The following is a 57,671-nucleotide window of genomic DNA, read 5'->3' as shown; positions in this document are numbered from 1 at the left end:
CTCGGCACCGCTGAGGGCGGTGACCTGAACGTCACCACCGATGGTCAGCAGGAAGTGCAGCGCCTTGGACACCACGAGGTAGGCGAGCACCGCACCGAACACGAACAGGGCGGCGGCGGAGAAGACGAACCCGATGGCGTACCGGCGTTCCTTGGAGTACAGACCCGGCGTGATGAAAGCCCACAGCTGGTACAGCCAGACGGGGCACGCGAGGACGATGCCGGCGGTCAGCGCCACCTTGAAGCGGAGCATGAACTGCTCGAACGGCGCTGTCGCGAGGAGCCGGCACGAGCCGTCCTCGGTGAGCGCGGCCCGAGACTCCGACGGCAGCGAACAGTACGGTCCGCGGAGGATCTCGCCGAGGCTGTCGATGCCCAGGATCTGGTGCGAGTACCAGAAGAAGCCGAACACCGTTGTGACCAAGATCGCGAGGATCGACCACAGCAGCCGTGTCCGCAGCTCGTAGAGATGATCGACCAGCGACATGGTGCCGTCTGGGTTGACCCGGCGCCGACTGCGCCGCGGGTCGAAGGGGATACGCACTGATTCGGGCCCTTGGTTCTGCTCAGCTGCGCCCCGGGATGCCCATGCACCCCGGGGTCACACGGTGGTTCGTCCTACGAGGCCTTCGTCTCGGTCTGCGGGGTCTCGACCACGGTGGCCTGCACCTCCGGCGTCGCGGGCAACTGCGCAGGCGGGGCCGGGGCGGCAGCGGCGGGCGCGCCGTCGTTCTGCATCTCCTTGACCTCGCTCTTGAAGATCCGCAAGGACCGGCCCAGACCACGGGCAGCGTCGGGGAGCTTCTTCGAACCGAACAGGATCACGACGACCAGCGCCACAATGGCCCAGTGCCAGGGGCTCATTGCACCCATTTTTACCTCCAGAGATCAGTTGGCTCGATGCTACCGGACATCGGGGGTCCCGTCGGGCCCAAATGCTGGGAGTCAGCTGTCGAGCGGCTGCCGGTACATCTCCAGGGCGGCGTGCGCACGGGCCCGGATGGATTCGGACAATTCCGTCGGACCCAGTACCCGGACCCCGGTGCCGAACCCCGCCATCAGCCGGGCCATCCAGTCCAGCGACGCGTACCGCATCGATGCCTCGACCGACCCGTCCGCGGCCACCACGACGTCCGTCATCGGGTAGTAGTCCATCACCCAGGCGTGGTCCGGGGCGATCAGCAGTCGCGCCTGGGGCAGAGTTGCGTCGTCGTGGAACAGGTCGAGCGCCGAGGACTCGTCGTATGCGTCCTCCGGGACGCGCGCCGGCTCGTCGAGTTCGGTGGCCGCGTCGATCCGGTCGTAGCGGAACAGCCGGACGCCGTCGGCCTGCCGGCACCACGCCTGCAGATAGCTGTGATTGTCGACCGCGACGACCCGGATCGGATCGACGACCCGCCTGGTCACCGCGTCCCGGGATGCCGAGAAGTAGGTGATGTCGAGTGCGCGCCCGTGGCGGACCGCGGACCGCACCGCCGCGACCACCGGGCTCTCCGGACCCGGGTCCGAGACCGCCTGCGTCACCGCACCGGCGGCCGCGACTCCCGCCGCGGACTCGATCTTCGCAATTGCGCCCTGGACCGAGGACGGATCCGCGGTGCCCGGCAGGTCCCCGAGCGCACGCAGCGCGATCAGCATCGAGGTCGCCTCCGTCGAGGTCAGCCGCAGGGGACGGTCGATCCCGGCGGAGAACGTGACCGCGACGGTCTCCTCTTCGAAGGACAGGTCGATCAGGTCGCCGGGGCCGTAGCCCGGCAGTCCGCACACCCACAACTGGTTCAGGTCGGTGGTCAGCTGCGTGACCGTGACCCCCAGTTCCGCTGCGGCCTCACTCTTCGTGATCCCGGGATTGGCGACGAAGTACGGCACCATGTTGAGCAGCCGCGACAGCCGCTGCGACAGTCGCTGGCTCATCGCGCCTCACCCGCCGCGACGGTCAGCCGCGCGACGACATCCGCGCGCAGTGCCTCGGGTGCCAGCGCCACTGCATCCTCCCCATATCCCGTGATCAATCGTGCGAGCCATTCCCGGGAGCGGACCGGTACCTCCAGCACCGCACCCGCCCGGTCGCCGATCGTCATGGCCCGCGTCTGCTGACCGAGGCGACGCAGTTCCTGCGCCCGGCCGTCGCGCACCCACACCGTCGCGGTGCCGGACACGCCCGCCGTGCCGACCGCGCGACCGACGATGTCGCGCAGGTCCGTACCTTCGGGTTTGCGCACGACGCCCGTGGGACCGAACGCGGTGATCTGCTCCCCGATCCGGGACAACCGGAACGTGCGGGTGGCATCGCGGTCCTTGTCGTGACCGACCACGTACCACCGGCCGTCGTGGGTGACCACACCCCACGGCTCGAGGGTCCGTGTACGCAGCGGCGCGTTGGGGGCAGACCGGTGCTCGAAGCGGATCGCCTGACCGGCCTCGATGGCGGCCAGCACCGATTCGAGTGCCGGCTCCGAGCCACGGACCCGCGCGGGCAGTGCCGTGAACAACGAGGACGCCGACTCCTGGTCCACCGCGACGCCCGCGGCCCGCAGCTTCAGGACGGCGCCCTGCGCGGCGGACGTCAGTTCCGGGGACTCGAGCAGTCGCACCGCGATGGCGACCGCGGCCGACTCCTCGCTGGTGAGGTCGATCTCCGGCAGTGCGTACGCCTCGGGGCTGATCCGGTAGCCCTCGACGGTGCCCAACCGCGATGCCTGTCCCGTCTCGAGCGGAACCCCGAGATCACGCAGTTCGTTCTTGTCCCGCTCGAACATCCTGCTGAACGCCTCGTCGCTCACCGACTCCTTGTAGCCCGCAACGCTCTGACGGATCTTGTCCGCCGTCAGGAACTGCCGGGTCGAGAGCAGGCAGATGACTAGGTTCATCAGCCGTTCGACTTTGCTGGTCGCCACGGATCAGCAGCCTAACGGCACCGCCACTACATCGACGCGATCAGGCGCTCGACCCGCTCGTCGACGGACCGGAACGGGTCCTTGCACAGCACCGTCCGCTGGGCCTGGTCGTTGAGCTTGAGGTGCACCCAGTCGACGGTGAAGTCGCGTCCCGCGTCCTGGGCCGCGGCGATGAAGTCGCCGCGCAGCTTCGCCCGAGTGGTCTGCGGTGGCGTGTTCACCGCGGCGTCGATCTGCTCGTCCTCGGTGACCCGCTTGGCCAGGCCCTTGCGCTGCAGGAGATCGAACACGCCACGTCCACGCTTGATGTCGTGGTAGGCGAGGTCGAGCTGCGCGATCCGCGGATCGGCCAGATCCAGGTTGTGCTTGTCCTGGTACCGCTGGAACAACTTGCGCTTGATCACCCAGTCGACCTCGGTGTCGACCTTCGCGAAGTCCTGGGACTCGACGGCGTCGAGCACCCGGCCCCACAGTTCCACGACCTGCTCGACCTGAGCGTCGGGTTCCCGGTTGCGCAGGTGCTCGACCGCGCGCGCGTGGTACTCGCGCTGAATGTCCAGCGCGCTCGCCTGCCTGCCGCCCGCGAGGCGGACGGGCCTGCGGCCGGTCAGGTCGTGGCTGACCTCGCGGATCGCGCGGATCGGGTTGTCGAGCGCGAAGTCGCGGAACGAGACCCCGGCCTCGATCATCTCCAGCACCAGCGCCGCGGAGCCGACCTTGAGCATCGTGGTGGTCTCGGACATGTTCGAGTCACCGACGATGACGTGGAGCCGGCGGTACTTCTCGGCATCCGCGTGCGGCTCGTCGCGCGTGTTGATGATGGGGCGGGAACGGGTCGTCGCCGAGGACACACCCTCCCAGATGTGCTCCGCACGCTGGGACAGGCAGAAGGTCGCCGACTTCGGAGTCTGCAGAACCTTGCCCGCGCCGCAGATCAGCTGCCGCGTGACCAGGAACGGGAGCAGGACGTCCGAGATTCGGGAGAACTCCCCCGCGCGGACCACCAGGAAGTTCTCGTGACAGCCGTACGAATTGCCTGCCGAGTCGGTGTTGTTCTTGAACAGGTAGATGTCCCCACCGATGCCCTCCTCGGTGAGCCGCTGTTCGGCGTCGACGAGAAGATCCTCGAGGACACGCTCACCGGCGCGATCGTGCGTGACGAGTTGGGCCAGCCCGTCGCACTCGGCCGTCGCGTACTCCGGATGCGATCCCACGTCGAGATACAACCGGGCACCGTTGCGGAGGAAGACGTTGGAGCTCCGCCCCCACGAGACGACTCTCCGGAACAGGTATCGCGCCACCTCGTCCGGGCTGAGTCGACGGTGACCGTGAAAAGTACACGTCACCCCGAACTCGGTCTCGATTCCCATGATTCGTCGCTGCACACTTCGACAGTACAACGCCGAAGCCCTCCGCGGCCGGTGCACCGGCCATCGACATTCCGCGTGACTTCGCCGCTGCCGCCGTGCATTTCGGTGATGTCTCGGTACAGACACGACCCGTGACGAAAGACCGGGCGGTCCGGACGCGTTTCGGCCCCGGCGATGATCCACCGGGGCCGAAACGTTCGAGGGGTCGGGTCAGCCCGCGTCGGGGCCCGCCGCCGGTCCCGTGGCTTCCGTTCCCGGCTCCGGCGCGGCCTCGGCAGCCGGTGCCGCGGGTTCGGCGGGCAGCAGTGCCGACAGCGCCGCCCCGGTGATCCGCTTGAACGCGCGCCGCGGGCGGGTCTGGTCCAGCACGGCCACCTCGAGGGCACCGACCCCGATGCGCCGCCGTTCGGCCTCACCGTTGCCGGGCGGCGCGGTCCCGACCTGCAACGCGTCGACCGCGACCGCGACCGCTTCGGCCAGCGGCAGGCCCGGCCGGTACGACTCCTTCAATGCGGTCAGAATCGGCTCGGTCGCGCCACCCATCACGACGAACTGCTGCTCGTCGACGATCGAGCCGTCGTAGGTGATCCGGTACAGCTGCGCGTGGTGGTCCTGCCCCGCCCGCCCGACCTCGGCGACACAGAGCTCCACCTCGTACGGCTTCGGCTGCTCGGTGAAGATCGTGCCGAGCGTCTGCGCGTACGCATTGGCCAGGGATCTACCGGTGACGTCGCGGCGGTCGTACGAGTAGCCGCGCATGTCGGCATGCATGATGCCCGAGCGCCGCAGGCTCTCGAACTCGTTGTACTTCCCGACGGCGGCGAAACCGAGCCGGTCGTACAGCTCGCTGACCTTGTGCAGCGACGACGACGGGTTCTCCGCCACGAACAGCACACCGTCCGCATAGGTCAGCGAGATGACGCTGCGACCGCGGGCAATACCCTTGCGCGCCAGCTCCGAGCGATCCCGCATGATCTGCTCGGCGGAGGCGTAGTACGGCATCGTCACGGCGTGTCACCTGCTTCCTTGGTGCGGTCGGCGATGACGGCGCGGGCGAATTCGGCGAGCCGGCTCTCGGGAACCTCCACGGCGCCGGCGTCGGTGATCACCACCGCGGTCGGGAAGATGCCACGGGTCAGATCCGGTCCACCCGTCGCGGAGTCGTCGTCGGCTGCGTCGTAGAGCGCTTCGACGGCTGCCCGCATGGCACCCGCCTCGTCGGCGTCCGGATCGTAGATCTTCTTCAGCGCCGATTTCGCGAACAGCGAACCCGAACCGACCGCGTGGTACCCGGCCTTCTCCTCGTACCGTCCACCGACGACGTCGTAGGACACGATCCGCCCGGCCTTGGCCGGTTCCGCTCCGTCGAGGTCGTATCCGACGAGAAGCGGCACCACGGACAACCCCTGCATCGCGGCTCCGAGATTGCCCCGGACCATCGACGACAGCCGGTTGGCCTTGCCGTCGAAGGTGAGCGGAACGCCCTCGATCTTCTCGTAGTGCTCGAGTTCGACGGCGAAGAGTCTCACCAGCTCGATCGCGATGCCCGCCGTACCGGCGATCCCGGCGGCGGAGTAGTCATCGGTGACGTACACCTTCTCGACGTCCCGGCTGGCGATCAGGTTGCCCATCGTCGCGCGGCGATCGCCGGCGATGAGGACACCGCCGGCGAAGGTCAGTGCAACGATCGTCGTGCCGTGTGGGGCGATGTCCGGACGACCCGTCATCGGCTCACCCCTACCTCCGTTTGCCCCGAGATCGAATCGGTTCTCCGGCAACAGTTCCGGCGCATGGACACGCAGATGCTCGGTGAACGAGGACAGCTGCGAATCGAACCGCAGCACCCCGCCCCCCATCGTCGTACGCGTCGCCGGGGAATCCGGCGTCACTGGCCGCCCTTTTGCACGTACGCGCGCACGAAGTCCTCGGCGTTCTCCTCAAGCACGTCGTCGATTTCGTCGAGCAGGTCGTCCGTGTCCTCTGCGAGCTTCTCCCGACGTTCCTGTCCCGCACCACCGTCACCGATGGGGGCATCGTCGTCGTCGCCACCGCCGCCGCGTTTGGTCTGCTCCTGCGCCATAGCCGCCGACCTCCTCGTTGCTCTTGCACTGCATCCCGCACACCCAGTGTGCGCTCGTGCTCGGACCTTCACCCTACCGATCGCGCACGACACTGTGACGCTTCACGTCCACGACACTGCGACGTTTCTCCGTCGCGTCTTCGGGCGATTGTCAGGTCGTCAGCTGATCCACGAGGTCCGCCGCCGAATCCGCCGCCTCCAGCAGCGCCCCGACGTGCGCCTTGCTGCCACGCAGCGGTTCCAGGGTCGGGATCCGAACCAGGGAGTCCCGGCCCAGGTCGAAGATCACGGAGTCCCAGCTCGCCGCCGCGATGTCGGCACCGAATCTGCGCAGGCACTCGCCCCGGAAGTAGGCGCGGGTGTCGGTCGGCGGGTTGTGGATCGCGTCCAGCACCTGCTGTTCGCTGACCAGCCGCTCGATCGATCCGCGTGCGACGAGCCGGTTGTACAGGCCCTTGTCGAGGCGGACGTCCGAGTACTGCAGATCGAGCATGTGCAGTTTGGGCGCCGACCAGGCCAGTCCCTCACGGTTGCGGAAGCCTTCGAGGATCCGCAGTTTCGCCGGCCAGTCCAGCAGGTGCGCGCACTCCATCGGATCCCGCTCGAGCAGGTCGAGCACGGTCGCCCACTTGGCGAGGATGTCCGCGGCACGCGGATCGTCGGATCCCTCCCGCTCGATGAACGAGGCCACCCGCTCGTGGTAGATCCGCTGCAGTGCAAGACCGGTCATCTCGCGACCGTCGGAGAGCGCCACCGTCTGCCGGAGCGTCGGATCGTGGCTGATCTGGTGCACCGCGGTGACCGGCCGCGCGAGCTGAAGATCGGACAGGTCGACCCCGGCCTCGATCAGGTCGAGAACAAGGGCGGTGGTGCCGACCTTGAGATACGTCGACCATTCGGCGAGGTTCGCGTCACCGATGATCACGTGCAGGCGGCGGTACTTCTCGGCGTCGGCGTGCGGCTCGTCGCGGGTGTTGATGATGCCGCGCTTGAGCGTCGTCTCCAGCCCGACCTCGACCTCGATGTAGTCGGCCCGCTGCGAGAGCTGGAAACCGGCCTCGTCGCCGGACTGCCCGACGCCGACGCGGCCTGATCCGCAGATCACCTGACGGGAGGCGAAGAACGGTGTCAGGCCGGCGATGATCGCCGTGAACGGCGTCTCCCGCGAGCACAGGTAGTTCTCGTGGGTGCCGTACGACGCACCCTTGCCGTCCACGTTGTTCTTGTACAGCTGCAAGCGCGGTGCGCCGGGGACGCTCGAGGCGTGCCGGGCCGCGGCCTCCATCACTCGCTCCCCCGCCTTGTCCCAGATCACCGCGTCCAGTGGATCGGTGACCTCCGGGGCCGAGTACTCGGGGTGCGCGTGGTCCACATACAGCCGGGCACCGTTGGTGAGGATCATGTTGGCGGCACCGACCTCGTCGGCGTCGATCACCGGCGCCGGGCCGTTGAACCGCCCGAGGTCGAAGCCTCGTGCGTCGCGCAATGGCGACTCCACCTCGTAGTCCCAGCGGGTTCGCTTGGCCCGCGGGACGCCGGCCGCCGCCGCGTACGCGAGCACCGCCTGCGTTGAGGTCAGAATGGGGTTCGCCGTCGGCTCCGACGGGGACGAAATTCCGTACTCGACCTCGATACCGATGATCCGCTGCATGGCGTCGAGCCTAGATCCTCGGGCGCCTGTGCATCGGGGTGCCCGCCCCCGCCCCGGTGCCTGAAGCTGTTGTAGAAGGCGCGGTGCTGGATTTTCCGGCACCGGTTTAAGTGCCGATAAGTTGCGTTATGACATTATTGCAGGGTGAATTGTCGGTGCGTCTCGAGCAGAAGAAGGGTGCCGAAGGCTTCACCACATGCTCACCCGCGGCACGCCGGGTTGCCCGGGAAGGGCGGAACCCCTGCCCTGCAACCGACGCCGACCACCGCGGTCAACCGTGCGACCGGGTCGCGGATCTCGAGCGCAGGCACCAACCCGCCGCCCACCAGCGCGGCCCTCGCCTCTGGCGCGGTCGCGCGCTGGCGAGCGTGCCGCGAACCCTCGCGAACGCCACCAGTTCGTCGTACACCATCGACAGGGTCGCCTCGGTCGTCCCGTCCCCCGGCTCGAGCCCGGCGAAGTCCACACCCGTCTCGTACTCGTGCCGCAGCGCGTGTGGCCCCTGGTCGCAGCTGGGTACGTTCAGATCGATGCGAAACCCCGGCAGATCCGGTCCCGGCGGCACGATCGTCCCCACGTCGGTGCAGGCGTGGTGCGAGATGCGATCACCAAGCGCGTGGAGATAGACACCGACCCGCGCATTCCAGGCGTTGTCGCCGATCCAGGAGTCGAACTGCGACGACCGGACCGTGCCGGATACGACCTGCTCCCCCGTCTCGTTGGTGAACGGGATCGCGGCCGGCGTCACCACGCTGTACTCACCATTGATCGGTACCGGCTGCGCATCTCCGTAACACGTTGCACCAGTGGCGTAGTCGCCGCCTGCCGATGGGTTCGTGAAACCGCCCGTGCACAGTGGCGCGTCACTTCCCGGCCCCGCCATCGCCCAGCGACGAAGGTGCGTGAGCATGACCTCGTGCCGCGGATCACCGACGTCGGGATGCAGGCCGTCGGATACCGGGTCGGACGGTCCGCGCATCGTCGGCAGGAAGTGGAACAGGAACCCGCCGGTGGCGAAATGTGTCCGCACGAACCCACTGATGTCCCTGGTTGTGAGCGCCCCGGCATCGGGAACGAGCCTGCCGTCGACGTCCCGGGGCGTGAACGACCCGAGGTCGGTCGCCTCGTCGTACGCCGCGATCCAGTACGCGTCACGCTCCGAGAACCCGACGCTGCGGGCGATGATGTACGTCGAGTCCGTGTGCACCAGGCTCCGGCCACCGAGCGGCCGCCGCAAGGTGTATCCGTACACCCCGAACGCCTGCAGACCGCACACCGGCGCGTACGGATCGTCGATCGGGCAGGGCGGCGGCAGTGGACCGCAGTTGTGGACCGGAGCGCCGTCCTCCGTGTAGCAGACATCCTCGGCGAACCCCTGCGCGGACGGCGGTGGCGCCGCGACGAATGCGGCGCACGCCAACAGCACCGCGCCGATCACACCTGCTCCTCGACCGTGCGATCTCATCGAGCTGCACCTTCTTCCGAAGCGAGCAGAACACGCGCCCGTCAACCGTAGCGCGCGAGCAATGCCCCGATTCGGGTTTCGGGCGGTCCCGCCCTCACGACCTCCGCTCGAGGCGACACTGCAGGTACGCGTCCGCGTGGATCGCGCGCAACACCACGCGCACCGGCAGGGGCGCCCAGTCCGCGCGCGGGTCGCTCCGCCGTCGCGGCTCGACCAGGCTCATCAGGTGTCCCCGGGTGGTGATGTCCACGTGGCCTGCGGCGAGGATGTTGCGTGCCCAGTCACTGTCCGCACCGTAGCTGAGGCCGAAGCGGTAACCGTCGCCGTACCGGAAGCAATTGACGGGAGTCCGGTACAGCCGGCCCGTCCGGCGGCCTCGGTGCAACACGATCGCGAATCCCGGCAGCCAGCCTGCGACCGGCAGTACCAGGCGGTTGGTCACCACCCGGTTGATGCGGGCGAGCCTTCTCGGAAGTGGCACTCGGCCAGCCTAACCCCACGTGACACGATGAAACGATGGATCAGGCGACCGACGATCTCCCCCGCGACGAGATCGTCACCGTGTACGACGCCGACGGCAACGAAAACCGGCACCGCGCCGAGGTCCCGCGTGTACGCAGAGGGGCTGTGGCACGCGAGCTCAGGGGTGCTGTTGCGCTCGCTCGACGGCGCCCGGATCTACGTGCACCGCCGCTCCCCCGACAAGGCGGTCTTCGCCGGCATGCACGACTGCCTCGCCGGCGGCGTCGTCGACCCGGGCGAGACACCCGCGGCGACCGCTGCCCGCGAACTCGGCGAGGAGCTGGGGGTGCGGGACATCGCACTCTCTCCCTTGGCTCAGGTCTCCTGGGACGGCGTGTGGAACGGAAAGCCCCTGCGCTGCCACCTGTTCGCGTTCGAAGGCCGCTGGGACGGCCCCGTCGTGCACCAGCCGAGCGAAATCGTGGACGGCTGGTGGTGGACCGACGCGCAACTGCGCGCCCATCTCACGGACCCGTCGTGGCCGTTCGTGCCGGACACCCGCGCGCTGCTGACCGGAACGGTGTGGTGAGGCACGCGTTCGGCGATGACGTTCCCGCGACCGGCATGCGGCACAGACGGCGGTGGGGTGCAACGGGATTCCCGTTGCACCCCACCGCCGCACCCGTGACTACAGGTACTGACCGGTGTTCGACTCGGTGTCGATCGCGCGGCTGGCGCTGGCGTTCTTGCCGGTGACCAGCGTGCGAATGTAGACGATCCGCTCACCCTTCTTGCCCGAGATCCGTGCCCAGTCATCGGGATTGGTGGTGTTGGGCAGGTCCTCGTTCTCGGAGAACTCGTCGACGATCGAGTCGAAGAGGTGCTGCACCCGCAGGCCCGGGGCACCGGTCTCGAGCACGGCCTTGATGGCGTACTTCTTCGACCGGTCCACGATGTTCTGGATCATCGCGCCCGAATTGAAGTCCTTGAAGTACAGGACCTCCTTGTCCCCGTTGGCGTAGGTGACCTCCAGGAAGCGGTTCTCGTCGCTCTCCGCGTACATCCGGTCCACGACGCGCTCGATCATCGCCTTGACGCAGAGCGCCCGGTCCCCGCGGAACTCGGCCAGGTCGTCGGCGTGCACCGGCAGCGACTCGGTCAGGTACTTCGAGAAGATGTCCTGCGCGGACTCCGCGTCCGGGCGTTCGATCTTGATCTTCACGTCGAGCCGGCCGGGACGAAGGATCGCGGGGTCGATCATGTCCTCGCGGTTCGACGCACCGATCACGATGACGTTCTCGAGCCCCTCCACACCGTCGATCTCGCTGAGCAGCTGCGGCACCACGGTGGTCTCGACGTCGGACGAGACGCCCGAGCCGCGGGTCCGGAAGATCGAGTCCATCTCGTCGAAGAACACGATCACCGGAGTGCCCTCGGACGCCTTCTCCCTGGCACGCTGGAAGATCATCCGGATGTGACGCTCGGTCTCACCGACGAACTTGTTGAGCAGCTCGGGGCCCTTGATGTTCAGGAAGTACGACTTGGCGTCCTTGGCATCCTGTCCCCTGGCCTCCGCGATCTTCTTCGCGAGCGAGTTGGCGACGGCCTTGGCGATCAGCGTCTTGCCACAACCCGGCGGGCCGTACAGCAGGACACCCTTCGGCGGCCGCAGCGCGTACTCGTGGAACAGATCCTTGTGCAGGAACGGCAGCTCGACCGCGTCCCGGATCTGCTCGATCTGACGGCCGAGACCACCGATGTCGCCGTAGTCGACGTCCGGGACCTCCTCGAGCACGAGGTCCTCGACCTCGGCCTTCGGGATCCGTTCGAACGCATAACCGGCCTTCGTGTCGACCAGCAGCGAATCGCCGGGCCGCAGCTTGCGGGTCGGCGAGTCGATGTCCTCGTCGTCGGGGTGCAGCGTGGTGTCCGACGCGGCCACCGCCAGCGGATGCGCGAGCCAGACGACCCGCTCCTCGTCGGCGTGCCCGACCACCAGTGCCCGTTCCCCGTCGTCGAGGACCTCGCGAAGGGCGCAGATCTCCCCGATCCGCTCGAACGATCCCGCCTCGACCACCGTCAACGCCTCGTTCAGCCGGACCGTCTGTCCCGGCTTGAGCTCTTCGGTGTCGATGTTCGGCGAACAGGTCAGCCGCATCTTGCGCCCGGAGGTGAACACGTCGACCGTCTGGTCGTCGTGAGCGAGGATCAGCACGCCGTACCCGCTCGGCGGCTGACCGAGCCGGTCGACCTCCTCGCGCAGCGCGATCAGCTGCTGACGCGCCTCCTTGAGCGTGTCCATGAGCTTCGAGTTGCGGATCGACAGGGAATCCACCCGTGACTCGAGTTCACGCACCTGCTCGGGTGACTGGGCAAGTTGTCGGCGAAGTGCAGCGGCCTCGAGCTTGAGGGCCTCGAGTTCCGCCCTGGCAGCCAGCGAGTCCGGATTCTCTGTTGCGCTCATGTGCGACTCCTCCCAGTTCGATCCCCCAACGCTACCGCCGTGCGGGCGAAAGTGTGTTGCGACACTTGAGACGTCGCACACTCTGAGAAATCGGGCCGAACTCGACCCCTCCCAACCCATGTTAGCCTCACCTACATTCACCGCCGTTTGCCGAGGAAAGGGTCACCCGTGATCACCCGCACGTCACTCATCGCCACCGGAGCAGTTCTCGTCGCACTCGGCCTCACCGCGTGTGGCTCCGACGACGCCGACGACACCGCGACCGCGACCACCTCGGCCGCCGCGGCCACCACCGGCGCGGCCGCCACCAGCGCCGCAGCCGCGGCCGCGACCCCGACGTCCGAGGAACTGCAGGCCACCCTCGCCACCTTCTTCGACCCGGCGGTGCCCGCGGCGGACAAGATCGCCCTCATCGAGGACGGCAACGAGCAGGCTGCGGTCGTCGAGCAGTTCAACGGCGTGCTGCAGGGCTACCCGCTCACCGCCGAGGTCACCAAGGTGGTCGCCGTCGACGGTGACACCGTCACCGCGACCGCCACGATCGCCGGCCCGCACGGCGGTGCCCCGACGGACGTCACCTTCGACTCGGTGAACGGCACCTGGGTGATCTCCGACGACGCCGCCTGCACCCTCTTCGGCATGGGACGCCTCGCCTGCGTCAAGTAGGCGCCCGCGGCGCCGGTGCGTGATCTCCACCCCGGTCGGGGTGGAGATCACGCACGAGGGCGTCAGCCCTTGCTGGGGCGGCGCTGCGGCTTCGGGGTGACGGTTCCCTCCGCAAGCCGTCGGGCGCTCACCAGGAAGGCCGTGTGGCCCTGCATCCGGTGCTCGGGGCGCACCGCCAGCCCGACGACGTGCCAGCCGCGCACGATCGACTCCCAGGACCGCGGCTCGGTCCAGCACTCCTGCTCCCGCATCGCCTCGACGACCTTCGACAGCTGCGTGACGGTCGCGACGTAGACGATCAGCACACCGCCGGGGACGAGCGCCTTGGACACCGCGGGCAGGACGTCCCACGGCGCCAGCATGTCGAGCACGACACGATCGACCTGACCGTGGACGTCGGAGTCGTAGTCGGCGAGGTCGCCGATCGTCAGATCCCAGTTCTCGGGGCGGCCACCGAAGAAGGTCTCCACGTTCCGCACTGCATGCTCGGCGTGGTCCTCGCGCACCTCCCAGGACTGCACCTTGCCCTCCGGGCCGACCGCGCGCAGCAGCGAGCAGGTCAGTGCGCCGGAGCCGGCTCCGGCCTCGAGCACCCGCGCACCGGGAAACACGTCACCCTCGTGCACGATCTGCGCGGCGTCCTTCGGGTAGATCACCTGCGCGCCGCGCGGCATCGACAGCACGTAGTCGATCAGCAGCGGCCGCAACGCCAGATACGGCGTGCCGTTGGTGGAGGTGACGACGCTGCCCTCCGGGGTGCCGATCAGGTCGTCGTGCAGGATGCCGCCACGATGGGTGTGGAACTCCTTGCCCGGCTCGAGCACCACCGTGTACTTACGTGCCTTCGCGTCGGTGAGCTGGACGCGGTCACCGACCCGGAACGGTCCCGTCGGTCGACCCTGCAGCGCTGACATCTCGCAAACTCCTCTGTTGTTGTGTCCGGCGACCCTGGCGCCGGCCCCGACGGCGGTGTCGGGCCCGGGGCATACCCTGCCAGGCGTGAGCAGCCCCGCGACGACGCACCCCACAGAACCGGCCGCACCGCGTCCGGACGGCCAGACCGCACCCCGGCCGGACGGACAGGCCGCACCGCGGCAGCGGTCCCGGCCCGCGCTGTCACCCTCCCGGGCCGGCGACTTCCGGCAGTGCCCGTTGCTGTACCGCTTCCGCGCCGTCGACCGGCTCCCGGAGACCCAGACGACCGCCCAGGTCAAGGGGACGCTCGTGCACGCCGTGCTGGAGGCGCTCTACGCACTACCCGCACCCCGGCGGGACCGGTCGGCCGCCGTCTCCCTCGTCGCGCCGGCCTGGGACCGGCTGCTGGCGCAGACCCCGACCACCGCCGACGTGGTGCCGGACGCCGACCTGTCCGGGTTCCTCGACGACGCCCGCCTGATCGTCGAGAACTACTACCTGCTCGAGGATCCGACGGCCTTCGACCCGGAGTCGTGCGAGCTGCGGATCGAGACGGACCTCGACGACGGCGTCCCGCTGCGCGGGTTCGTCGACCGGATCGACGTCGCACCGACCGGTGAGGTGCGCATCGTCGACTACAAGACCGGCCGGGCGCCGCGGGAGGGTTTCGAGCAGCAGGCCCTGTTCCAGATGAAGTTCTACGCGCTGATGCTGCTGCAGACCCGTGGCGTCGTCGCCGCCCAGCTGCGCCTGCTGTACCTTACCGGCGGCGAGATCCTCACGTACACACCCGATCACGACGAGTTGCGCCGATTCGAACGGACGTTGAGTGCGATGTGGCGGGCCATCCTCGACGCCGCCGCCACCGGGGAGTTCGAACCCAGCCCGGGGCGCATGTGCAGATTCTGCGATCATAAGCTGCACTGCCCCGTCTTCGGGGGCACGCCGCCACCCTATCCCGGCTGGCCGCTCGACAACGAGGAGTTCGCCGGTGACTGACGCCGCCCTGCACGATTCGGCCTATTTTGTTGCACTGGAACCACTTCCGGACGGCACCGAGCGCTTCCAGCCCACCGGGCACACCCTGAGCACCTGGTCCCACGACATGCAGCACGGCTCTCCCCCGTCGGCGCTGCTCGCGCGGGCGGTGCGACGCTGCGACGCCCGGCCGGACACCCGGCTGACACGGGTCGTGATCGAGATCCTCGGCCCGATCCCGTTGACGGAGATCCGGGTGCGGTCGTGGATCGAACGTCCCGGTCGCCGAATCGAACTCGTGGTCGCCGAACTGTCCGCGGCCGGCCCGGACGGCACCTGGCGGGCCGTCGCGCGAGGAACCGGCTGGCGGCTGCAGACGGCCGACACCACCACCATCGCACATGCCGCCGACCCGGCGATTCCACCACGCGCCGCGGATGCGCCACCCCTTCCGGAGGGCCACTTCTGGCGCACCGGCTTCATCGACTCGGTGGAGTGGAACTGGCTGACCCCGATCGGCGCGCCCGGTGTCGGGCTCGCCTGGGGCAAGCCGCATCCCGATCTGGTGGACGGGGAACCGCTCGACCCCGTCGACCGGTTGTTCCTCATCGCGGACACCGCGAACGGAGTCGGCACGAAGATCGACCCAACCGAGTGGACGTTCCTGAACACGGACGTGACCGTGCACCTGTTCCGCGTGCCGGACGGGGACTGGATCGGGGTGTCCGCGGAAACCTCGTACGGCCCGGACGGCGTCGCGATGTCGTCCGGCGTCCTGCACGACGATTCGGGTCCGGTGGCCAGGGTGACACAGACCGTGCAGGTGCGGGCACGCTGACGCACTTCCCGGGACGACGACCGCGGCCCACCACGAATCATCGTGGTGGGCCGCGGTGCACGAGCGGCTCGGGTCAGAACGCCCGGCAGGTCCGGATGTCGGTCGCGAGAATCGCCTTGGCGCCGATCTCAGCGAGACGGTCCATCACGTCGTTGCTGCCCTTACGCGGCACCATCGACCGGATCGCCACCCATTCCTCGTCGGCGAGGGGCGCGACCGTCGGCGACTCGAGACCCGGGGTGATCGCGACCGCCTCGGCGAGCCTCGCCCGCGGGCAGTCGTAGTCGAGCATCACGTACTGCTGCGCACGCACGACGCCCTGCACGCGGGCGATCAGCTGGTTGCGGGCCTTGTCGTCCTGGTCGGAGCCCTCACGCTCGATCAGCACGCCCTCGGAGTCGCACAGCGACTCGCCGAACGCGACGAGGTTGTGCTGGCGCAGGGTGCGACCGGAGCCGACGACGTCCGCGATCGCGTCCGCGACACCGAGCTGGATGGAGATCTCCACGGCCCCGTCGAGCCGGATGACGGTGGCGTCGACGCCGCGGCGCGCGAGGTCGGCGCGCACCAGGTTCGGGTACGAGGTCGCGATCCGCAGTCCGGCCAGGTCCTCGGGCGTCCAGGTCTTGCCTGCAGGAGCCGCGTACCGGAAGCTGGAGCGGCCGAATCCGAGCGAAAGTCGTTCGGCGACAGCAGCACCCGAGTCCAGGGCCAGGTCACGGCCGGTGATGCCGAGGTCCAGTTCACCGGACCCGACGTAGATCGCGATGTCCTTCGGCCGCAGGAAGAAGAACTCCACCTGGTTGGTCGGGTCCAGGACGGTCAGGTCGCGGGAGTCGGTGCGGCGGCGGTAGCCGGCCTCGGTGAGGATCTCGGCGGCGGATTCGGACAGGGAGCCCTTGTTGGGCACTGCAACGCGCAGCATGGTGTTCCTTCCTTCGAAGGCGAGGGGTGTCAGGGAGTCGAGGTGGGGCGACTCACAGATGTCGGTAGACGTCCTCGAGCTTCAGTCCGCGGCCGATCATCAAGACCTGCACCCAGTACAGCAGCTGCGAGATCTCTTCCGAGAGCTCCTCGTCGCTCTGGTACTCGGCGGCGATCCACACCTCGCCGGCCTCCTCGATCACCTTCTTGCCCTGGGCATGGACACCGGCGTCCAGCGCGGCCACGGTGCCGGAACCCTCGGGACGGGTGACGGCGCGGTCGGACAGCTCGGCGAACAGCGAATCGAAGGTCTTCACGGGTCGCAATTGTTTCACAGCGCCGGACCGGCACTGCTGGCGCACTCAGCCTTCCGGTCGGGTGAGCGTCGGAGCGCTCGCGATCAACGTCCGGGTGTACGGATCGAGTGGGCGTTCGTAGACGTCCTCGGTGGGCCCGCACTCGACGATCCGGCCGCGATGCATCACCGCGACAACGTCGCACACGTGGCGGATCACCGCGAGGTCGTGGGAGACGAGCAGCAGGGTCAGATCGTGCTCGGCGACCAGCCCGGCAAGCAGGTCGAGGACCTGCGCGCGAACCGAGACGTCGAGTGCGCTGACCGGTTCGTCGGCGATCAGGATCCGGGGCCGGGTGATCAGGGCGCGGGCGATGGAGATCCGCTGTCGCTGTCCGCCCGAGAACTGGTGCGGATACCGCTGCGCGGCGTCCGGGTCCAGCCCGACGTCGGTGAGCATGGCCGCCACCAGGCCATCGGCACCGGTCCGGTCGGTGAGCGGTTCGGCGACGATGTCGGCGACCCGCATCCTCGGGTCGAGGGAGCCCATCGGGTCCTGGAAGACGATAGAGACGTCCCGGCGCAGAAAGCTCAGGTCACGTTCCCTCGCGCCGACGATCTCCCGCCCCGTGACCCGGAGGGAGCCGGCGGTCGGGGTGTCCAGCGCGCACAGCAACCGGATCAGCGTGGACTTGCCACTGCCGGACTCGCCGACGATCCCGAAACGCTGCCCGGCCGCGACGTCGAACGACGCGTCGGCCAGAGCGTGCACGGGTTCCGGCCTGCGCCACAGCGACTCGCGGCTCCCGCGGTAGGTGCGGGACAGGCCGCGCACCGAGATCAGCGGGTCGGTTTGCTCGTTGAAGACCAGCGCCGCCCCGGATACGTGGCCGGTGTCGGCGGACTCCCCGTGACCGAGCCGGGACGCCTCGAGCAGGGACCGGGTGTACGGATGCGCCGGATCGCCGAACACGTCGTCGATCGGGCCGGACTCGACGATCTCGCCGTCGCGCATCACGAGCACCCGTTCGCACAATTGCGACACGACCGCGAGGTCGTGGGTGATCAGCAGCAGGGCGGTGTCGTGCTCGCGGACGGTGGTGTCGATCAGGTCGAGGATCTGGGCCTGCACGGTGACGTCGAGCGCGGTGGACGGCTCGTCGCAGATCAGCAGCCGGGGCCGGTTCGCCATGGCGATCGCGATCAGCACGCGTTGCCGCTGCCCGCCCGACAACTCGTGCGGATACGACCGGGCGATCCGCGCGGGATCCGGCAGGTTCACCGCGGCCAGTAGGTCGAGCACCACGTCGCGGCGCGCTCGGCGGCTCAGGTCGCCGCGGCCGTGCCGCGAATTGCCACGGTGCAGTGCCAGCACCTCCCCGACCTGGTTGCCGACCCGCATCAACGGGTTCAGCGCGCTCATCGGCTCCTGGAAGACCATCGAGACGTCGTCGCCGCGAAGTCGCGTCCACTCCCGCTCGGACAGGTCGAGCAGGTTGCCGGGGGTGCCGTCGAGACGCACCGACCCGGACGCGGTCAGCTGGTCCGGCAGCAGGCCCATCACGTTCAGGGCGGTCAGCGACTTCCCGGAGCCCGACTCGCCGATCAGCCCGAGCCGCTCCCCCGCATCCAGCCGGAAGCCGACTTCGGAAAGCAGTGTCCGCTCGCCGGCCCGGACGCCTAGGCCGGTCACCTCCAGCAGCGGCGCGGTCATCGCGCCACCCCCCGTCATCGCGCCACCTTGGGGTCGAGACGGTCCCGCAGGCCGTCGCCGAGCAGGTTGAAGCCGAGCACGGTCACCGCGATGGCCAGACCCGGCCACAGCATCACCATCGGCTCCAGGTACAGGTACGGCTGCGTCTCCTGCAGCATCCGGCCCCACGACGGTGTCGGCGGCGGGGTGCCGAACCCCAGGTACGACAGCGCCGCCTCGGCGAGCACGGCGAGCGCGAACGTCACCGACGCCTGCACGATCAGCTCGCTCGAGATGTTCGGCAGCACGTGCCGGGCCGCGATCGAACCCCGGATGCGGCCGCTGGCCCGCGCGGCGAGGATGTAGTCCTGCGCCATCACCTGGCGGGTGCCTGCGCGCGCGACCCGCGCGAATCCCGGCGCGGCCCCGATGCCGAGCGCGACCATCGCGGTCACCGTCGAACCGCCCCAGATCGCGGCGAAGATGATCGCGAGGAGCAGCGCGGGGAAGGCGAGCAGCACGTCGTTGCCGCGCATCAGGATCTCGTCGGCGGGGCCTGCCCTCATTCCGGCGCTCACCCCGAGGGGAATCCCGATGACGGCGGCCACCGCGACCGCGACCAGGCCGACCAGCAGCGTCGTGCGCGCACCGACCAGCAGGATGCTGACGATGTCGCGGCCGAAGTCGTCGGTGCCGAGCCAGTGCGAGCCGTTCGGCGGCAGCAGCCGGGCGGACGGGTCGACGACGGTCGGGTCGAAGGGCGTCCACACCAGCGAGACCGCGGCCGCGACCACCACCAACGCGACCAGCACCCCACCCACGACGAGGGTGCCGGGTATCCGCGGCGCCTCTCGCCGCTTCCCGCTGCGCTCCGCGGGCCGCGTCATGTGCCACTCCTCAAGCGGGGGTCGATGACCGTGTAGAGGAGGTCCACCACCACGTTCAGCAGCAGCACCATCAGCACCAGCACCATCACGATGGACTGCACCGCACCCATGTCCCGCTGGCTCACCTTGTCGAGCAGCAGGCTGCCCAGCCCGGGGACCACGAACACCCGCTCGATCACGACGGCTCCGATCAGCAGCGCACTCAACTGCACCCCTGCCACCGTGATCACCGGGACCGCGGCGTTGCGCAGACCATGCCGCAACAGTGCCCGCGTGCGGGTCAGCCCCTTCGCGCGCGCGGTGCGCAGGTAGTCCTCCCCCAGTTCGTCGAGGACGGCGGAGCGCACGTAACGGGTCAGCACGGAACCCTGGACGAGTCCCAGCGCCAACGCGGGCAACGCCAGGTAGGACAGGAACCCGCCGATGCCCTCGATCGGGGCCTGCCAGCCGCTGGACGGCAGCCACCCGAGTTCGACGGCGAAGACCGTCGACAGGAGCACTCCGGCGAGGAACGCGGGGATCGCGATGCCCACCTGACTGATTCCGCCGATCAGCGTCCCGTCCGGCTTCCCCGCACGCACGGCCGCGGCGACCCCGAGGGGCAGCGCGATCAGCAACGCGACGACCATGCCCGCACCGACCAGCCACAGCGTCACCTGCAGCCGGTCCAGGATCTCCGGGCCGACCGGCTGCCGGGTCAGGTACGAGTTCCCCATGTCACCGCGCAGCATCGCCCACACCCAGGTCACGTACCGTTCGGGCAACGGTGCGTCGAGTCCCATCGCCACCCGCTCCCTGGCGACGTCCTCCTCGGATGCCTGCACCCCCAACGCGATCCGCGCCGGGTCGCCGGGGAGCACGGCCAGCATCGCGAAGACGAGCACCGACGCGACGGCGGCGGTCAGCGCGAAGATGCCCAGCCTGCGGGCGATGGTCACCAGCATCGCCTACCCCCGCCGCACCCGGGACAGGTCCATCGCCAGGCTGGTGGCGTTGTGCGGCAGGCCGGTCAGATCCGAATCCGCCACCACGAGAAGCGGGAACAGGAACAGCCAGTCGGCGGCGGCGTCGTCGGTGATCGTGCGGGCGACCTGCCGCATCTTCGCCACGTGGTCGGCGGTGTCGGCGGCGTCGGCCTCCGCGAGCAGCGCGGTCACCGCGGGATTGTCGTAGCCCCAGTAGAACTTCGGATTGCCGAAGGTGACGATGTCGTGCGGCTCGGAGTGCTGGATCACCGACATCTGGTAGTCGTGCCGGGTGAACACCTGGTCCAGCCAGACCGCGGGGAACTCGACCGGGTTGATCTGCACCCGGAAGCCGACCTGCTGCAACTGGGAGGCGACGACCTGCGCGGACGCGGTCGCGTACGGCAGGTTGGGGACGTCGAAGCGCACCGCCGGGTTCGGCGTCCCCGCCTCGGCGAGCAGTGCACGGGCCCGGTCCGGATCGAACGGGTACACCCCGGTCAGATCCTCGAACCAGGGGTCGGTCGGCGGCACCATCGACCCGATCAGTTCGCCGTAGCCGGCGTATGCGGTGTCGCGCACCGCCTTCCGGTCCACGGCGTACATCACCGCACGCCGCACCCGGATGTCGTCGAACGGGGCGACGGAGCCGTTCATCGACAGCACCACCTCGCCGTTGGTGGTGCCCTGTGTGACGGTGAATCGCGGATCGGCGGTGAATTGACCGAGCAGCTGCGGCGCACCGAGCCCGAAGATCACGTCGACGCCGCCGCTGCGCAGCGCGTTGGCCTGTGCTGTCGCATCCGCGAAGTACCGCAGCCGGACCTGCTTCATCGCGGGCTCCGGACCCCAGTACCGGCGGTTGACGCTCAGCTGCAGCTCCGAACCGGGATTCCAGCGGGACACGGTGTACGGGCCGGTTCCGATGGCGGTGCTCGCCAGCTGGGCGACTCCGGTCGGGCTGAACATCGCCCCGATCGGTCCCGTCATCGCGAACAGCCACTCGTTGCTGGGCCGGCTGAGCACGACCCGCGCCAGGTCCGGGCGTGGGGTCTCGACCCGGTCCACGACCGCCATCGCGCCCGGGGTGTTCGCAGTCCAGTCGCTCTTGACCCGGTCGATGCTGAACTTCACGTCGTCGGAGGTGAACGGGGCGCCGTTGCTGAACGAGACGTCCGGGTGCAGGGCGAACTCGTAGACGGTGCGGTCGGGGCTGACGGTCCACGAGTCCGCGAGCAGTGGCACGATCGCACCGGAGTCGTCGAGCCGCACGAGTCCCTCGTACACGTTGTCCAGCAACGCCTGCGGGATCGCCGCGCCCGCGGTCCGGGTGAAGTCGAGATTGTCGGGCTTCGCGGTCAGTGCCACGGTGAGGGTGTCGGGTCCCCCGGTCCCGGACAGCCCGGCCCCGGCCGCGCATCCGGCCACCGCCAGCGCGGTGACGGCGGCCAGCGCGACGGCCCGGCCGAGACGAGAGATCATGGCAGCGATCCTGCCACGGCGCTGCCGACGGACAGCGTTCTCCTACTGCTGAACACGCGTGTTTCGCCGGTGACCGGGTCGTCGTACCGCACGCTCCGGGCCAGCAGGCGCAACGGATCGGTGAAGTCGCCGGGCTCCCGGTCCCGCAGTGCCGGGTAGAAGTCGTCGCCGAGGATCGGCAGGCCAAGTGACCACATGTGCAGCCGCAGCTGGTGGGTACGTCCGGTGGTGGGCAGCAGCCGATAGCGGGCGTGGTCGCCGAGCACCTCGATCTCGTCGATCTCCGTGTGCGCGTTCGGTTCTCCGGGAACTTCCCGTGCCGTCGGCTCCCCGTGTCGCTTGTCGATACGGCTGCGCACCGTGGTCGGGAACTCGCGGCCCGGTGCGTGCGCGGCCAGGGCCTCGTACTCCTTGACCACCCTGCGCTGCTCGAACAGCTGCTGATAGGGCCGGCGCAGCGCCGGGTCGGTCGTGCAGACGAGCACGCCCGCAGTCATCCGGTCGAGTCGATGAGCGGGCACCAGATCCGGCAGGTCCAACTCGCGGCGCATCCGCACCACCACGGACTCGCGGATGTGTCGTCCGCGCGGGATCGTGGCCAGGAAGTGCGGTTTGTCGACGACGAGCAGACCCTCACCGTGATGGAGCACGTCCACTTCGAACGGCACCGGCTCCTCGGCGGGCGGCTCCCGATAGAAGTGGACGAACTGCCCGGACCGGCACGCATCGTCGGGTCCGAGCGGCCGCCCCGACCGGTCGACGACCTCGCCGGCGGCGAATCGGGCGTCCCAGTCGTCCGCCGGCGCGACGGCGGACAGGTAGGCACCCAGCGTCGGCGCCGGGTGGTCGTCGGACACCCGGATCCGGTCGGGGCCGAGGCCGTCCCGCAACGGCAGGGGTGGACGGGTCACGGCCCGCCGGCGCGCCATCGCCGCTCAGTCGTCCGGAACGCAGGCCGCGCAGAGCAGGGTCTGCGCGCGTCCCTCGGCGGTGCCGTGGTCGATGTGCCGTGCGGTCGGCGCGCCGCAGCGCGTGCAGCGGCCGAGAACCGCGGTGTGGTCCGAGAACTCGACCTTCTTGCGGCCGTCGAACACGTACAGCGACCCGTCCCACAGACCGTCGTCGCCGAAGGTCTCGGCGTAGCGGACGATCCCGCCGTCGAGCTGGTAGACCTCCTCGAATCCGCGCCGCCGCATCAACGCCGAGAGCACCTCGCACCGGACGCCGCCGGTGCAGTAGGTGACGACCGGCTTGGACTTGAGGTGGTCGTATCGTCCGCTTTCGAGTTCGGACACAAAATCGCGGGTGGTCGCGACGTCGGGAACCACCGCGTCACGGAACCGGCCGATCTCTGCCTCGAAGGCATTGCGACCGTCGAAGAACACCACATCGTCGCCGCGTCGATCGACCAGATCGTGCAGATCGTGGGGAGACAGGTGGGTGCCGCCGCCCACGACGCCGTCCGCGTCGACCCGCAGTTCGTCCGCCGCACCGAACGTGACGATCTCCGGGCGCACCTTCACCGACAGACGGGGGAAGTCGGCACCGGTTCCGTCGGACCATTTGATGTCGGCGTCGGCGAACGGCGGGTACTCGCGGGTGCCGCGGACGTACCGCTTGACCGCCGCGACGTCACCGCCGACCGTCGCGTTGATGCCGTGCTCCGACACCAGGATTCGGCCGGTGAGCCCGTTCGCCGAGGCCAGTGCGTGCTGCCACAGCCGGATCGCCTCCGGATCCGCGAGCGGCGTGAACCGGTAGAACAGGACGATCTTGGGTATGGCCACTAGACGGTGACCAGCGCGTGCAGCGAGTGCAGGTCGTCTGCGGCCAGGCCTACGAGAGTGTCGCGGAAGATCCGCCGCGGCCCCTCGGGCACCGCGACCAGCGACGGCACCACGAGCACCGTGCAGCCCGCGGCCTCGGCCGCGGCGGCGCCGGTGGGCGAATCCTCCACGGCCAGGCACCGTTCCGGTTCCAGACCGAGCAGTTCGGCGGCCCGCAGGTACGGCGCCGGATCCGGCTTGCCCGCGGCGACCTCGTCGCCGCACACCGAGTGGTCGAAGTGCCCGCGCCCCAGGGTGTCGAGGGCGTACTCGCACAGCTCCCGCTCGGTGTTGGTCACCAGCGCCGACCCGAGCCCGAGCGACCGGACGAGACCCAGCGCCTCCCGTGCGCCCGGCCGCCAGGGCAGACCGGCGGTGAACATCTCCGCCATCCGCGCGTACAGCCAGGACTTGGCCTGCGCCAGCGCCTCCGGGGTCTTCTCCAGTGCCAGCGAGTCGAAGATCGTCGCGAGCGCGAACGGCGTCGAGGAGCCGATGGTCGCCTCGCGCGTCTCCTCGGACATGGTGCCGCCGAGATGCTCGGACAGCTCGCGGACACCGATGTCCCAGAGGTTCTCCGACTCCAGCAGCGTGCCGTCCATGTCCCACAGGACGGCCTGCAAGTGCCCAGACACCTCGGCGGTGCCGATATCAGACATTGAAGTACTTCGCCTCCGGGTGCGTGAGCACGAACGCGTCGGTGGACTGCTCCGGGTGCAGCTGCAGCTCCTCGGACAGGGTCACCCCGATCCGCTCCGGTTCGAGCAGTTCGACCATCTTGCGCCGGTCCTCCAGTTCCGGGCACGCGCCGTAGCCGAACGAGTAACGGGCGCCGCGGTATCCGAGCTTGAAGAACTCCTCCACGTCGGCCGGGTCCTCGTTGGCGACCGCGTCGCCGCCCGGCATGGTCAGCTCCTCACGGACCCGCCGGTGCCAGTACTCGGCGAGCGCCTCGGTCAGCTGGACGCCGATGCCGTGCACCTCGAGGTAGTCGCGGTAGTTGTTCGCCGCGAACAGCTCGTTGGCGAAGTCCGCGATGGGCTGTCCCATGGTGACGAGCTGGAACGGCAGCACGTCCACCTGGCCGGACGCGCGGGCGTCCTCGCGGGGCCGGATGAAGTCGGCGATGCAGAGGAAGCGGTCCCGCTGCTGGCGCGGGAACGTGAACCGGTATCGCTCCTGCGCATCCGGATCGGGCGACTCGAGCACGACGACGTCGTCGCCCTCGGACACGGCCGGGAAGTAGCCGTACACCACGGCGGCGTGCGCGAGGATGCCCTCGGTCGCGAGGCGGTCCAGCCAGTGCCGCAGCCGCGGACGGCCCTCCGTCTCCACGAGCTCCTCGTAGGTGGGTCCGTCGCCGGCGCGCTGGCCGCGCAGGCCCCACTGCCCGAGGAACAGGGCACGCTCGTCGAGCAGGCCGGAGTACTCGGCCAGTGCCACGCCCTTGACGATGCGGGTACCCCAGAACGGCGGTGTCGGCACCGGCAGGTCGGCGGCGACGTCGGATCGCGCGGGCACCTCGACCGGCGTCTCGGCGGCCTTGCGGGCCTCCGCGATCCGCTTCGACCGCTCGTGCCGGGCCTTGCGTTCGGCGGCCTTCTCGCGGGCCGCGATCGCCTCCGGACTGTCCGGGTCCGGACCCTCGCCGCGCTTGGTGGCCATGATGGTGTCCATCAGGTGCAGGCCCTCGAACGCGTCGCGGGCGTACGAGACCTCGCCCTGGTAGACCTCGGCGAGGTCGTTCTCGACGTACGACCGGGTCAGCGCGGCACCACCGAGGAGCACCGGGAACTGCTCGGCGACGCCCTTGGCGTTGAGCTCCTCGAGGTTCTCCTTCATCACGACGGTCGACTTCACGAGCAGACCCGACATGCCGATGACGTCGGCGCGCTTGTCGAGGGCGACGTCGAGGATGGTCGCGATCGGCTGCTTGATGCCGATGTTGACGACCTCGTAGCCGTTGTTGGACAGGATGATGTCGACGAGGTTCTTGCCGATGTCGTGGACGTCGCCCTTGACGGTGGCGAGCACGATCCGGCCCTTGCCCGCCTCGTCGGTGGCCTCCATGTGCGGTTCGAGGTACGCGACCGCGGCCTTCATGACCTCGGCGGACTGCAGCACGAACGGCAGCTGCATCTGCCCGGAGCCGAACAGCTCGCCGACGGTCTTCATGCCGGACAGCAGGGTCTCGTTGATGATCTCGAGCGGCGGGCGCTCGAGCATGGCGGCGTCGAGGTCGGCGTCGAGGCCCGCCCGTTCGCCGTCGACGATGCGCCGTTCGAGCCGCTCGAACAGCGGCAGCGCGGCCAGCTCCTCGGCCCGGGACGCGCGCGCCGAGGCCGCCGAAACGCCCTCGAACAGCTCCATCAGCTTCTGCAGCGGGTCGTAACCGTCGCGGCGGCGGTCGTAGACCAGGTCGAGCGCCGTTTCGCGCTGCTCGTCCGGGATCCGGGCCATCGGCAGGATCTTCGACGCGTGCACGATCGCGGTGTCGAGGCCTGCCTCGGTGCACTCGTGCAGGAACACCGAGTTCAGCACCTGCCGCGCGGCCGGGTTGAGGCCGAACGAGATGTTCGAGATGCCGAGCGTGAAGTGCACTTCCGGGTGCCTGCGCTTGATCTCGCGGATCGCCTCGATCGTCTCGATGCCGTCGCGCCGCACCTCTTCCTGACCGGTGGAGATCGGGAAGGTCAGCGCGTCGATGATGATGTCGGACTCGGCCAGACCCCACGTGGTGGTGATGTCCTCGATGAGCCGCTCGGCGATGCGCACCTTGTGTTCGGCGGTGCGCGCCTGCCCCTCCTCGTCGATCGTCAACGCGACCACCGCGGCGCCGTGCTCCTTCACCAGCCGCATGATCCGCTGGTACCGCGAGTTCGGGCCGTCACCGTCCTCGTAGTTGACGGAGTTGACGGCGCACCGGCCGCCGAGGTGTTCGAGGCCCGCGCGCAGCACGTCGGGTTCGGTGGAGTCCAGCATGATCGGCAGCGTCGACGCCGTCGCGAATCGGCTCGCCAGTGCCGCCATGTCCGCGGCCCCGTCGCGACCGACGTAGTCGACGTTGAGGTCGAGCATGTGCGCGCCGTCGCGCGTCTGGTCCTTCGCGATGTCGATGCACTTCTGGTAGTCCTCGGCGATCATCGCCTCGCGAAACGCCTTGGAGCCGTTGGAGTTCGTGCGTTCACCGATCATCAGGATCGAGGCGTCCTGGTCGAACGGAACCGACGCGTACAGCGACGAGGTGCCGTCCTCCGGCTGCGGCGTGCGCTGTGCCCGCTCGACCTGGCGGACCGCGTCCGCGACCTGGCGGACGTGCTCGGGGGTGGTGCCGCAGCAGCCGCCGACCAGCGAGAGGCCGAACTCGGTGACGAACCCGGCGAGCGCCGCGGCCAGATCCTCCGCCGACAGCGGGTACTCGGCGCCGTTGGGTCCGAGCACCGGGAGCCCGGCGTTCGGCATCACCGACACCGGCAGCCGCGAGTGCTTGGACAGGTGCCGCAGGTGCTCGCTCATCTCGTCGGGACCGGTGGCACAGTTCAGCCCGATCATGTCGATGCCGAGCGGTTCGAGGGCGGTCAGCGCGGCACCGATCTCGGAGCCGAGCAGCATGGTCCCGGTGGTCTCGACGGTGACGTGGGTGATGATCGGGATGCGGCGGCCGGCCTTGTCCATCGCGTGCTGGCTGCCGATGATCGCGGCCTTCACCTGCAGCAGGTCCTGGCAGGTCTCCACCAGGATCGCGTCGGCACCACCGTCGATCATGCCGAGTGCCGATTCGGTGTAGGCGTCCCGCAGCACCGCGAACGGGGCGTGGCCGAGGGTCGGCAGCTTGGTTCCGGGTCCCATCGACCCGAGCACGAACCGGGCCATGCCGTCCCGGCCCGGCCCCATCTCGTCGGCGACGTCACGGGCGATGCGGGTGCCGCGCTCGGAGAGATCCCTGATCCGGTCCGCGATGTCGTAGTCGGCGAGGTTCGGCAGGTTGCAGCCGAAAGTGTTGGTCTCGACGGCGTCGGCACCGGCCTCGAAGTACGCCGCGTGGATCTCGCGCAGCACGTCGGGGCGGGTTTCGTTGAGGATCTCGTTGCAGCCCTCGAGGTCGCGGAAGTCGGCGAGGGTGAGGTTCGCGGCTTGCAGCATCGTCCCCATGGCACCGTCGCCGATGACAACGCGCTTCGACAGCGCATCCAACAGGGCGGAATGGAATGGGGCAGACATGCCCACCAGAGTAGTGGGCGGGTCGGACCGCCCTGGCCGTAGGCTGGGCAGGTGAGTCCAACCGAACACTCCGAGACGCCCGACGACGACGTCCCCACCCTCCGTGACCCGATTCTCGTGGCCGCGTTCGAGGGCTGGAACGATGCCGGAGACGCCGCCAGCGGCGCGGTCGAGCACCTCGAATTGATCTGGGATGCCAGGCCACTCGCCGAACTGGACTCCGAGGACTACTACGACTACCAGGTCAACCGTCCACAGGTCCGGCAGGTCGACGGCGTGACCCGGGAGATCCAGTGGCCCGCGACCAGGATCTCGGTGTGCTCGCCCCCCGGCAGCGAACGGGACGTGCTGCTGCTGCGCGGGATCGAACCGAACATGCGCTGGCGCAGCTTCTGCGACGACCTCCTCGAGATCATCGAGGAACTCGGCGTCACCACGGTGGTCATCCTCGGGGCCCTGCTCGCGGACACCCCGCACACCCGTCCGGTGCCGGTCACCGGCACCGCCTACAGCACCGAGTCCGCGCAGGCGTTCAACCTGGAACAGACCCGGTATGAGGGGCCGACCGGCATCACCGGGGTGTTGCAGGACGAGTGCGTCAAGGCCGGCGTCCCCGCCATCTCGTTCTGGGCGGCCGTCCCGCACTACGTCTCGCAGCCGCCGAACCCGAAGGCGACCGTCGCGCTGCTGCGCCGCGTCGAGGACGTGCTCGACGTGGAGGTCCCGCTCGGCGAACTGCCGGGGCAGGCGGAGGACTGGGAGCAGACCGTCACCGAGATGACCGAGGAGGACGAGGAGATCTCCGAGTACGTGCGTTCGCTCGAGGAACGCGGCGACGCCGAGGTGGACATCTCCGACGTGATCTCCAAGATCGACGGCGACGCCATCGCCGCCGAGTTCGAGCGCTATCTGCGCCGGCGCGGCCCCGGCAGCTTCGGTGGCGTCTGAGCGGCGCGCCACGGTGAGATCCCGCCAGGGCATCTGACGTGGCGGGTGTGCGGTCCCGGATGCAGCGCGGCGCGCTGTACGCCGGTGGATTTCTGGGTCCGTTCGGCGGAGGTGTCGTCACGTCGATGCTGCCGGAGCTCGGTGACTCGCTCGGGGTGAGCACCGCGCAGGCCGCGTCGGCGCTGACCGCCTACCTGCTGCCGTTCGCGGCACTGATGCTCGTCTCCGGCACCTACGGCGCCCGCTGGGGCGGGTTGCGCACCGTCCGCATCGCCTACGGCGTGTACGCGGTGGCCGCGGTGCTCGCGGTCCTGGCACCGACGTTCGCGGTGTTCCAGGTCAGCCGGGTGGTGCAGGGCTGTGCCAACGCGTTCACCACGCCCCTGCTGCTGGCCGCGCTGGCGGCGATCACACCGAAGGCGCGTCTCGGCCGGGCGCTGGGGGTGTTCGGCGCGCTACAGGCCGCAGGGCAGACGACCGCCCCGCTGGTCGGCGGGCTCGCGGCGGAGGTCAACTGGCGGCTCGCGTTCGTGGTGATCGCGGTGGTCGCGGTGTTGCTCGGCGCGCTCGGCCTGCCGCCCTCACGGGGGGCGGGACCGGCGGGTACGCCGCCCCGGCTGCGCGACGCCCTGCGCCCGACAGTGCTGCGGGTCGGTCTGGTGGCCCTGCTCGGCTGGGGCGCGCTCGGTGGACTGAACTTCCTGGTCGCGTTCCACGCCGAGGACACCCTCGGCCTGGACTCCGCCCACCGTGGCCTGCTGCTGACCGGGTTCGGTGTGGCGGGGATGCTCGCCGCGCGGCCGGTCGGAATCGCGATCGACCGGTTCGGCGCCCGCGCCGCGGTGATCACCGGCGCGGTCGGCGGCGCGGTCCTGGTCGCGGCGACGGGGCTGCTCGGCTCGGTCGGCGCGGTAGCGGTCACCTGGGCGCTGGCCGGCGTCGCCGGGCAGTTCGTGCTGGTCGGGGTCAACTCGGCGATCCTCATGTCGGAGGGCGCCAACCGCGCAGGCGCGGTCTCGGTGGTGCAGGCGTTGCGGTTCGGCGGGGCCGCGCTGGCGCCGATGACGTTGACACCGCTGTACGCGGTCAACCCGATCGCGGCGTTCGTGCTGCCGACACTGATGCTCGCGATCGCGGCGCCACTGCTCATGCCGCGCCCCGTCCGCGGCAGCTGATCCTCCGAAATTGGGGCGGATGCCCCATGCCGAGCCGCGGCGAGCGGCCGAGGATTGCGTCATGACCAGTTACAGCACCCCCGAACAGGCTGCCCTCGCCACTGTGCGCGATGCACCGCTGTGGCCGGGAACCGACGAACGGCTCACCGGCTACGGCGTGATGGGACTGCCGTTCGACAGCGGCCACTACCTCGCCCTGCGGCACTTCCCGGCCACCACGATCGGACCCGCGTACCGCACCGTGTGGCACCGGGACCCGGACGGCGAGTGGACGTTCTTCTCGACGGCGGAGCCGGAGCAGAGTTGTCCGCGCTACTTCGCCTCCTCCACCACCACGCACACCGTCCACGCGAACATCGACCTCGAATGGGACGGGCCGTACGAGCTGCGGGTCACGATCCCCGAGGTCCTCTCGTGGCGGATCGGGCTCGCGTCGACCCCGGCCACCGCGGTGATGTCGGCGGTCGGTCGCCGACTGCCCGTCGCCGTCTGGCGCAACGAACCGTTCCTGAAGATGATGGGGCGCACCGCGCGCCCACTGCTTCGGACCGGTCGAATCGGCCTCTGCGGCACGGTCCCCAACGGGCAGCGTTTCGGTGTCGCACCACGGATGTTGTGGGCGGTGACCGCGAGCGAGGCCCACCTGCGAGGCACCGACCTGGGCACCCCCGGGCCGCTGTCCCACCAGGACCGCCTCGGCGACTTCTGGCTTCCCCAGCGCGGCATGTTCGCGGTCGGCAACGCGGATTTCGAGTCGTTCGATCCCGCCCGTCACCGCACGGTGTTGTCCAGCGAGACCGCCGGCTGAGGGGAGTGCACCCCGCCGGTGCGACACCTGCACCGGATTCGACTGCGACACTGATGTTTCCGCAAGCACGCCGCGAGTACACCGAACCTGTTGACGTGCAGCCCCCACGGAGTCACACTGCCTCATGTTGCCCAGCGAAGAACGGCATCTGATCGCGTTGGCGACCCGACGTCTCGCCGACAAGCACTCGGACCTTCCGATCGAAACAGTGGCCGCGGCCGTGGCCCGCGCGCGCGATCACTTCGCCGACCGGCCGATCCGGGACTTCGTTCCCCTGCTCGTCGAGCGGCACGCGGAGAGAGAACTGGCCGCTGCCACCCGGCTCGACGCGTGACACACCCGGCGGCTCCGCCCACCCGGAAGTCCGTCAGGTCTCCTTCTCCGCGTCTCCGAGCCCACCGCCGCTCGCACCGCTGTTGCGGGCTTCGATCGCCTTGACGGACTTCTTGAACGTGCTTCCCAGGACGACCTTGCCGAAGACCGCGAGAACGCCCGCCAGCAACCGTCCCTTGAGGTTCTTGCCGTCGCGAACCACGACGACGTCCACATCGGTCTTCCCGTCGGCCTGGGGCGTGAGCGTGTAGGTGTGGCCGGAGTGGCCTCCCCACAGGTTGGAGTCGGTCGTCGTCATGACGACGTGGCGGGGGTCGGACCAGTCGTAGTGCAGGCGTTCCCAGATGCCGTTCGACCCCTCGGTGACGTCGGCGTCCTGGGGGCCCTTCTTGTGCACCTTCAGGTAGCTGTCGGCACTGTTGCCGAAGATCTCGTGGCGGCTCGGCCCGAAGTCGGTGAGCCCGGCGACGAACTGCTCGGGTGTGGCGGTGGTCGTCTCGTTCAGATGGATCGTGGACATCTGACTTCCTTCCTTCGCAAGGTGGATGATCTGGCCGGACAGCATGCTGGACGGTCCGCCGACTGGTTCTGGCGGCCGGGGTCGGTGAGGCATCCTGCGCACCGCTGACGCGGAGGTCGCGCACGACCACTCAGGCGGAACGGCCCGGTCGCCCTTGTCGCAGCGGCGGCCCGGGACCACTGTTGACCTCGCCGGATTCGACGAGTACGACGTCCCCGAGCAGATGGCAGACCTGGAGGGCGAGTTCGACCTCGAGACGGTCGGTTCCGACCGGGCGCCCCCGCTCGACCTGCGCCCGCTGTACTCGGTACTTGACGGTGTTGTAGTGCAGCGTCAACCTCTCGGCCGCGGCCTTGTTGCTCGCCCCGGTCTCCAGGAAGACCCGAAGCGTCTCGCGCAGCCGGTCGTTTCCGGGGGTGTCGGCAGCGAGTCCGCCGAGGAAGTACCGCACCCAGCGCCGGGTCGCGGTGAGGTCCTGCACGAGCAGTGCCGTGGTCGCGACTCCGGGGTCGGTGAACGCGGTGACCGTGGGGCCGGCCGGCCCGGCCGCGACCGCCACCCGCCTGGCGGCGTCCGCCTGGATGTGGGATCTGCGGAACCCTGACACCCCAGGGAGGGGGCCGCCGACTGCGATGCGGCCGGGCCGCTCTCGGTCGGCGAACTGCCGGATCGCGGTGACGACGCGGGTGGCGTCCACACCCTCCCCCAGCGGTATCCATGCCCAACCGGTGTTCCGGTCGGCGGCCACGAACAGCGGTTCGCCGCGGGAGCGAAGCAGCCGCGCGATTCGGCGTGCACACTGCTCCAGCCGCGCCGGCCCCTCGTCGTCCTCCAGATCCTCGGAGAGCCCGAGGATGAACGCGAGATGGTTGTGCCGCAACGGGTATCCGATGGAGGACTCGATCGACATCGACTCGGCGGTCTCGTCGGCGATGAGCTCGAGGACGCGCAGGGCGCGGACCCGGTTGCGGTTGAGCAGCCAGCGTTCTCGTTCGGTTTCGTACATCTGCACGGCCTGCTGAGAGATCCGGTCGGCGTAGGCCGCGATCACGGTCACGATCCGCCGCGCGATCCGAAGAACCATCTCGGGATCCTCTGCGGGACCGTCGATTTCACCGAGTGCCGTGTCCACCAGAACGGTCTGCCCGAGCCGGTAGGCACGGACGAGCGCGTTGACCGGAACGTCGTGCCGGGCGAGTCGCCGCGCGTATTCCATTGCCGACGCCGAAGCCTCGAGGTGGGCGGCGGAGATGTTGTATCGCAGCGTCTGCCGGACGGTGTCGACATTGCCCTCGATGCTCCCGTCGAGCATCTCGAGCATCGGCGGATCACGAAGCTCGCCGATCTCGGCCGCGAGCACCTCGCGGATGGTCCCGGTGATCTGCGGCAGCCGCGACTGCATGACGGTCGCGATGGCGGACACCCGCGCGTCGACATCGGCGTCGACAGCGTGGGCGGACATTCCGGCCATGGGATCGAGAGTAGGCCGCCGCCGCTGTCATCGGAAGGACTTTGCGCAGGTCAGGGATTGTCTCCGCAGGACATGTGCGCGCCGACAGTTGGTTCACCGGCGACATGGCTCACTGCCGGCCCCGCTCATAGCGTTGCACGCACCGGCCGATCGACGACCACCTCTGGCCCACATCGACGCCGCCACCCACATCCACCGACCCCATCGAAGGACCACTTCATGACCTCCACCGCATCGACAACCTCCGACGTCACCCGGCTGCAGGCCGCATCCGCTCCGGAACCGCCCCGGCGGACACCGCACGCCCTCTCGTGGCTGCGTTGTCCACGAGCCTGGCCAGGTCCCCTCGCTCTCTCATCGGCCGGGGGTGCGGGCTGGCGGGCGACTTGGCCGGCATCGCGCGTGGCACCTCGACGCGGCAACCCGCACGCGCCGACAAGCGGTTCGCCGACCCGGCCTGGTCGGCGAACCCCGTGCTGCGCCGGATCATGCAGGCGTACCTCGCGGCGGCGGACACCGCCGATCGGCTGGTGGCCGACGCCGACCTGGACTGGCGCGACCGGGAACGCGTGCAGTTCGTCGTCGACAACCTCGTCGAGGCGGCCGCGCCCACGAACAATCCACTGCTCAACCCGCTCGGATACAAGGCGGTCATCGACACCGGTGGCGTCAGCATCGACTGCTCGGCGGCGACACCGAGTTCGTGTTGTCCACCAGCGGCCACATCGCGGCCCTGGTCAACCCGCCCGGCAACCCGCGCGCGTCGTACCGGGTCGCGCGCCCCGACACCCCGGACCCGGAGCGGTGGGCCTCCGAAGCCGAGAAGCACTCGGATTCGTGGTGGCCCCACTACGCGGCCTGGCTCGCCGACCGCAGTGGACCCGAGAAGGCCGCTCCCACAGCGCTGGGCTGCGCCGGGTTCGCCCCGGTGGCCCCGGCACCGGGCTCGTACGTCCGTGAACGCTGACCGCACCTCGACCCGCAACCGTCTCGACCACGGAAGGACTCCCATGACGACCACCGTGCAGCACCCCGTAGACCTCCTCGACCTCGCCGGGCAGACCCTCGGCACGACCGACTGGTACCCGATCACCCAGGACCGGGTGAACATGTTCGCCGACGCCACCGGGGACCACCAGTGGATCCACACCGACCCCGAACGTGCCGCGGCCGGGCCGTTCGGGGGCACCATCGCGCACGGCTACCTGACGCTGTCACTCGCTGCCCGGGCCATCGGAGATGGTACTGACCATCGAGAACCTCGGCACCGCAGTCAACTACGCGTGAACAAGGTGCGCTTTCCCGCGCCGGTCGCGGTGGGATCGAAGATCCGCGCGGCCGCCCGCATCGCGTCGGCCAGGCCGCGCGATCACGGCATCGAGGCCGTGATCGGGCTGACCTTCGAGGCAGCCGGATCGGATCGGCCCGCGTGCGTCGCCGAGTGTGTGGTGATCTACCGATGAGCGCGGCCGCCGACGGTGTCGGCGCGCCCCGAATGATGCCCGTCGGTCGACGTCCACTTCGCGTCGCCGTGCGCGCGGGGACCGGCATCCCGCTGGTCCTGTGCAACGGAATCGGCACTCCGCTGGAGGCGCTCGACCCCCTGGTCGACCACCTCGGCCCGCACCGCACCGTCATCCGATTCGACGTCCCGGGGGCCGGCGGGTCGCAACTGGGCATGCTACCGCGGACCCTTCCCCAGATCGCCTGCCTGCTGGGCCGCCTGATCGACGCCCTCGGCCACGATCGGGTCGACGTGCTCGGCTACTCGTGGGGTGGCGGCCTGGCCCAGCAGTTCGCCCTCCAGAACCCTCGACGATGCCGGCGGCTGGTACTGGCCGCGACGGGGACCGGTGCCCTGATGATTCCGGCGCGCCCATCGGTGCTCACGAGGATGACGAGCCGTCGCCGGTTCACCGATCCCGACCACCTGACCGAGATCGGTCCCGGTCTCTACGGCGGCACCGTCGCCGGCGACAACGCCGACCTGACCGGCCTTCTCGCCCGGCACCCCCTCGGCGGATCCACGCGGGGATACCTCTACCAACTCGCCGCAGGCGCGCTGTGGACGAGCCTGTTCGTGTTGCCCGCGATCCGGCAACCCACCCTCGTCATCGCCGGAACCGACGATCCGCTCGTCCCGATCGCCAACGCCCGCATCCTTCATCGGCTGCTGCCACACGCCACTCTCGACCTCCATGACGGCGGCCACCTCGACCTCCTCACCCGTTCCGAACTGTTCGGCGCGACGATCGAGGGCTTTCTCAGCGCACCGTGATGCCGGTGACGACTCGGCGGGACGGGATCCCGGCAGCCTCGTCGGGAATGGCGAACCACCCGCGGTACCGGTCGGCGCTAGTGGACGCGGCCCTCCCAGTCGTCGGGCACCCGGCCTGCCGGCCCCGGAACCGGCTGGTCGGTCGGGTGGTGCCGGGGCGGGGCGAGGTCGGGGCCGTCGTACATCTGCTCGGTCCGATAGTCGAAGAACCAGTTCTCTCCCGGCTCGAAACTCTGGATGAACCGGTGCCCCGTCGCCGCGGCGTGTGCGCTGGCGTGCCGCGCGGGTGACGAGTCGCAGCATCCGATGTGACCGCACTGCGCGCATCTGCGCAGATGAAACCACCATCCCCCGTCGGCGTCGCACTCCGCACAGCCCGGCCCACTCGGGGGCACGTCAGGGTCGATCCCCTCGATCTCAGCCATCGTGATCTCCTTCCGGTGCGGTCAGCGGAATGCGGACCACGAACTCGGTGTGCCCCGGCCGTGACTCCACACGGATGTCGCCTTGGTGCTTGTCGACGATTCGCCACGAGATGTCGAGCCCGAGCCCGGTGCCCTCCCCGACCCCCTTGGTGGTGAAGAACGGCTCGAAGATGCGGCCGCGGATGTCCTCGGGGATACCGGTCCCCGTGTCCCCGATCCCCACGGCCAGGTGGTCGCCGTCCCGGTGGGTGCGGACGGTGAGGGTGCCGCCGCCGCCCATCGCACCGACGGCGTTGTCGATGAGGTTCGTCCAGACCTGGTTGAGTTCGGCGGCGTACGCCGGGACGCGCGGCAGACCGCGGTCGTACTCCTTGACGACCTCGATGTCGTCGCCGATCTTGCGGGCGAGCATCACCAGAGTGCTGTCGAGCAATTCGTGCACGTCCACGACCTGGAATGGGGCGCGGTCCATCTGCGAGTACTGTTTGGCGGCACCGACGAGAGCCGTGATCCGAGAGGTGGAGTCCGCGATCTCGTCCATCAGCAGTTCGGTCTCGACCGTGTAGTTCAGCCAGGTGACGGCCCCGGGGAGGACGTCCGGGTCGACCGCGGCCGCGACCCGCTCGAGCCAGTCGACGTCGAGCCCGGCCTGCACGAAGGTCGGCGCGAGAGTCCAGCCGCCCGCGATGCCGTGATCCTCGAGCCATTCGCCGAGCACGTCCTCGCGGTCCGCCGCCTCGAGGGGGCTCAGTACCGGGGCCTTCGCGACCAGGTCGACGGCCTCTTCCTGGATCCCGATCAGCGCGTGGAGGGTTGCGGGTTCGTACGTGCCCGAGGCGATCATCCCGAGCTTGTGCCGCATCCCGGCGACCCGGTCCCGCAACGAGGATGTCGCCCGGACCGCGGCCGCGGCCGGGTTGTTCAGCTCGTGTGTCAGCCCGGCGGACAGCGAACCGAGCGCGAGCAGCCGCTCCCGCTGGTCGAGGATCTCGCGGGAGCTCTGGTTGCCGAAGAAGAGCCCCTCGAGCAGGTGCAGCGCCATCGGGAACCACTCCGCCATGAAGTGTGCGAAATCCTTCGCGTCGAGGACGAAGAAGGTGGACCGTTCGGGGACCGTCATCGAGCCGCTGTAGACCTGCGGTACCCGGTCGCCCATGTAGGCGGTCCACGCGCCCGCGTACGCCCCTCGGTGGGAGGTGCGCACCATCTCCACGTCCTGTCCGCCCGAGAGCTTCGTCAACACGACCACCCCCTCGACGAGGACGTAGAAGCAGGTCGCCGGGTCGCCCTCGCGGTACACCGGGCCCGGCTCGATCACCTCGACCCGCCCGGCGCGGCACAACTGCCCGAGCTGATCGTCGTCGAGCTTCTCGAAGAGGAACAGCGTGCGCAGTTCCTCCGGCGAGCAGATCGGCCGCGCGTTCACGGCTTCGCCAGGTATCGGTGCACCAGCATCACGGCCATGGCGCCTTCCCCCACCGCCGACGCCACCCGCTTCGCGGAGTCGGCGCGCACGTCGCCGGCTGCGAACACCCCGGGAACGCTGGTCTCCAGATGCTGCGGCAGGCGTTCGAGTGCCCAGCCGCGTGGCGGTTTGCCGTCGACCACCAGGTCCGGGCCGGACACGACGTAGCCGTGGTCGTCGCGCACCACGACGCCGTCGAGCCAGTCGGTGCGCGGCGCGGCCCCGATGAACAGGAACAGCCAATGTGCGTCGACGATCTCGTCGCGGCCGATGGTGTTGTCACGCAACGTGATCCGATCCAGGTGGTCGGCACCCTCGACGCCGACCACCTCGGTGCAGACCCGGACCGTGATCCTCGGGTTCTGCCGGATCTGCCCGATCAGATAGTGCGACATCGAGTCGTCCAGCGACCGCGCCCGCACCACGATGGTGACCGACCGGGCGCCCCGGGCGAGGTGGACCGCCGCCTGCCCCGCCGAGTTGGCCCCGCCGACGATGTACACGTCCTGCCCGCTGCATCGCGCGGCCTCCGTCACCGCGGACCCGTAATACACACCGCGGCCCGTGAATTCGGCGAGACCCGGGGCCGCCAGCTGCCGATAGGAGACGCCGGTCGCGAGGATCACGGTGTGCCCGTCGAGCGATGCGCCGTCCGCGAACCGGACGGTGCGCGCGGATCCGTTCACCTCCAGGGCAACGACGTCGCGCGTGGTGATCACCTCGGCACCGAACTTGGCGGCCTGCCTGCGCGCCCGGTCCGCGAGCTGGGCACCGGACAGTCCGTCGGGAAAGCCGAGATAGTTCTCTATCCGGGAGCTCTGCCCGGCCTGGCCGCCGGTGGCCGTACGCTCGATCAGCACGGTGCGCAGGCCCTCGGACGCGCCGTACACGGCCGCGCCGAGCCCGGCGGGCCCGCCCCCGATGACGACGAGATCGTAGAAGTCGGACGATGGGGTGGTGGCCAGTCCCACCTCGTCCGCCAGTTCCGAATCGGTTGGCTCCACCAGCGCCCGGCCGTCACCGGTGATCACCACCGGCAGTCGCATGCCGTCGGCGCCCGCGGCTTCGAGCAGGCGCTGCCCCTCCGGTTCGTCGGACATGTACCACCGGTAGGGGCGCTGGTTGCGGGCCAGGAACTCCCGCACCTCCGACGACCGTGCCGACCACCGGTGTCCGACCACCCTGGCCTCCGTCACCGGCCTGCGGTCGGAGGTCACCCAGGCGTCGAGCAGGGCGTCGAGTACGGGATAGAGCTTCTCCTCGGGAGGATCCCACGGCTTGAGCAGGTAGTGGTCCAGGTCGACGACGTTGATCGCGTCGATCGCGGCGTCGGTGTCGGCGTAGGCGGTGAGCAGGACCCGTTTCGCGGCGGGGTACAGATCCATGCCGCTCTCGAGGAACTCGATACCGCTCATCCCCGGCATCCGCTGGTCTGCGACCAGAACTGCGACCGGGTCGCCGCGCAACTTCATCTCCTTGAGCGCATCCAGGGCCTCGCCCCCCGACTGCGCCCGGATGATCCGGTACTTCTCCCCGTAGCGTTTGCGCAGGTCCCTGGCGATGGCGCGCGAAACACTCGGGTCGTCGTCGACGCTGAGAATCGCAGGCTGTGCCATCGGTCTCCCCTCCGTAGCGGCCGCTGCGCCTTCGTATCGAGTATGCCGCCGATGTCGATGCCGCGCGGCGCGTGAACGGATGCCTGGTGCCGCGGCGGGACTTCGGCGACCATTGATCCATGGCCGATACGCGGGGCGAGGCCGCGGCCGGTCGGCTGCGGACGCCACGCGCAGCCGCGGTCGCCGGCGTCGTGTTCGGTGTCCTGTTCGCAGCCAGCATCGCCCTGCTGCGCACGGCGATACCCGGCGCGACCGGCGCACCGTGGTTACACCACCGGTCACAGATCACCTTCGCCCTGATCCTGGCCCCCTTCGCGAGTATCGCCTTCCTGTGGTTCATCGGCGTCGTCCGGGACAGGTTCGGGGAACTCGAGGACCGGTTCTTCGCGACCGTCTTCCTCGGCAGCGGACTGCTGTTTCTCGCGACGATGTTCGTGTCGATGGCCCTCGCGGGCGGGCTACTCGCGGTGTCCGCGGAGTCGACCCCGCCGTCCGACGGGCTGGTGTATTTCGGACGGGAGGTGATGCTGCACGTCAACAACGTCTACGGCGTGCGCATGGCGGCGGTGTTCATGATCTCCCTCGGCACCATCTGGCTGCGCACCGGACTGATGCCGCGATGGCTGGCGATCTCCACCTACCTGTTCGCGGTGCTTCTGTTGGTGGTCGTGAGCTTCAACCTCTGGGTGACCCTGGTGTTCCCGGCGTGGGTCGTGGTGATCAGCGCCTACATTCTCGCCACGGACCGGGCTCGGTCGAGCATCCCGACCGACTCTCACCGTGAGGACCGGTGAGGAGCGCGCGTCGCTCACACCGGCATCTCGCGGGCGCAATCGCGCGGCGGGAATCGGTTTGTGGCGGTGGAGAATCCGTCAGAATTCGGTCCGGGTCTCAGATGCACCAGACGAGGGCGGCGGACCCGACGGGGACCGAGAAGCAGAGGGCGACCGACCCGAGGGCCGGGGTCGCGGCCGTACTCGCCGATGCGACGGGAGGTACGAGGACTCCGAGCGAGAGGGTGACGGCGGTCGCGGCGAGGACGGGGGCAATCCTGGTGGACATGGTCTTGGTGGACATGATGCGAACCTTCGAGCGAAAGTAGAGGCTTCGAGCCGACTCGCGGCTCCCATTCATCCTCCGCCCGTCACCGCCGACAGCGCAACGGCCACTCCCCGGCGTCGCGGGCGGGAAATCGAGCGCTCCGGGGACGCGTCACCGGACGACACCGCGCCGCGGATACCGGACAATGAGGGAACGGGGGCTCGGGAGGGCGCATGATCCGCAACATCTTCGGTCCCGCTCAGCCGAACACCGGGAGCACCGCTCGCGACCACCTCGCGAACGAGCGAACCTATCTCGCGTGGCACCGAACCGGGATCAGCGTCGCCGCACTCGGCGTGGCGGTCGCCAAGTTCGCACCGAACCGCGGCGGCCACGCCGTGGCCGCCGGATTCATCCTGATCGCGGCGGGGCTGCTGGTGTCCCTGTACGGCACGTTCCGATACCGGGCCATCAGCCGGCAGATCGAGTCCGGTGAATTTGCACCGGCCACGTTCACCGCGATCGTCACCTCGACCATCGTCACCCTGCTCGCCCTCGTCGCGGTGGTGGTCCTGCTCTGACCTGGACCTGCGTGCCGACGGGCCGCTATCTCTCCCCGGGCAGCGGGTCGTACCGGCACTGGATCCACCACCCGACAACCCGTGTGGCGAGTTCGCCTGTCCCGGGTGTCGCCGACCCGGTGAGTAAACCCGATGACAGAACCCTGACAGCGCGTCCTCCGCTCAGGTGAGCAGTTCCTGATTGCCGCGTAACGTCCCGGCAGCGACCGCGTCACCACGGCGCCGCACCCTCGTTGCATGGCGAGCACAGGTGACGTGAAGAGGCGACTGCTGGTGATCGGCAACGGCATGGCCGGCGCCCGCACCGTCGAGGAGATCCTCGCGCGCGGCGGCCGGGACATGTTCGACATCACGATGATCGGCGACGAGCCGTACGGCAACTACAACCGCATCATGCTCTCCCACGTCCTCGCAGGTGAGGCGGCCGCGGACGGCGACGACATCATCCTCAACCCGATGAGCTGGTACCGCGAGAACGGCGTCACCCTGTACGCGGGCGACCGGGCGGTGCGGCTGGACCGGTTCGCCAAGACCGTCACCTGCGAGAGCGACCGCGTCGTCGACTACGACATCCTCGTCGTCGCGACCGGGTCGAACACCTTCTTCCCGAACATGGACGGCCTGCGCGAGCCGGACGGCCGCCTCGGACGAGGGGTGTTCGGGTTCCGCACCATCGCGGACACCAACGGAATGTTGCAGATGGCGCAGTCCCGGGACGGGGTCACCGCGGTCGTGATCGGCGGCGGACTGCTCGGACTCGAGGCCGCATACGGGCTGCGCACCCAGGGACTGGCCGTCAGCGTCGTGCACTCCCCCGGTCACCTGATGAACCAGCAGCTCGACGAGCGCGGCGGCGAGGTGCTGCGCGCGAAGATCGAGGGCCTCGGAGTGGGTGTGCGCACCGCCATGCGCACCACCGCGGTGCTGCGTGACCCGTTCGGCGCGGTGACCGGGGTGGCGTTCACCGACGGCACCAGCCTGCCGGCCGACATGGTGGTCGTCACGGCGGGCATCCGCCCGAACACCGAACTGGCCCGCGCCGGCGGCCTCGTCGTCGAACGGGGCATCGTCGTCGACGACCAGATGCGCTGCGAGGACGAGGGTTCGGTGTACGCCGTCGGCGAGTGCGCCCAGCACCGCGGCGAACTGTACGGTCTCGTCGCGCCCGTCTGGGAACAGGCCGTCGTCCTCGCCGAACACCTCACCGGCGCGAATCCCGAAGCGGCGTACCGGGGTTCGTCGTCGACCACCAAGCTCAAGGTCGCCGGACTCGACGTCGCCGCGATGGGCGCCAAGGGACCGGAACTCGACGGCGACGAGTTCGTCCAGTTCTACGACTCCCGCACCGGCGTGTACAAGAACGTGGTCGTACGCGACGGCAAGCTCGTCGGTGCCACGCTGATGGGTGAGACCGGCAAGGCCGCGCTGCTGACCCAGGTGTTCGACGGCAAGGTGGAGCTGCCCGAGGACCGGCTCTCGCTGCTGTTCGACCTCGCCGGAACCACCGGCGCCACGGCCGCCGCGGATCTGCCCGACGACGCGCAGGTGTGCAACTGCAACGGCGTCACCAAGGGCGATCTGGTGGCGTGCCTGCATTCCGGCGCGCAGACGCTGACCGAGGTGTGCGCGAAGACCCGGGCAGGCAAGGGCTGCGGCTCGTGCAAGGCCCTGGTCGCGGACATCGTCGCCTGCGCCGCGGGCGGGGACCTGAAGGCGGATCCGGCGGCCGACTGGTACGTGCCGTGTATCCCCATGACGAAGGCGGAACTGATCGCCGCGATCCGCGAGCGGGACCTGCGCGCGGTGTCACGGGTGTTCGCGGAACTCGCCGAGGGTGGAGTCGAGGTCGCGACCGCGAAGATGCCCCTCGCATCGCTGCTGCGGACGATCTGGGGTCCGGACTGGGTGGACGAGCGCGGCGCCCTGTTCATCAACGACCGGGTGCACGCGAACATCCAGCGTGACGGCACCTTCTCGGTGGTCCCGCAGATGAAGGGCGGTGTCACCACACCCGACCAGTTGCGGCGCATCGCCGATGTCGCCGACAGGTACGCGGTGCCGCTGGTCAAGGTCACCGGTGGTCAGCGCATCGACCTGCTCGGCATCAAGAAGGAGGACCTGCCGAAGGTGTGGGGTGATCTGGACATGCCGTCCGGCTACGCCTACGGCAAGAGCATGCGGACCGTGAAAACGTGTGTCGGCAGCGACTTCTGCCGGTTCGGGCTCGGCGACTCCACGAACCTCGGCATCGCGCTCGAGGAACGGTTCCAGGGGCTGGAGACCCCGGCGAAACTCAAGCTCGCTGTCGCCGGGTGCCCCCGCAACTGCTCGGAGGCCCTGTGCAAGGACCTCGGTGTCGTGGCCGTCGGGGACGGCCGCTGGGAGGTCTACATCGGCGGCGCCGCCGGCGCGCACATCCGCAAGGGCGATCTGCTCGCCACCGTCGACTCGGCCGCCGCGGTGGTCGAGCTCGCGGGCCGGTTCATCCAGCACTACCGCGAGGACGCGAAGTGGCTCGAGCGCACCTACGACTGGGTGCCACGGGTCGGCCTGGAACGACTGCAGGCGTTGTTGATTCGAGACGAGGAGGGCATCGTGAACGGACTGGACGAGAGGATGGCGATCGCGGTCGCGGGGTACCGGGACCCGTGGCGCGAGCGCAGCGCGCCGAAGTCGGCCGCACAGTTCCAGCCGTCGCTCCCCCTGCTGCCGCTTCCCCAGGTGCCGGTCCGATGACGGCGCTGACCGACCGCGAGGTGGCGGTGGGGCAGGTCTCGGACCTCACCCCGGGCGAGGGCCGGACGTACGTGGTCGACGGCAGGCAGATCGCGGTGTTCCTGCTGGCCGACGGCACGGTGCGCGCGATGGACGCGGTGTGCCCGCACCGGGCGGGGCCGCTCGCCGACGGCCAGATCGACGGCGCCGTCGTGACCTGCCCGCTGCACCAGTACGCCTTCCGCTTCGACACCGGGGCCTGCACAACCGACACCGTCGCACCGGTCCGGGTGTACCCGGCCGAGGTGCGGGACGGGGCCGTCCTCGTCCGGATCTGATGGACACCCCACCTGCATTGTCGCACTTCACCTTTCGAGAGGCTCATATGTCCCAGACCACCGGCAAACTGGACGCGGACGCGCTCCTGCGGTTCGGCAAGCACTTCCAGCGCGGCGAGGCGTCGGCCGACCTGCGCACCCTGCACCAGATCGGCGGCCGCACCTCCGACGACTTCTACCGGGACCGGATGTCCTACGACAAGGTGGTGCGCTCCACGCACGGTGTCAACTGCACCGGGTCCTGCTCGTGGAAGATCTACGTCAAGGACGGGGTCATCACCTGGGAGGCGCAACAGACGGACTACCCGTCGATCGGGCCGGACAAGCCGGAGTACGAGCCGCGCGGCTGCCCCCGAGGCGCGTCGTTCTCCTGGTACACGTATTCGCCGTCGCGGGTGCGCTACCCGTACGTGCGCGGCGTGCTCCTCGAGATGTACCGCGACGCCAAGGCGCGCCTCAAGGACCCGGTCCTGGCGTGGGCGGACATCGCCGACGACCCGGAGAAGTCGAAGACCTACAAGGCCGCACGGGGCAAGGGCGGCTTCGTGCGCGCCGAGTGGTGGGAGGCCGCGGAAATCGTCGCGGCCGCCCACGTGCACACCATCAAGCGGTACGGCCCGGACCGGGTCGCCGGGTTCTCGCCGATCCCGGCGATGTCGATGGTCAGCCACGCGATCGGCGCCCGGTTCATCTCGCTGCTCGGCGGCGCGATGCTCTCGTTCTACGACTGGTACGCCGACCTGCCGGAGGCGTCGCCGCAGGTGTTCGGCGACCAGACCGACGTCCCCGAGTCCGCGGACTGGTTCGACGCCGGCTACTTGATCATGTGGGGCTCGAACGTGCCCGTCACCCGGACCCCGGACGCGCACTACATGACCGAGGCCCGCTACCGCGGCCAGAAGGTCGTCGTCGTGTCCCCCGACTACGCCGACAACACGAAGTTCGCCGACCAGTGGCTGCCCGCCCGGCCCGGCACCGACGGCGCGCTGGCGATGGCGATGGGACACGTGATCCTCACCGAATTCTTCGTCCGCAAACAGGTCCCCCGCTTCCTCGACTACGTCAAGGCGTACACCGACCTGCCGTACCTGGTGACACTGGAACCGCGCACACCCGACGCGACGACCAACGGTCACGGCCCGTCGTGTGTGCCCGGCAAGTTCCTCACCGCCGCCGACCTCGGCCACACGGGTGAGGGGGTCGAGTTCAAGACCGTGCTCCTCGACTCCGCGACCGGCGAACCGGTCGTCCCCAACGGCTCCCTCGGCGACCGGTTCACCGAATCCGGCAAGGGCAGGTGGAACCTCGACCTCGACGGAGTCGACCCCGTCCTCAGCCTCCACGGCAGCACCGACACCGCCCTGATCGACCTCCCCCGTTACGACACCAACACTCCCGGCGTCCTGCGCCGCGGCGTGCCCGTACGCACGGTCGCAGGCCGACTGGTCACCACCGTGTTCGACCTGATGCTCGCCCAGTACGGTGTCGCCCGCGACGGGCTTCCCGGCACCTGGCCGTCCGGCTACGACGACGCCGACGAGCCGTACACACCGGCCTGGCAGGAGGGCATCACCGGCGTCCCCGCGGCGTCGGCGGCGCGGGTCGCGCGCGAGTTCGCCGACAACGCCGACCGGTCCGGCGGCCGGTCGATGATCCTGATGGGCGCGGGCACCAATCACTGGTTCCACTCCGACCAGATCTACCGGTCGTTCCTCACGCTGACCCTGCTCACCGGCTGCCAGGGCGTCAACGGCGGCGGGTGGGCGCACTACGTCGGGCAGGAGAAGTGCCGGCCCGTCACCGGCTGGTCCACCCTCGCGTTCGGCTCCGACTGGGCCCGGCCCGCGCGACAGATGCAGGGCACCGTGTTCTGGTACCTGGCCACCGACCAGTGGCGCTACGACCCGTTCACGTCCGAGGCGATGGCGTCGCCGCTCGCGAGCGGCGCGTTCGCCGGCCGCACCGCCGCCGACAACATCGCGCTCGCGTCGCGGCTCGGGTGGATGCCGAGCTACCCGACGTTCAATCGCAATCCGCTCGATCTCGCCGATGAGGCGGCCCGGCTGGGCAAGGACGCCGCCGAGCACGTCGTCGACGGACTCAAGACCGGGCACCTGCAGTTCGCGGTGGAGGACCCGGACGCACCGGAGAACTTCCCCCGCACCCTGATCGTGTGGCGCTCGAACCTGCTCGGCTCGTCCGCGAAGGGCAACGAGTACTTCCTGCAGCACCTCCTCGGGGCCGGGTCGAACCTGCGGGCGTCCGATTCGACGGGCGTGCACCCGGAGGAGCTGGTGTGGCGGGACGAGGCGCCGAACGGCAAGCTGGACCTGCTGACCACGCTGGACTTCCGGATGACCAGCACCACCCTGTTCTCGGACGTGGTGCTGCCCGCGGCGACCTGGTACGAGAAGCACGACCTGTCGTCCACCGACATGCACCCCTTCGTGCACGCGTTCTCGCCGGCGATCTCGCCGCCGTGGGAGTCGAAGACCGATTTCGAGGCCTTCCACCGGATCGCCCGCGGGTTCAGCTGGCTCGCCGAGAAGCACCTGGGCACCCGGCGCGACATCGTCGCCGTCCCCCTGCTGCACGACACCGTCGACGCGACCGCGCAACCCGGCGGCAAGGTGCTGGACTGGAAACGCGGTGAGTGCGAACCGATTCCGGGCAAGACGATGCCGAAGCTGGTGGTGGTCGAACGCGACTACACCACGATCGCCGAGAAGATGGGCGCGCTCGGCCCGCTGGTCGAGGAACTCGGCCTGACAACGAAGGGCGTCACCACGCATCCGACCGAGGAGGTCGAGTACCTGCGCGCCGTCAACGGCACCGCCCTGTCCGGTGTCGCGGCGGGTCGGCCGTCGCTGGCGAAGGACCGGCACGCCGCGGAGGCGATCCTCGCGCTGTCCGGCACCACCAACGGCAGGCTCGCCACCCAGGGGTTCGAACACCTGCAGGAACGCACCGGCACCCAGCTCGTCGACCTGGCGGCGGAGAACGAGGGCACCCGGATCCGGTTCTCCGACACCCAGGCCCGACCCGTGCCCGTGATCACGTCGCCGGAGTGGTCGGGCAGCGAGACCGGTGGCCGCCGCTACTCGCCGTTCACGATCAACACCGAACGGCTCAAGCCGTGGCACACCCTGACCGGTCGGCAGCACTTCTACCTCGACCACGACTGGATGGCCGAACTCGGCGAACAGCTGCCGATCTTCCGCCCGCCGCTGGACATGACGGCGTTGTTCGCGGAGCCCGCGGTCGGCGAGACACACGGCAACGGCGTGGGCGGCAGCGTCACGGTCCGCTACCTCACCCCGCACAGCAAGTGGTCGATCCACTCCGCGTACCAGGACAACCTGCACATGCTCACGCTGTCCCGGGGCGGCCAGACGATCTGGATGTCCGACGTGGACGCCGCGAAGATCGGGGTCGCCGACAACGACTGGATCGAGGCGACCAACCGCAACGGGATCGTCGTGGCCCGCGCGATCGTCAGCCACCGGATGCCCGAGGGAACCGTGTTCATGTACCACGCCCAGGACCGGGCGGTGGACGTGCCGCGCACCGAACGCACCGGCAAGCGCGGCGGCATCCACAACGCGCTGACCCGCGTGATGATCAAGCCGTCCCACCTGATCGGTGGCTACGCGCAGCAGTCGTTCGCCCTGAACTACCACGGCCCCACCGGAAATCAGCGCGACGAGGTCACCACGATCCGCCGCCGCGACCAGGAAGTGACGTACTGACATGAGGGTTATGGCGCAGATGGCCATGGTGATGAACCTGGACAAGTGCATCGGCTGTCACACCTGCAGCGTCACCTGCAAGCAGGCGTGGACCAATCGTGGCGGCGTGGAGTACGCGTGGTTCAACAACGTGGAAACCCGCCCCGGACAGGGCTATCCGCGGCAGTACCAGGACCAGGAGAAGTGGAAGGGTGGCTGGACGCTGAACAGGCGCGGCAAGCTCACCCTCAAGTCCGGCTCGCGCATGAAGCGGCTGCTGAACATCTTCGCGAATCCGGACCTGCCCACGATCAACGACTACTACGAGCCGTGGACGTACGACTACGACAACCTGCTCGCGTCGGCGCCGATGGACACCACCCCGGTCGCACGGCCGAAGTCGCTGCTGACCGGCGAGGACACCAAGGTCACCTGGGGCGCGAACTGGGACGACGACCTGGGGTCGGGACCGGAGCAGGTCGGCAAGGACCCGCTGCTGGCCAAGGTGTCCGACAAGGTCAAGCTCGAGTTCGAGCAGACGTTCATGTTCTACCTGCCGCGTATCTGCGAGCACTGCCTCAACCCGGCGTGCGCGGCGTCCTGCCCGTCCGGCGCGATCTACAAGCGGTCCGAGGACGGCATCGTCCTCGTCGACCAGGACAAGTGCCGCGGCTGGCGGCAGTGCGTCACCGGCTGCCCGTACAAGAAGATCTACTTCAACCACAAGACCGGCAAGGCCGAGAAGTGCACGTTCTGCTACCCGCGGATCGAGGTCGGGATCCCGACCATCTGCTCGGAGACGTGCGTCGGCCGGCTCCGCTACATCGGGGTGATGCTCTACGACGCCGATGCCGTGCTCGATGCGGCGTCGGTCACCGAGAACGAGGACCTCTACCCGTCGCAGCTGGGGGTGTTCCTCAATCCGCACGACCCGCGGGTGGTCGCCGAGGCCGAGCGGGCGGGCATCTCCGCCGAATTCATCGAGGCCGCCCAGAGTTCGCCCGTCTACAAGCTGATCGTGGACTACCAGGTGGCATTGCCGCTGCATCCGGAGTACCGGACCATGCCGATGGTCTGGTACATCCCGCCGCTGTCCCCGATGGTCGAGGCGCTGTCGGACACCGGGCACGACGGCGAGTCCGCCGACAACCTGTTCGGCGCCATCGACTCTCTGCGGATCCCGATCGAGTACCTGGCCGAACTGTTCACCGCCGGCGAGATCGGACCGGTCCGGGCCTCGTTGCAGCGGCTGGCCGCGATGCGCGCGCACATGCGTCAGGTGAACCTCGGCGAGTCGATCCGTCCGGAGGTCGCCGCGGCGGTCCGGTTGACGCCGGACGAGCTGACGGCGATGTACCGGCTGCTCGCGCTGGCCAAGTACGAGGACCGGTACGTGATCCCGACGGGGGCGGGTTCCGACGCGCACCGGCTCGACGCCATGGCCACCGGGTGCAGCCTCGACGACGACGGCGGCCCAGGGATGGGCGGGCCGGGCATGACCGCCCTCGACGTCGTCGCCGACAAGTTCCACCTCGTCGGCGAGGACTCCAACGGTGCGGCGCCGGAGAACAAGGAACGGCGAATCAACCTCCTCAACTGGGACGGACGCAGCACCGAGGGCCTCGTCCCCGCCGGCTCGCGGGAGGATTCGTGATGGGAGTGCTCGGCATGCGGCGGTCGCGGCGGGCCGCTCCGGTCGCGGATTCGATGTCCGAGACCCAGCAGCGCCTGGTGTGGCGGATCGCGGCCCTGGTCCTCGACTATCCACACCAGTCGACGCTGGATCTGCTCGACGACCTGCGTGCCGCGGCTTCCGACCTTCCCGCACCGGCGGGCGAAGGCCTGTGCGCCTGCATCGACCACATGCGCGAACAGGACCCGATCGCGCTGGCGGCCCGCTACGTCGAGACGTTCGACCTGCGCAGGCGGTCGAGCCTGCACCTGTCGTACTACGCGTACGGCGACACCAGGAACCGGGGAATGGCGCTGCTGCGCTTCAAGACCGCGTACCGCAATGCGGGCCTCGAACTCGGCGACCACGAACTGCCGGACTTCCTGCCGGTGGTTCTCGAGTTCGCGGCCACCGCCGACCCGGCGCGCGGCCTGCGACTGCTGATCAACCACCGCGCCGTCATCGAGGTGCTGCGACTGTCCCTGCACGACGGTGGATCCGCGTACGCGAGCGTGCTGGACGCGCTGTGCGCGACGCTGCCCGACCTCGACACCGACGACCGTGCGCAGGTGGTCAAGCTCGCCGCCGAGGGACCGCCCGAGGACACCGTGGGACTCGACACGTACGCACTCGATCCGGCGCTGCACCCGCACATCGACGACTACCCCCCGATCGGAGTTCCCCGTTGAGCACGCTGCTCTGGCTGACCCTCCCCTACATAGCCCTGACCTCGTTCGTGGTGGGCCATGTGTGGCGGTACCGCAAGGACCAGTTCGGCTGGACCACCCGCTCGTCGCAGATGTACGAGTCGCGGCTGCTTCGCCTGGGCAGTCCCCTGTTCCACTTCGGCATTCTCGCGGTGCTCGCCGGCCACGTCGGCGGTGTCCTCATTCCTGCGAGCTGGACGGCGGCGCTGGGCATTTCGGACAATCTGTACCACCTGGCCGCGGTCGGGATGGGGATTCCCGCCGGTCTCGCGACCGTGGCCGGACTGGCCATCCTGGTCTACCGGCGGATCACCGTTCCGAGCGTGCGCAAGGCGAGCAGCACCAGCGACAAGATCATGTACGTGCTGTTCGTCGCGGTGATCGCGACCGGCATGTACAACACCCTCGGCGAGAACCTGGTCCTCGGCCACTACGACTACCGGTCGACGGTGTCTCCGTGGTTCCGCAGCCTTTTCTCGCTGAACCCGCAGCCGGATCTGATGGTCGGCGTCCCGTGGAGCTTCCAGCTGCACGGTCTGACCGTGCTGGCGCTGCTGGCGATCTGGCCGTACACCCGCCTGGTCCACGTGTTCAGCGCCCCGCTGGGATACCTGGGCAGGCCGTACGTCGTCTACCGCAGCAAGGATCCGAAGCGGCCCGGAGGCAATCGCTACGACCGCGCCTGGGAAACCGCGAACCGCAGTCGTGCCTGAACCGGCCTCCTCGCGAGCCAATTTCTGAGCACGGTTGCACGTGAACATGGTTGCGCGAGAACGTGCATCATTCGTGAACACCATGTATCGACCCACGAGAAATCGCCGCATTGTGCAGTGTAATCCACTAGCGTCTGCAGTGGATCGGGATATCAGCGCCCAGCCGGTGACCGGGCACGAGCACGTGACCTGGTAACGACCTAACGGATGAGGTATTTCATGACCGAGATTCGCAGGGCCCGTCGTTCTCAGCAGGCCTCCACGTCGGGGGGACACCGGCGTACGCATTCGAAGAAGGCGCTCGCGGTCGCCGGTGTCGCAGCACTCGGCCTCACGCTCGGTACGGGCACGGCGGGAGCCGTCGTGAACAACGCCAGCAGCATCGTCGACGCGCAGAACAACACCATCGAGGTCAGCCAGGGTGACACGCAGATCACCTCTGTGCCTCCGCTGGACAGCTCACCGCTCAGCCGGGAGTTCTTCCACAGCGGATACGCGGAGGCCAGGATCACCGGCCCCGGGGCCGATGCGATGGAGGGCAGCAAGCTCTCGTTCGGCTACCAGGTCGGGTATCCGATCGCGCTGACCGGCGCCACGATCCAGCTGAACACGCCCGCACTCGGCTTCGAAGTCGAGGGCACCAACGGCCTCGCACTCACCAACCTGCTCACCGCCCCCGACCTCGACCTCGCGGTCGGAGGCAGGGCCGAACTGCTCGGCGACATCATCCCGCAGCAGAACTTCACGTTCGATCTGCAGCCGGGTGGCATCACCGACGTCCCGATCGTCGACGCCAAGGAGTTCAGCGGACCGGGCGCGAAGATCCGAATCAGCGGCGTCCACGGCAGCGTCTCCGGCGCGATCGGTCCGGTCACCCTGCGGCCGTACGCGCGACTGGAGACCGCATCCGGCGACATCGTCATGACATACGGAGCACCCGTCCCGGTCTGATCCCTCCTGCGCCCGCGGCGCCCGCGCACGACGTCCACCCGACAGCGGTGGATATCACGCGCGGGCGCCGCTCGCGTTCGGCCGGTCGGCTAGGTGACCCGGTCCCGCTCCCCTACCCTGTCACGGTGAACGATTCCGGTCCGGCACCCGACGCAGGAGACGCGTTCGCGAACCGAGGCGAGACGGACGACTTCGCCTTGGGCGACCGGCTGCGGCTGTTCGCGTTCGCGACCGCGGAGAAGCGCATCGACTACCGCTGGGTACTGCGCGCGTTCGACCACGCCCGGGCGAACTACGTGGTGCTGCTGCACGCCGGTGAGGTCGAGCAGACGCTGCACCGGCTCGGCCACTCCGCGCTGAAGTCCCCCGACATCGCGCCGCTCCTGGACCAGCTGCACCAGTGGGGCGTGCTCGAACGCAGCTATGACGGATCCCGGGCGGCGACGCTCGCCGAGTACCGCAACCGGCACTTCGTCTACCAGTTCAGCCGGCTCGGATACCAGGCGTTCCGCGCCGTCGAGGACGTGATCGGCGCCCGCCTCGACGAGGCGGCCCTGTCCCGGCTGGCGCTGCCCGACCTGCTCGCCGACCTGCACGAGCTGGCCGACGCGAACCGCGTCGGTGACAGCGACCTGATCTACCGCAAGCTGCGGCGCCTCGACGACACGCTCTCGGACATGGCGACGCGCGCCGCGCAGTTCTATCTCACGCTCGGCGACCTGGTCCGCACCACCGAGATCACGCCCGAGGAGTTCCTCGTCCACAAGGACGCGCTGCTGACCCACATGCGTGAGTTCAGTTCCGATCTGGCCCGGTACGCACCGAAGCTCGCGGCGGCGATCGCGGCCGTCGAGTCGACGGGAGTACCGGCACTGCTGGCCCGCGCGGCGACGAGCGACGAGCGCCTGTTCCTGTCAGTCGCCGACCGGGAAGCCGACTGGGCGTCCCGGTGGGCCGGCCTGACGCAGTGGTTCGTCGCCCCCGCCGGCGGTGACGGCCACTCCCATGGCGGGCTCAGCGAGTCCGATCGGCTGCGGGAGGGCACGATGAGCGCGATCGCGGCGGTGCTGTCGTTGCTGCGCCGCGTGACCGAGACCCGGCGCGGTGGCGTCAGCCGGGAGAGCCAGCTGCGGCACCTGGCCGGCTGGTTCGCCGCCGCCCCCACCGAGGACTCCGCGCACGCCCTGTTCCAGGCGGTGTTCGACCTCGGCCGGCCGCGGCACCTGTCCACCGTGCACCCGGACGCCGACATCATCCCGGACTCGCGGTCGTGGTGGGAGGCGCCACCGGTGGAGATCTCCCGCACCCTCGCCGAGACCGGCCGGGACGCCGCCGTCGGGGCGCCGAGCCGCCTGCAACGCAACGACGCGAGCATCCGCCGGTTGCGCGACGCCCAGCTCGCCGCGCAGCGGGCCCGGGCGGAGGCCGCGCGTTCCCTCGCCGCGGGGGGTGCGTACGACCGCACGCTCGACGACGAGGAGACCGAGGTGCTGCTGAGCCTGCTGACCGCCGCGCTGACGGCACGGGTGCCGGTCAGCGGCACCGTCCGCAGTTCGACGGGATCGGCGAACGGCGTCCGGCTGACCCTCGAGCCCCACGAGGTGTCGACGACGGTGCAGACCACGCGCGGTCGCCTGCACCTGGACCGGCTGCGGGTGAGTGTGCGGTGAGGGCACGCGAGATCTCCCCGCTGATGATCGAGTCGTACCAGCGGGCGGCCCGGGTGGTGCTGGCCAATCATCTGGTCACGACCTCCTATCCCGATCCGCTGGCGCTGCCGCTGGTGCGCCGATGGGCCACCGAACTGCGCGACGACCTGCTCGAGCTGTTCGGGTACCGGCTCGAGATCACCGAGACCACCGCGCGCCTGTTCACCGCCGCGGACCGCCTCGACGCGACGATGCCTGCCCGCACCGCCAACGGGCGCCCCTTCGACCGCCGTCGCTACGCCTATCTGGCGTTGGCGCTCGCCGCGCTCGGACGGGCGGGCAACCAGATCACCCTCTCCGAACTCGCCGACCACGTCGCCGCGGAGGCCACACAGGTGCCGTCGGTGGAACTGTCCACCGAACGGGCCGCGGACCGGGACGCGTTCGTCGACGCCGCAGGCTGGCTGTCCGCCCGCGGGGCGATCGCCCTCGCGGACGGCGACGCCGCCGGCTGGGCGTCGAATCCCGAAGCGGGAGAAGCGCTCTACGACATCAACCGCTCTGTGGTGGTGGCGTTGTTCCGGCCGCCACGGGCACTGCAGCACCTGTCCTCGGTCCGGGGCCTGCTCGCCACGCCGACCGAGGAGTCGGCGACCCGCGAGACCGCACGCCGGGTGCGCCGGGCACTGGTCCAGCAGCCGGTCGTGTACGCGGACGATCTCGACGACGACGAGCGCCTGCAGCTGGCGTTGCCGCGCACCGCCGCCGACGTCGAGCTGCTCACCGGGCTGGTCGCCGAGCGCCGCGCGGAGGGCATCGCCCTCATCGACGCGTCCGGCAGGCTCTCGGACGTCCGGTTCCCCGGCACGGGCACGATCGCGCAGGTGGCGCTCCTGCTGGCCGGAGAGATCGCGGACCGGATCCTCGACGTCGACGCCCCCGAACCGCTGCGGCTCCCGGTCCCGATGGCCCGGACCGCGGATCTGGTCGCCCAGCTCGACTCGGCGATTCCGCAGGCGAGCCTGCTCCCCGAGCTCAGCGACGCGGCGCCCGACCCGGCCCCGGCTGCCCCGGTATCGGCGCCGATCGAGCCGGCGCTCCACCCGTTCGTCGAGGACAGCTGGATCGAGACCGCCGTGACGGACCTCGTCGAGCGCTTCGGGCGGACGTTCGCCGCGCAGTGGCAGGCCGACACCTCCGGGTTGCGGCGGCGCGCCGTGGACCTGCTCGACGGCCAGCGGCTGGTGCACATCGTCGCCGGCGGGGTGCTCGTGCTGCCGGCACTGGCCCGCTACCGCGGTGTCACGGTGACGGTGCGCGAGCGTGCCCCCGAGCTCGACCTGTCCACCGATCCCGTCCCGACCCCGGTCGTTTCCACCGAGAAGTAGAGGCTGATTACGCATGGCGAGTGCGCGTTTCCGACCGACCCGCGCGGGGATCGTCAACCTGTGGGACTACCGGGACCAGGAGTTCTCGTTCGCCGACGGCCGTCTCGTACTGCGCGGCCCGAACGGTTCCGGCAAGACGAAGGCACTCGAGGTCCTGTTCCCGTTCGTCCTCGACGGCCGCATCGAACCGCGCCGGCTGAACCCGTTCGCCGGCGAGGAGCGGACGATGAAGTCGAACCTGCTCTACCGCGGCGACGACAGCGCCCACTCGTACGTGTGGATGGAGTTCGCCCGCGGCAACGACGACGACCCGGAGGCGGTGACCGTCGGGATCGGCATGCGCGCGACCCGGCAGAACGACAAGGTCACCCGCTGGCACTTCGTCGCCGACGGCCGCGTCGGCGTCGACTTCTCGCTCATCGGGGCCGGTGACCAGCCGCTGACCAAGAAGCAGCTCGCCGAACAGATCGGCGGCGACGCGATCACGGACCGTCCGGTGGACTACCGGGCGGCGATCGACGCGCGCCTGTTCGGGCTCGGTGCGCAGCGCTACGACCAGCTGATCACGCTGATCCTGACGCTGCGCCGACCACAGCTGGCGAAGAACCTCGACCCGAAGGGCCTGTCGCAGGCGCTGACCGACGGCCTGCGCCCGCTCGACGACCATCTGGTGGTCGAGGCGGCGCGCTCGTTCAGCGACATGGAGGAGGTCGGCCGGGCCCTCGAGGGGCTCACCGAGGCGGATCAGGCGACCCGGTCGTTCGTCGGGGTGTACACGAAGTACCTGCGGCAGCAGGCGCGCACGGATGTCGAACAGGTGTCGCGGCGGCTGGAGACGGTCGACGCCGCCGTGACCGCCGTCGGGGACACCGCCGTCGCGCAGACCCGACGGCAGCAGGAACGGGTCGAGGCCGAGGAGCGCGCCACCGCGGCCGAACGAGCCCTCGACCTCGCCCGCGCGGAACTCGAGACCCTGCAGCGGTCCAGCGCCTACGAGGGCAAGCAGCAACTCGACGACCTCGGTGCCGCCGTCGCGGACCTGCGCAGGTCCACCGAGCAGCAGGCCGACAAGGCCCGCAAGGCACAGGCCAGCCTCGCCCAGCGGGCGGAGGAATCCGCCCAGTCCACGACCCGGGTCGAGCAGGCCACCCACGCGCTCTCCCGCGCCGAGGACGACCTGCAGGCCGCTGCCGTGGATGCCGGCATCGAGTGGGCCGCGCTGCCCGACACCGCCCGAGGCGACCAGATCACCTCCGCGGTGCGCGGCCACGCCGAGGAGCGCTCCGGGGACGTGCGGGCCGTGCGCGACGCGATGGTCGGCGTCGAGAAGGCCACCACCGAGCGAACACGCGCCGAGCGGGCCGCGGATCGGGGCCGGGAACTGCTCGAGGCGTCGACCACGGCGGTCACCGAGGCCGCGGCGGCGGCGAAACTCGCGCGCAGCGAGTGCGAGACCACGATCCGCCGGTGGTGGACGGCCCACTCGTCGCTGTACGCGACGGTCGGGGTCTCGAGCGATCTGTTCGTCGCGCTGCACGAGTCGGTCCAGACGATCGGCGACGACGAGGGCGTCGGCTTCCCCGAGTTGCTCGCCGACCACGTCACCGACCCCCTCGACACCGTCCGCGCGCGCCGGTCGCGGGCCGAGTCCGAAGCCGCGGAGTCCGCGGCCCTCGCCGCCGATCTCACGGCGGACCGGGCCCGCGTCGCCGCCGAGCACGACGACGCGCCGCCGCCGCACCCGGAACGCACCGGCGATCGCGACGGCCTGCCCGGCGCGCCGTTCTGGCGGCTGGTCCGCTTCGCCGACGGCGTCCCCGCCGCGGACGCCGCCGGCCTCGAATCCGCACTCGCGGCCGCGAACCTGCTCGACGGCTGGGTGCTGCCCGCGGACGGTCCGCTGCCCGCGCACGATTCCGAACTGTTCCTGGCGCCGCTGCCCGCGGGCAACCGGCCGGAGGGCGCCACACTCGCCGACGTCCTCGTCCCGGAACAGGACACCGCCGTGCCCGAGGAGCGGGTGGCGGCGCTACTGGCTTCCATTGCGCTGCAAACCGATTCGGACTCGCTCGTGGCGGTCGGCTCCGACGGAGGGTTCCGGCAGGGCATCCAGCTCGGCCGACACACCAAGCCCGACGCCGAGTACATCGGCGCCACCGCGCGGCAGCGGCGCCGCGAGTTGCGCATCGCCGAACTCGACGCGGCGATCGAGCAGGCGCACCGGCGGCGGCAGGACGCGCTCGCCGAGCAGTCCGCCGCCGCGGACCGGTACGCATCGCTCGTCGCCGCCGGAAAGGCACTGCCCCGCGCCACCGGCGTGCTCGCCGCGCTGCGTTCGGTCGCGGAGGCGGCGGGTGCGCTCCGCACCCGGCAGGAGGCCGCGACGACGGTCCAGCGTGAACTGGACCAGGCGATCGCCGACCTCGCCACTCAGGACCGCAGACTCCGCGAGACCGCCGCCCGGCACCGGGTCGGCGACCCGGCGCGGGACCTCGACGCCCTCGCCGCCGCGATCCGCCATTTCGAGAAGCAGGGCGACCTCGTCGTCCGCTGCCGGCGCGACCGGGAGAAGGAACACGAGCGGCTGCGCGAGGCCGAGGACCGGCACGCCGAGGCCCGGGACGTCGCCGAGGAGTTCGCGGAAGAGACGGTGGCCCAGCAGGAGAAGCTCGAACAGCAGGTGCAGCGGCTCGAGACCCTGCGGGAGGCGCTCGGCGCGAGCGCCGAGGACATCGACGCCGAGATCGAACGTGCTCGCGCCCGGATCGACGCGTGCACCGCCGAGCAGCGCGCGGCCCGCAAGGCACACGAGGCGGCCGTGGTGGCGATCGGCAAGGCGGAGGGCGCACACGGCGCCGCGGTCGAGTCGCTGCGCGGTGCGGTGACCGAGACCCGCTCGGACGCACAGCGTCTGGCGCCGTATGCGCGCCGTGACCTCCTCGAACTGCTCGGTGTCGAGGGCTCCCACGCGTGGCCCGCCTCGGATGCCGCGTGGCTGACCAGCGACCAGCTGGTGTACCGGATCCAGACCGATGCCGATCAGCCCGCCCCGGTGGTGCCTGCCGAGGTCT

General features: G+C 69.7%; 50 protein-coding genes and 3 pseudogenes (2 of these 53 only partly in view). 24 read left to right on the top strand and 29 right to left on the bottom strand.

Annotated features, from left to right (window positions below; genetic code table 11):
* The 11 genes and pseudogenes from tatC to ACWEPG_RS04620 all read right to left on the bottom strand — a co-directional run.
* A protein-coding gene (gene tatC / locus ACWEPG_RS04670) for a twin-arginine translocase subunit TatC (RefSeq protein WP_450116357.1) crosses the window boundary here: on the bottom strand, window positions 1–543 show its 5' portion. Its footprint begins 381 nt before the window's first position; the window shows 543 of its 924 coding nt (coding positions 1–543); it begins with the start codon at window positions 541–543; its stop codon lies beyond the left edge, outside the window.
* Between the two features lie 74 nt (window positions 544–617).
* The gene (gene tatA, locus ACWEPG_RS04665; protein WP_450135368.1) at window positions 618–872 is read right to left on the bottom strand and encodes a Sec-independent protein translocase subunit TatA; all 255 of its coding nucleotides are present in this window, start codon (window positions 870–872) and stop codon (window positions 618–620) included.
* Between the two features lie 72 nt (window positions 873–944).
* A complete protein-coding gene (locus tag ACWEPG_RS04660; protein ID WP_450116355.1) occupies window positions 945–1,913 on the bottom strand; it encodes a helix-turn-helix transcriptional regulator in 969 nt (322 codons plus the stop codon).
* The gene (locus tag ACWEPG_RS04655; protein ID WP_450116354.1) at window positions 1,910–2,896 is read right to left on the bottom strand and encodes a helix-turn-helix transcriptional regulator; all 987 of its coding nucleotides are present in this window, start codon (window positions 2,894–2,896) and stop codon (window positions 1,910–1,912) included. Before ACWEPG_RS04655 ends, ACWEPG_RS04660 begins: the two co-directional genes overlap by 4 nt.
* A 26-nt stretch (window positions 2,897–2,922) precedes the next feature.
* Window positions 2,923–4,281, bottom strand: coding sequence for a Pup--protein ligase (gene pafA / locus ACWEPG_RS04650; protein ID WP_450116353.1), 1,359 nt, complete (start codon window positions 4,279–4,281; stop codon window positions 2,923–2,925).
* A gap of 195 nt (window positions 4,282–4,476) precedes the next feature.
* Complete coding sequence (gene prcA / locus ACWEPG_RS04645) at window positions 4,477–5,274, bottom strand: proteasome subunit alpha (protein ID WP_450116352.1); 798 nt, start codon at window positions 5,272–5,274, stop codon at window positions 4,477–4,479.
* On the bottom strand, window positions 5,271–6,155 hold the full coding sequence (gene prcB / locus ACWEPG_RS04640; protein ID WP_450116351.1) for a proteasome subunit beta: 885 nt from the start codon (window positions 6,153–6,155) through the stop codon (window positions 5,271–5,273). Before prcB ends, prcA begins: the two co-directional genes overlap by 4 nt.
* On the bottom strand, window positions 6,152–6,346 hold the full coding sequence (locus ACWEPG_RS04635) for a ubiquitin-like protein Pup (RefSeq protein ID WP_450116350.1): 195 nt from the start codon (window positions 6,344–6,346) through the stop codon (window positions 6,152–6,154). Before ACWEPG_RS04635 ends, prcB begins: the two co-directional genes overlap by 4 nt.
* Before the next feature lie 151 nt (window positions 6,347–6,497).
* Entirely contained in the window at window positions 6,498–7,997 is a 1,500-nt protein-coding gene (dop, locus tag ACWEPG_RS04630) for a depupylase/deamidase Dop (RefSeq protein ID WP_450116349.1), read from the bottom strand.
* Window positions 7,998–8,197: 200 nt separating this feature from the next.
* Window positions 8,198–9,462, bottom strand: a pseudogene (locus ACWEPG_RS04625) (hypothetical protein).
* A gap of 94 nt (window positions 9,463–9,556) precedes the next feature.
* Window positions 9,557–9,943 (bottom strand): nitroreductase family deazaflavin-dependent oxidoreductase, encoded by a 387-nt coding sequence (locus tag ACWEPG_RS04620; RefSeq protein ID WP_452593977.1) that lies wholly within the window; start codon window positions 9,941–9,943, stop codon window positions 9,557–9,559.
* A 35-nt stretch (window positions 9,944–9,978) separates the two neighbouring features.
* Here ACWEPG_RS04620 and ACWEPG_RS04615 point away from each other — a divergent pair.
* Window positions 9,979–10,513 (top strand): annotated as a pseudogene (locus tag ACWEPG_RS04615) (NUDIX hydrolase).
* 99 nt (window positions 10,514–10,612) lie between these two features.
* Here the strand turns inward: ACWEPG_RS04615 and arc are convergent.
* Window positions 10,613–12,388 (bottom strand): proteasome ATPase, encoded by a 1,776-nt coding sequence (gene arc / locus ACWEPG_RS04610; protein ID WP_450116694.1) that lies wholly within the window; start codon window positions 12,386–12,388, stop codon window positions 10,613–10,615.
* A 168-nt stretch (window positions 12,389–12,556) separates the two neighbouring features.
* Between arc and ACWEPG_RS04605 the strand changes: the two genes are divergently transcribed.
* Complete coding sequence (locus ACWEPG_RS04605; RefSeq protein ID WP_450116693.1) at window positions 12,557–13,054, top strand: nuclear transport factor 2 family protein; 498 nt, start codon at window positions 12,557–12,559, stop codon at window positions 13,052–13,054.
* A 62-nt stretch (window positions 13,055–13,116) separates the two neighbouring features.
* Here ACWEPG_RS04605 and ACWEPG_RS04600 read toward each other — a convergent pair whose 3' ends face one another.
* A complete protein-coding gene (locus ACWEPG_RS04600) occupies window positions 13,117–13,968 on the bottom strand; it encodes a tRNA (adenine-N1)-methyltransferase (RefSeq protein WP_450116692.1) in 852 nt (283 codons plus the stop codon).
* Window positions 13,969–14,053: 85 nt separating this feature from the next.
* Between ACWEPG_RS04600 and ACWEPG_RS04595 the strand changes: the two genes are divergently transcribed.
* Window positions 14,054–14,968: a RecB family exonuclease gene (locus tag ACWEPG_RS04595; protein WP_452593976.1), complete on the top strand. Its 915-nt coding sequence runs from the start codon at window positions 14,054–14,056 to the stop codon at window positions 14,966–14,968.
* A gap of 7 nt (window positions 14,969–14,975) precedes the next feature.
* Window positions 14,976–15,785 (top strand): thioesterase family protein, encoded by an 810-nt coding sequence (locus tag ACWEPG_RS04590; RefSeq protein WP_452594070.1) that lies wholly within the window; start codon window positions 14,976–14,978, stop codon window positions 15,783–15,785.
* 73 nt (window positions 15,786–15,858) lie between these two features.
* Here ACWEPG_RS04590 and hisG read toward each other — a convergent pair whose 3' ends face one another.
* From hisG to metH, 10 genes are read right to left on the bottom strand one after another with little or no spacing between them, the layout of a single operon-like run.
* The gene (gene hisG, locus ACWEPG_RS04585) at window positions 15,859–16,710 is read right to left on the bottom strand and encodes an ATP phosphoribosyltransferase (protein WP_450116690.1); all 852 of its coding nucleotides are present in this window, start codon (window positions 16,708–16,710) and stop codon (window positions 15,859–15,861) included.
* Window positions 16,711–16,762: 52 nt separating this feature from the next.
* Window positions 16,763–17,026 (bottom strand): phosphoribosyl-ATP diphosphatase, encoded by a 264-nt coding sequence (locus tag ACWEPG_RS04580; RefSeq protein WP_450116689.1) that lies wholly within the window; start codon window positions 17,024–17,026, stop codon window positions 16,763–16,765.
* A 45-nt stretch (window positions 17,027–17,071) separates the two neighbouring features.
* Window positions 17,072–18,736 (bottom strand): dipeptide ABC transporter ATP-binding protein, encoded by a 1,665-nt coding sequence (locus ACWEPG_RS04575; RefSeq protein ID WP_452593975.1) that lies wholly within the window; start codon window positions 18,734–18,736, stop codon window positions 17,072–17,074.
* Window positions 18,733–19,584 carry an ABC transporter permease gene (locus ACWEPG_RS04570; RefSeq protein ID WP_452593974.1) on the bottom strand — a complete coding sequence of 284 codons (852 nt, stop codon included), beginning with the start codon at window positions 19,582–19,584 and terminating at the stop codon, window positions 18,733–18,735. The genes ACWEPG_RS04575 and ACWEPG_RS04570 overlap by 4 nt, the downstream gene beginning before the upstream one ends.
* On the bottom strand, window positions 19,581–20,528 hold the full coding sequence (locus ACWEPG_RS04565; protein ID WP_452593973.1) for an ABC transporter permease: 948 nt from the start codon (window positions 20,526–20,528) through the stop codon (window positions 19,581–19,583). Before ACWEPG_RS04565 ends, ACWEPG_RS04570 begins: the two co-directional genes overlap by 4 nt.
* 3 nt (window positions 20,529–20,531) lie before the next feature.
* On the bottom strand, window positions 20,532–22,031 hold the full coding sequence (locus ACWEPG_RS04560; RefSeq protein ID WP_452593972.1) for an ABC transporter substrate-binding protein: 1,500 nt from the start codon (window positions 22,029–22,031) through the stop codon (window positions 20,532–20,534).
* A complete protein-coding gene (locus ACWEPG_RS04555) occupies window positions 22,028–22,960 on the bottom strand; it encodes a pseudouridine synthase (protein ID WP_450116684.1) in 933 nt (310 codons plus the stop codon). The genes ACWEPG_RS04560 and ACWEPG_RS04555 overlap by 4 nt, the downstream gene beginning before the upstream one ends.
* A 6-nt stretch (window positions 22,961–22,966) precedes the next feature.
* Window positions 22,967–23,818: an oxygen-dependent tRNA uridine(34) hydroxylase TrhO gene (gene trhO / locus ACWEPG_RS04550; protein WP_452593971.1), complete on the bottom strand. Its 852-nt coding sequence runs from the start codon at window positions 23,816–23,818 to the stop codon at window positions 22,967–22,969.
* Complete coding sequence (locus tag ACWEPG_RS04545; protein WP_450116682.1) at window positions 23,818–24,516, bottom strand: HAD family hydrolase; 699 nt, start codon at window positions 24,514–24,516, stop codon at window positions 23,818–23,820. The genes trhO and ACWEPG_RS04545 overlap by 1 nt, the downstream gene beginning before the upstream one ends.
* A complete protein-coding gene (metH, locus tag ACWEPG_RS04540) occupies window positions 24,509–28,078 on the bottom strand; it encodes a methionine synthase (protein ID WP_452593970.1) in 3,570 nt (1,189 codons plus the stop codon). The genes ACWEPG_RS04545 and metH overlap by 8 nt, the downstream gene beginning before the upstream one ends.
* Before the next feature lie 51 nt (window positions 28,079–28,129).
* Between metH and ACWEPG_RS04535 the strand changes: the two genes are divergently transcribed.
* The 4 genes from ACWEPG_RS04535 to ACWEPG_RS04520 all read left to right on the top strand — a co-directional run bounded on the left by ACWEPG_RS04535 (window position 28,130) and on the right by ACWEPG_RS04520 (window position 31,343).
* A complete protein-coding gene (locus ACWEPG_RS04535; RefSeq protein WP_450116680.1) occupies window positions 28,130–29,026 on the top strand; it encodes a PAC2 family protein in 897 nt (298 codons plus the stop codon).
* A 59-nt stretch (window positions 29,027–29,085) separates the two neighbouring features.
* Window positions 29,086–30,201 (top strand): MFS transporter, encoded by a 1,116-nt coding sequence (locus tag ACWEPG_RS04530; RefSeq protein ID WP_450116697.1) that lies wholly within the window; start codon window positions 29,086–29,088, stop codon window positions 30,199–30,201.
* 61 nt (window positions 30,202–30,262) lie between these two features.
* A complete protein-coding gene (locus tag ACWEPG_RS04525) occupies window positions 30,263–31,009 on the top strand; it encodes a hypothetical protein (RefSeq protein ID WP_450116679.1) in 747 nt (248 codons plus the stop codon).
* A gap of 124 nt (window positions 31,010–31,133) precedes the next feature.
* Window positions 31,134–31,343 carry a three-helix bundle dimerization domain-containing protein gene (locus tag ACWEPG_RS04520; RefSeq protein WP_450116678.1) on the top strand — a complete coding sequence of 70 codons (210 nt, stop codon included), beginning with the start codon at window positions 31,134–31,136 and terminating at the stop codon, window positions 31,341–31,343.
* A 33-nt stretch (window positions 31,344–31,376) separates the two neighbouring features.
* Here ACWEPG_RS04520 and ACWEPG_RS04515 read toward each other — a convergent pair whose 3' ends face one another.
* Both ACWEPG_RS04515 and ACWEPG_RS04510 read right to left on the bottom strand, forming a co-directional pair.
* Window positions 31,377–31,862 (bottom strand): hypothetical protein, encoded by a 486-nt coding sequence (locus ACWEPG_RS04515; protein WP_450116677.1) that lies wholly within the window; start codon window positions 31,860–31,862, stop codon window positions 31,377–31,379.
* 130 nt (window positions 31,863–31,992) lie between these two features.
* Window positions 31,993–33,333, bottom strand: a complete 1,341-nt coding sequence (locus tag ACWEPG_RS04510) for a PucR family transcriptional regulator (RefSeq protein ID WP_452593969.1) — start codon at window positions 33,331–33,333, stop codon at window positions 31,993–31,995.
* A 488-nt stretch (window positions 33,334–33,821) separates the two neighbouring features.
* Here ACWEPG_RS04510 and ACWEPG_RS04505 point away from each other — a divergent pair.
* From ACWEPG_RS04505 to ACWEPG_RS04490, 4 genes and pseudogenes are all read left to right on the top strand, one after another.
* A pseudogene (locus tag ACWEPG_RS04505) lies at window positions 33,822–33,950 on the top strand (hypothetical protein); the annotation flags it as partial.
* An 86-nt stretch (window positions 33,951–34,036) separates the two neighbouring features.
* Window positions 34,037–34,300, top strand: a complete 264-nt coding sequence (locus ACWEPG_RS04500) for a hypothetical protein (RefSeq protein ID WP_450116699.1) — start codon at window positions 34,037–34,039, stop codon at window positions 34,298–34,300.
* Between the two features lie 43 nt (window positions 34,301–34,343).
* Entirely contained in the window at window positions 34,344–34,796 is a 453-nt protein-coding gene (locus tag ACWEPG_RS04495) for a MaoC family dehydratase (RefSeq protein WP_450116696.1), read from the top strand.
* Complete coding sequence (locus tag ACWEPG_RS04490) at window positions 34,793–35,611, top strand: alpha/beta fold hydrolase (RefSeq protein ID WP_450116675.1); 819 nt, start codon at window positions 34,793–34,795, stop codon at window positions 35,609–35,611. The genes ACWEPG_RS04495 and ACWEPG_RS04490 overlap by 4 nt, the downstream gene beginning before the upstream one ends.
* Before the next feature lie 77 nt (window positions 35,612–35,688).
* Here ACWEPG_RS04490 and ACWEPG_RS04485 read toward each other — a convergent pair whose 3' ends face one another.
* Genes ACWEPG_RS04485 through ACWEPG_RS04475 form a run of 3 tightly spaced genes read right to left on the bottom strand, consistent with a single transcriptional unit; the run spans window position 35,689 to window position 39,117 of the window.
* Window positions 35,689–36,036: a UBP-type zinc finger domain-containing protein gene (locus tag ACWEPG_RS04485; RefSeq protein ID WP_450116674.1), complete on the bottom strand. Its 348-nt coding sequence runs from the start codon at window positions 36,034–36,036 to the stop codon at window positions 35,689–35,691.
* Window positions 36,029–37,462 (bottom strand): ATP-binding protein, encoded by a 1,434-nt coding sequence (locus ACWEPG_RS04480; RefSeq protein ID WP_450116673.1) that lies wholly within the window; start codon window positions 37,460–37,462, stop codon window positions 36,029–36,031. Before ACWEPG_RS04480 ends, ACWEPG_RS04485 begins: the two co-directional genes overlap by 8 nt.
* Window positions 37,459–39,117: an FAD-dependent oxidoreductase gene (locus ACWEPG_RS04475; protein WP_452593968.1), complete on the bottom strand. Its 1,659-nt coding sequence runs from the start codon at window positions 39,115–39,117 to the stop codon at window positions 37,459–37,461. The genes ACWEPG_RS04480 and ACWEPG_RS04475 overlap by 4 nt, the downstream gene beginning before the upstream one ends.
* A gap of 119 nt (window positions 39,118–39,236) precedes the next feature.
* Here ACWEPG_RS04475 and ACWEPG_RS04470 point away from each other — a divergent pair, with 119 nt between their 5' ends.
* Window positions 39,237–39,911 (top strand): hypothetical protein, encoded by a 675-nt coding sequence (locus ACWEPG_RS04470; RefSeq protein ID WP_450116671.1) that lies wholly within the window; start codon window positions 39,237–39,239, stop codon window positions 39,909–39,911.
* A gap of 97 nt (window positions 39,912–40,008) precedes the next feature.
* On the opposite strand, the gene ACWEPG_RS04465 is transcribed toward ACWEPG_RS04470, so the two are convergent.
* Window positions 40,009–40,194 carry a hypothetical protein gene (locus ACWEPG_RS04465; RefSeq protein WP_450116670.1) on the bottom strand — a complete coding sequence of 62 codons (186 nt, stop codon included), beginning with the start codon at window positions 40,192–40,194 and terminating at the stop codon, window positions 40,009–40,011.
* 197 nt (window positions 40,195–40,391) lie between these two features.
* Between ACWEPG_RS04465 and ACWEPG_RS04460 the strand changes: the two genes are divergently transcribed.
* From ACWEPG_RS04460 to ACWEPG_RS04410, 11 genes are all read left to right on the top strand, one after another.
* Window positions 40,392–40,739, top strand: coding sequence for a YidH family protein (locus tag ACWEPG_RS04460; RefSeq protein ID WP_450116669.1), 348 nt, complete (start codon window positions 40,392–40,394; stop codon window positions 40,737–40,739).
* A gap of 237 nt (window positions 40,740–40,976) precedes the next feature.
* Window positions 40,977–43,475 (top strand): nitrite reductase large subunit NirB, encoded by a 2,499-nt coding sequence (gene nirB / locus ACWEPG_RS04455; protein ID WP_450116668.1) that lies wholly within the window; start codon window positions 40,977–40,979, stop codon window positions 43,473–43,475.
* The gene (locus tag ACWEPG_RS04450) at window positions 43,472–43,792 is read left to right on the top strand and encodes a Rieske (2Fe-2S) protein (RefSeq protein ID WP_450116667.1); all 321 of its coding nucleotides are present in this window, start codon (window positions 43,472–43,474) and stop codon (window positions 43,790–43,792) included. Before nirB ends, ACWEPG_RS04450 begins: the two co-directional genes overlap by 4 nt.
* 47 nt (window positions 43,793–43,839) lie before the next feature.
* Window positions 43,840–47,541, top strand: coding sequence for a nitrate reductase subunit alpha (locus tag ACWEPG_RS04445; protein WP_450116666.1), 3,702 nt, complete (start codon window positions 43,840–43,842; stop codon window positions 47,539–47,541).
* 1 nt (window position 47,542) lies between these two features.
* A complete protein-coding gene (narH, locus tag ACWEPG_RS04440; RefSeq protein WP_452593967.1) occupies window positions 47,543–49,174 on the top strand; it encodes a nitrate reductase subunit beta in 1,632 nt (543 codons plus the stop codon).
* On the top strand, window positions 49,174–49,881 hold the full coding sequence (gene narJ / locus ACWEPG_RS04435) for a nitrate reductase molybdenum cofactor assembly chaperone (protein WP_452593966.1): 708 nt from the start codon (window positions 49,174–49,176) through the stop codon (window positions 49,879–49,881). Before narH ends, narJ begins: the two co-directional genes overlap by 1 nt.
* The gene (narI, locus tag ACWEPG_RS04430) at window positions 49,878–50,612 is read left to right on the top strand and encodes a respiratory nitrate reductase subunit gamma (protein ID WP_450113709.1); all 735 of its coding nucleotides are present in this window, start codon (window positions 49,878–49,880) and stop codon (window positions 50,610–50,612) included. Before narJ ends, narI begins: the two co-directional genes overlap by 4 nt.
* Window positions 50,613–50,831: 219 nt before the next feature.
* Complete coding sequence (locus tag ACWEPG_RS04425; RefSeq protein WP_450113710.1) at window positions 50,832–51,563, top strand: MspA family porin; 732 nt, start codon at window positions 50,832–50,834, stop codon at window positions 51,561–51,563.
* A gap of 209 nt (window positions 51,564–51,772) precedes the next feature.
* On the top strand, window positions 51,773–53,233 hold the full coding sequence (locus ACWEPG_RS04420; RefSeq protein ID WP_450113797.1) for a TIGR02677 family protein: 1,461 nt from the start codon (window positions 51,773–51,775) through the stop codon (window positions 53,231–53,233).
* On the top strand, window positions 53,230–54,600 hold the full coding sequence (locus ACWEPG_RS04415) for a TIGR02678 family protein (RefSeq protein WP_450113711.1): 1,371 nt from the start codon (window positions 53,230–53,232) through the stop codon (window positions 54,598–54,600). Before ACWEPG_RS04420 ends, ACWEPG_RS04415 begins: the two co-directional genes overlap by 4 nt.
* Window positions 54,601–54,613: 13 nt before the next feature.
* A protein-coding gene (locus ACWEPG_RS04410; protein ID WP_450113712.1) for a TIGR02680 family protein crosses the window boundary here: on the top strand, window positions 54,614–57,671 show its 5' portion. 1,097 nt of this gene lie beyond the right edge of the window; 3,058 of the gene's 4,155 nt are visible here — the first part of the coding sequence; its start codon is at window positions 54,614–54,616; its stop codon lies beyond the right edge, outside the window.

Source organism: Rhodococcus sp. NPDC004095, from assembly GCF_053604015.1.
Note: the sequence above shows the minus strand (reverse complement) of the source record. Positions and strands in the feature narration are given on the sequence as shown.

Coding starts and splice junctions, on each gene's coding strand:
- ACWEPG_RS04445 (WP_450116666.1), top strand. CDS start 43,840: ATGTCCCAGACCACCGGCAAACTGGACGCGGACGCGCTCCTGCGGTTC.
- ACWEPG_RS04470 (WP_450116671.1), top strand. CDS start 39,237: ATGGCCGATACGCGGGGCGAGGCCGCGGCCGGTCGGCTGCGGACGCCA.
- ACWEPG_RS04450 (WP_450116667.1), top strand. CDS start 43,472: ATGACGGCGCTGACCGACCGCGAGGTGGCGGTGGGGCAGGTCTCGGAC.
- ACWEPG_RS04475 (WP_452593968.1), bottom strand. CDS start 39,117: ATGGCACAGCCTGCGATTCTCAGCGTCGACGACGACCCGAGTGTTTCG.
- ACWEPG_RS04485 (WP_450116674.1), bottom strand. CDS start 36,036: ATGGCTGAGATCGAGGGGATCGACCCTGACGTGCCCCCGAGTGGGCCG.
- ACWEPG_RS04660 (WP_450116355.1), bottom strand. CDS start 1,913: ATGAGCCAGCGACTGTCGCAGCGGCTGTCGCGGCTGCTCAACATGGTG.
- ACWEPG_RS04495 (WP_450116696.1), top strand. CDS start 34,344: ATGACGACCACCGTGCAGCACCCCGTAGACCTCCTCGACCTCGCCGGG.
- dop (WP_450116349.1), bottom strand. CDS start 7,997: ATGCAGCGGATCATCGGTATCGAGGTCGAGTACGGAATTTCGTCCCCG.
- ACWEPG_RS04575 (WP_452593975.1), bottom strand. CDS start 18,736: ATGACGGGGGGTGGCGCGATGACCGCGCCGCTGCTGGAGGTGACCGGC.
- nirB (WP_450116668.1), top strand. CDS start 40,977: ATGGCGAGCACAGGTGACGTGAAGAGGCGACTGCTGGTGATCGGCAAC.
- narH (WP_452593967.1), top strand. CDS start 47,543: ATGAGGGTTATGGCGCAGATGGCCATGGTGATGAACCTGGACAAGTGC.
- ACWEPG_RS04560 (WP_452593972.1), bottom strand. CDS start 22,031: ATGATCTCTCGTCTCGGCCGGGCCGTCGCGCTGGCCGCCGTCACCGCG.
- ACWEPG_RS04520 (WP_450116678.1), top strand. CDS start 31,134: ATGTTGCCCAGCGAAGAACGGCATCTGATCGCGTTGGCGACCCGACGT.
- ACWEPG_RS04600 (WP_450116692.1), bottom strand. CDS start 13,968: ATGTCAGCGCTGCAGGGTCGACCGACGGGACCGTTCCGGGTCGGTGAC.
- ACWEPG_RS04515 (WP_450116677.1), bottom strand. CDS start 31,862: ATGTCCACGATCCATCTGAACGAGACGACCACCGCCACACCCGAGCAG.
- ACWEPG_RS04635 (WP_450116350.1), bottom strand. CDS start 6,346: ATGGCGCAGGAGCAGACCAAACGCGGCGGCGGTGGCGACGACGACGAT.
- ACWEPG_RS04530 (WP_450116697.1), top strand. CDS start 29,086: ATGCAGCGCGGCGCGCTGTACGCCGGTGGATTTCTGGGTCCGTTCGGC.
- ACWEPG_RS04545 (WP_450116682.1), bottom strand. CDS start 24,516: ATGTCTGATATCGGCACCGCCGAGGTGTCTGGGCACTTGCAGGCCGTC.
- narJ (WP_452593966.1), top strand. CDS start 49,174: ATGGGAGTGCTCGGCATGCGGCGGTCGCGGCGGGCCGCTCCGGTCGCG.
- tatA (WP_450135368.1), bottom strand. CDS start 872: ATGGGTGCAATGAGCCCCTGGCACTGGGCCATTGTGGCGCTGGTCGTC.
- hisG (WP_450116690.1), bottom strand. CDS start 16,710: ATGCTGCGCGTTGCAGTGCCCAACAAGGGCTCCCTGTCCGAATCCGCC.
- ACWEPG_RS04555 (WP_450116684.1), bottom strand. CDS start 22,960: ATGGCGCGCCGGCGGGCCGTGACCCGTCCACCCCTGCCGTTGCGGGAC.
- ACWEPG_RS04460 (WP_450116669.1), top strand. CDS start 40,392: ATGATCCGCAACATCTTCGGTCCCGCTCAGCCGAACACCGGGAGCACC.
- ACWEPG_RS04490 (WP_450116675.1), top strand. CDS start 34,793: ATGAGCGCGGCCGCCGACGGTGTCGGCGCGCCCCGAATGATGCCCGTC.
- ACWEPG_RS04510 (WP_452593969.1), bottom strand. CDS start 33,333: ATGGCCGGAATGTCCGCCCACGCTGTCGACGCCGATGTCGACGCGCGG.
- ACWEPG_RS04570 (WP_452593974.1), bottom strand. CDS start 19,584: ATGACGCGGCCCGCGGAGCGCAGCGGGAAGCGGCGAGAGGCGCCGCGG.
- ACWEPG_RS04425 (WP_450113710.1), top strand. CDS start 50,832: ATGACCGAGATTCGCAGGGCCCGTCGTTCTCAGCAGGCCTCCACGTCG.
- arc (WP_450116694.1), bottom strand. CDS start 12,388: ATGAGCGCAACAGAGAATCCGGACTCGCTGGCTGCCAGGGCGGAACTC.
- ACWEPG_RS04465 (WP_450116670.1), bottom strand. CDS start 40,194: ATGTCCACCAAGACCATGTCCACCAGGATTGCCCCCGTCCTCGCCGCG.
- ACWEPG_RS04525 (WP_450116679.1), top strand. CDS start 30,263: ATGACCAGTTACAGCACCCCCGAACAGGCTGCCCTCGCCACTGTGCGC.
- ACWEPG_RS04565 (WP_452593973.1), bottom strand. CDS start 20,528: ATGCTGGTGACCATCGCCCGCAGGCTGGGCATCTTCGCGCTGACCGCC.
- metH (WP_452593970.1), bottom strand. CDS start 28,078: ATGTCTGCCCCATTCCATTCCGCCCTGTTGGATGCGCTGTCGAAGCGC.